Origin of the sequence: Amycolatopsis coloradensis, assembly GCF_037997115.1 — a bacterium.
Taxonomy (GTDB): Bacteria; Actinomycetota; Actinomycetes; order Mycobacteriales; family Pseudonocardiaceae; genus Amycolatopsis; species Amycolatopsis coloradensis_A.
Map to the genome: position 1 here is coordinate 7,311,033 of NZ_CP150484.1, position 46,094 is coordinate 7,357,126.

50 protein-coding genes (1 of these 50 only partly in view) are annotated in these 46,094 nt (G+C 69.2%); 23 read left to right on the forward strand and 27 right to left on the reverse strand.

What is annotated here, in order from left to right; genetic code table 11:
- Positions 1–1,420 carry the 5' portion of a malate synthase A gene (aceB, locus tag LCL61_RS33985; protein ID WP_340683535.1) on the reverse strand. The gene continues 185 nt to the left of window position 1, outside the view, so 1,420 of the gene's 1,605 nt are visible here — the first part of the coding sequence; its start codon is at positions 1,418–1,420; its stop codon lies off the left edge, out of view.
- Positions 1,421–1,522: 102 nt separating this feature from the next.
- On the reverse strand, positions 1,523–2,809 hold the full coding sequence (aceA, locus tag LCL61_RS33990) for an isocitrate lyase (RefSeq protein WP_072030536.1): 1,287 nt from the start codon (positions 2,807–2,809) through the stop codon (positions 1,523–1,525).
- Positions 2,810–3,037: 228 nt separating this feature from the next.
- On the opposite strand from aceA, the gene LCL61_RS33995 reads away from it, so the two are divergent.
- The gene (locus LCL61_RS33995) at positions 3,038–4,465 is read left to right on the forward strand and encodes a short-chain fatty acyl-CoA regulator family protein (RefSeq protein ID WP_340683536.1); all 1,428 of its coding nucleotides are present in this window, start codon (positions 3,038–3,040) and stop codon (positions 4,463–4,465) included.
- A 78-nt stretch (positions 4,466–4,543) separates the two neighbouring features.
- Complete coding sequence (locus LCL61_RS34000; RefSeq protein WP_340683537.1) at positions 4,544–5,368, forward strand: NAD(P)H-binding protein; 825 nt, start codon at positions 4,544–4,546, stop codon at positions 5,366–5,368.
- Between the two features lie 3 nt (positions 5,369–5,371).
- Here the strand turns inward: LCL61_RS34000 and LCL61_RS34005 are convergent, their stop codons facing one another.
- Positions 5,372–6,664: a serpin family protein gene (locus LCL61_RS34005; protein ID WP_340683538.1), complete on the reverse strand. Its 1,293-nt coding sequence runs from the start codon at positions 6,662–6,664 to the stop codon at positions 5,372–5,374.
- A 2-nt stretch (positions 6,665–6,666) separates the two neighbouring features.
- On the opposite strand from LCL61_RS34005, the gene ilvA reads away from it, so the two are divergent.
- Positions 6,667–7,923: a threonine ammonia-lyase IlvA gene (gene ilvA / locus LCL61_RS34010; RefSeq protein ID WP_340683539.1), complete on the forward strand. Its 1,257-nt coding sequence runs from the start codon at positions 6,667–6,669 to the stop codon at positions 7,921–7,923.
- 56 nt (positions 7,924–7,979) lie between these two features.
- Positions 7,980–8,546, forward strand: a complete 567-nt coding sequence (locus tag LCL61_RS34015; protein WP_340683540.1) for an NADAR family protein — start codon at positions 7,980–7,982, stop codon at positions 8,544–8,546.
- Between the two features lie 197 nt (positions 8,547–8,743).
- On the opposite strand, the gene LCL61_RS34020 is transcribed toward LCL61_RS34015, so the two are convergent.
- Positions 8,744–9,502 carry an acyltransferase gene (locus LCL61_RS34020; protein ID WP_007031648.1) on the reverse strand — a complete coding sequence of 253 codons (759 nt, stop codon included), beginning with the start codon at positions 9,500–9,502 and terminating at the stop codon, positions 8,744–8,746.
- 53 nt (positions 9,503–9,555) lie between these two features.
- Between LCL61_RS34020 and LCL61_RS34025 the strand changes: the two genes are divergently transcribed.
- From LCL61_RS34025 to LCL61_RS34035, 3 genes are read left to right on the forward strand one after another with little or no spacing between them, the layout of a single operon-like run.
- Positions 9,556–10,515 (forward strand): nucleoside hydrolase, encoded by a 960-nt coding sequence (locus tag LCL61_RS34025; RefSeq protein WP_340683541.1) that lies wholly within the window; start codon positions 9,556–9,558, stop codon positions 10,513–10,515.
- Positions 10,515–11,642: an NlpC/P60 family protein gene (locus LCL61_RS34030; protein WP_340683542.1), complete on the forward strand. Its 1,128-nt coding sequence runs from the start codon at positions 10,515–10,517 to the stop codon at positions 11,640–11,642. Before LCL61_RS34025 ends, LCL61_RS34030 begins: the two co-directional genes overlap by 1 nt.
- A gap of 18 nt (positions 11,643–11,660) precedes the next feature.
- Complete coding sequence (locus tag LCL61_RS34035; RefSeq protein ID WP_340683543.1) at positions 11,661–12,191, forward strand: hypothetical protein; 531 nt, start codon at positions 11,661–11,663, stop codon at positions 12,189–12,191.
- Here the strand turns inward: LCL61_RS34035 and LCL61_RS34040 are convergent.
- The 4 genes from LCL61_RS34040 to LCL61_RS34055 all read right to left on the reverse strand — a co-directional run bounded on the left by LCL61_RS34040 (position 12,167) and on the right by LCL61_RS34055 (position 16,622).
- On the reverse strand, positions 12,167–13,021 hold the full coding sequence (locus tag LCL61_RS34040) for an NAD(P)H-binding protein (RefSeq protein ID WP_340683544.1): 855 nt from the start codon (positions 13,019–13,021) through the stop codon (positions 12,167–12,169). The two genes, LCL61_RS34035 and LCL61_RS34040, sit on opposite strands and share 25 nt — an antisense overlap.
- Positions 13,022–13,051: 30 nt before the next feature.
- Positions 13,052–14,218: an NAD(P)/FAD-dependent oxidoreductase gene (locus tag LCL61_RS34045; protein ID WP_340683545.1), complete on the reverse strand. Its 1,167-nt coding sequence runs from the start codon at positions 14,216–14,218 to the stop codon at positions 13,052–13,054.
- An 82-nt stretch (positions 14,219–14,300) separates the two neighbouring features.
- The gene (locus LCL61_RS34050) at positions 14,301–15,245 is read right to left on the reverse strand and encodes an RNA polymerase sigma-70 factor (RefSeq protein WP_340683546.1); all 945 of its coding nucleotides are present in this window, start codon (positions 15,243–15,245) and stop codon (positions 14,301–14,303) included.
- Between the two features lie 27 nt (positions 15,246–15,272).
- Positions 15,273–16,622: a carotenoid oxygenase family protein gene (locus LCL61_RS34055; protein ID WP_340683547.1), complete on the reverse strand. Its 1,350-nt coding sequence runs from the start codon at positions 16,620–16,622 to the stop codon at positions 15,273–15,275.
- A gap of 88 nt (positions 16,623–16,710) precedes the next feature.
- Here LCL61_RS34055 and LCL61_RS34060 point away from each other — a divergent pair, with 88 nt between their 5' ends.
- Entirely contained in the window at positions 16,711–17,235 is a 525-nt protein-coding gene (locus tag LCL61_RS34060; RefSeq protein ID WP_340683548.1) for a TetR/AcrR family transcriptional regulator, read from the forward strand.
- Positions 17,236–17,589: 354 nt separating this feature from the next.
- On the opposite strand, the gene LCL61_RS34070 is transcribed toward LCL61_RS34060, so the two are convergent.
- Complete coding sequence (locus LCL61_RS34070; RefSeq protein WP_340683549.1) at positions 17,590–17,961, reverse strand: VOC family protein; 372 nt, start codon at positions 17,959–17,961, stop codon at positions 17,590–17,592.
- A gap of 53 nt (positions 17,962–18,014) precedes the next feature.
- On the opposite strand from LCL61_RS34070, the gene LCL61_RS34075 reads away from it, so the two are divergent.
- Positions 18,015–18,464 carry a MarR family winged helix-turn-helix transcriptional regulator gene (locus LCL61_RS34075; protein ID WP_340683550.1) on the forward strand — a complete coding sequence of 150 codons (450 nt, stop codon included), beginning with the start codon at positions 18,015–18,017 and terminating at the stop codon, positions 18,462–18,464.
- A 1-nt stretch (position 18,465) separates the two neighbouring features.
- On the opposite strand, the gene LCL61_RS34080 is transcribed toward LCL61_RS34075, so the two are convergent.
- Positions 18,466–18,900: a hypothetical protein gene (locus tag LCL61_RS34080; protein WP_340683551.1), complete on the reverse strand. Its 435-nt coding sequence runs from the start codon at positions 18,898–18,900 to the stop codon at positions 18,466–18,468.
- 128 nt (positions 18,901–19,028) lie between these two features.
- On the opposite strand from LCL61_RS34080, the gene LCL61_RS34085 reads away from it, so the two are divergent.
- Genes LCL61_RS34085 through LCL61_RS34095 form a run of 3 tightly spaced genes read left to right on the forward strand, consistent with a single transcriptional unit; the run spans position 19,029 to position 20,503 of the window.
- Positions 19,029–19,490 (forward strand): nuclear transport factor 2 family protein, encoded by a 462-nt coding sequence (locus LCL61_RS34085; RefSeq protein ID WP_340683552.1) that lies wholly within the window; start codon positions 19,029–19,031, stop codon positions 19,488–19,490.
- Positions 19,468–20,124, forward strand: coding sequence for a transcriptional repressor LexA (lexA, locus tag LCL61_RS34090; RefSeq protein WP_340683553.1), 657 nt, complete (start codon positions 19,468–19,470; stop codon positions 20,122–20,124). The genes LCL61_RS34085 and lexA overlap by 23 nt, the downstream gene beginning before the upstream one ends.
- Positions 20,125–20,161: 37 nt before the next feature.
- The gene (locus LCL61_RS34095; RefSeq protein ID WP_340683554.1) at positions 20,162–20,503 is read left to right on the forward strand and encodes a VOC family protein; all 342 of its coding nucleotides are present in this window, start codon (positions 20,162–20,164) and stop codon (positions 20,501–20,503) included.
- Positions 20,504–20,505: 2 nt separating this feature from the next.
- Here LCL61_RS34095 and LCL61_RS34100 read toward each other — a convergent pair whose 3' ends face one another.
- On the reverse strand, positions 20,506–20,853 hold the full coding sequence (locus LCL61_RS34100; protein WP_340683555.1) for a DoxX family protein: 348 nt from the start codon (positions 20,851–20,853) through the stop codon (positions 20,506–20,508).
- An 85-nt stretch (positions 20,854–20,938) separates the two neighbouring features.
- On the opposite strand from LCL61_RS34100, the gene LCL61_RS34105 reads away from it, so the two are divergent.
- The 5 genes from LCL61_RS34105 to LCL61_RS34125 all read left to right on the forward strand — a co-directional run bounded on the left by LCL61_RS34105 (position 20,939) and on the right by LCL61_RS34125 (position 24,343).
- Complete coding sequence (locus LCL61_RS34105; RefSeq protein WP_340683556.1) at positions 20,939–21,265, forward strand: hypothetical protein; 327 nt, start codon at positions 20,939–20,941, stop codon at positions 21,263–21,265.
- A gap of 61 nt (positions 21,266–21,326) precedes the next feature.
- On the forward strand, positions 21,327–21,935 hold the full coding sequence (locus tag LCL61_RS34110; RefSeq protein WP_340683557.1) for a helix-turn-helix domain-containing protein: 609 nt from the start codon (positions 21,327–21,329) through the stop codon (positions 21,933–21,935).
- A gap of 1 nt (position 21,936) precedes the next feature.
- Positions 21,937–22,593, forward strand: coding sequence for an enoyl-CoA hydratase-related protein (locus LCL61_RS34115; RefSeq protein WP_340683558.1), 657 nt, complete (start codon positions 21,937–21,939; stop codon positions 22,591–22,593).
- 5 nt (positions 22,594–22,598) lie between these two features.
- Positions 22,599–23,546 (forward strand): sigma-70 family RNA polymerase sigma factor, encoded by a 948-nt coding sequence (locus LCL61_RS34120; RefSeq protein WP_340683559.1) that lies wholly within the window; start codon positions 22,599–22,601, stop codon positions 23,544–23,546.
- A gap of 2 nt (positions 23,547–23,548) precedes the next feature.
- On the forward strand, positions 23,549–24,343 hold the full coding sequence (locus LCL61_RS34125) for an alpha/beta hydrolase (protein ID WP_340683560.1): 795 nt from the start codon (positions 23,549–23,551) through the stop codon (positions 24,341–24,343).
- A gap of 5 nt (positions 24,344–24,348) precedes the next feature.
- Here LCL61_RS34125 and LCL61_RS34130 read toward each other — a convergent pair whose 3' ends face one another.
- Positions 24,349–25,335: an acyl-CoA desaturase gene (locus tag LCL61_RS34130; RefSeq protein ID WP_340683561.1), complete on the reverse strand. Its 987-nt coding sequence runs from the start codon at positions 25,333–25,335 to the stop codon at positions 24,349–24,351.
- Positions 25,336–25,794: 459 nt separating this feature from the next.
- Entirely contained in the window at positions 25,795–26,646 is an 852-nt protein-coding gene (locus LCL61_RS34135; RefSeq protein ID WP_340683562.1) for a nitroreductase/quinone reductase family protein, read from the reverse strand.
- Positions 26,647–27,056: 410 nt separating this feature from the next.
- Between LCL61_RS34135 and LCL61_RS34140 the strand changes: the two genes are divergently transcribed.
- Entirely contained in the window at positions 27,057–28,196 is a 1,140-nt protein-coding gene (locus LCL61_RS34140; RefSeq protein WP_340683563.1) for an HNH endonuclease signature motif containing protein, read from the forward strand.
- Positions 28,197–28,702: 506 nt separating this feature from the next.
- On the opposite strand, the gene LCL61_RS34145 is transcribed toward LCL61_RS34140, so the two are convergent.
- A complete protein-coding gene (locus tag LCL61_RS34145; RefSeq protein WP_340683564.1) occupies positions 28,703–29,173 on the reverse strand; it encodes a GNAT family N-acetyltransferase in 471 nt (156 codons plus the stop codon).
- Between the two features lie 304 nt (positions 29,174–29,477).
- On the opposite strand from LCL61_RS34145, the gene LCL61_RS34150 reads away from it, so the two are divergent.
- On the forward strand, positions 29,478–29,945 hold the full coding sequence (locus tag LCL61_RS34150; protein ID WP_340683565.1) for a GNAT family N-acetyltransferase: 468 nt from the start codon (positions 29,478–29,480) through the stop codon (positions 29,943–29,945).
- Here LCL61_RS34150 and LCL61_RS34155 read toward each other — a convergent pair.
- Together LCL61_RS34155 and LCL61_RS34160 are read right to left on the reverse strand one after the other, a co-directional pair.
- Positions 29,916–30,341, reverse strand: a complete 426-nt coding sequence (locus LCL61_RS34155) for an acyl-CoA thioesterase (RefSeq protein WP_340683566.1) — start codon at positions 30,339–30,341, stop codon at positions 29,916–29,918. The genes LCL61_RS34150 and LCL61_RS34155 overlap by 30 nt on opposite strands.
- Positions 30,342–30,368: 27 nt before the next feature.
- Positions 30,369–31,145, reverse strand: a complete 777-nt coding sequence (locus LCL61_RS34160) for a helix-turn-helix domain-containing protein (RefSeq protein WP_340683567.1) — start codon at positions 31,143–31,145, stop codon at positions 30,369–30,371.
- A gap of 66 nt (positions 31,146–31,211) precedes the next feature.
- Here LCL61_RS34160 and LCL61_RS34165 point away from each other — a divergent pair, with 66 nt between their 5' ends.
- Positions 31,212–31,931, forward strand: a complete 720-nt coding sequence (locus LCL61_RS34165; protein WP_340683568.1) for a hypothetical protein — start codon at positions 31,212–31,214, stop codon at positions 31,929–31,931.
- Positions 31,932–31,934: 3 nt separating this feature from the next.
- On the opposite strand, the gene LCL61_RS34170 is transcribed toward LCL61_RS34165, so the two are convergent.
- The 6 genes from LCL61_RS34170 to LCL61_RS34195 are packed head-to-tail and all read right to left on the reverse strand — an operon-like array spanning position 31,935 to position 36,906.
- Complete coding sequence (locus tag LCL61_RS34170; protein WP_340683569.1) at positions 31,935–32,309, reverse strand: DUF427 domain-containing protein; 375 nt, start codon at positions 32,307–32,309, stop codon at positions 31,935–31,937.
- 37 nt (positions 32,310–32,346) lie between these two features.
- Positions 32,347–33,108 carry an HAD family acid phosphatase gene (locus tag LCL61_RS34175; RefSeq protein WP_340683570.1) on the reverse strand — a complete coding sequence of 254 codons (762 nt, stop codon included), beginning with the start codon at positions 33,106–33,108 and terminating at the stop codon, positions 32,347–32,349.
- A gap of 11 nt (positions 33,109–33,119) precedes the next feature.
- Positions 33,120–34,289 (reverse strand): class I SAM-dependent methyltransferase, encoded by a 1,170-nt coding sequence (locus LCL61_RS34180; protein ID WP_340683571.1) that lies wholly within the window; start codon positions 34,287–34,289, stop codon positions 33,120–33,122.
- 1 nt (position 34,290) lies between these two features.
- Entirely contained in the window at positions 34,291–35,253 is a 963-nt protein-coding gene (locus tag LCL61_RS34185) for a class I SAM-dependent methyltransferase (protein WP_125673544.1), read from the reverse strand.
- Between the two features lie 5 nt (positions 35,254–35,258).
- Positions 35,259–36,038, reverse strand: a complete 780-nt coding sequence (locus LCL61_RS34190; protein WP_005167845.1) for an enoyl-CoA hydratase/isomerase family protein — start codon at positions 36,036–36,038, stop codon at positions 35,259–35,261.
- Positions 36,039–36,093: 55 nt separating this feature from the next.
- Positions 36,094–36,906 carry an ABC transporter ATP-binding protein gene (locus LCL61_RS34195; RefSeq protein ID WP_126732852.1) on the reverse strand — a complete coding sequence of 271 codons (813 nt, stop codon included), beginning with the start codon at positions 36,904–36,906 and terminating at the stop codon, positions 36,094–36,096.
- Between the two features lie 323 nt (positions 36,907–37,229).
- On the opposite strand from LCL61_RS34195, the gene LCL61_RS34200 reads away from it, so the two are divergent.
- Both LCL61_RS34200 and LCL61_RS34205 read left to right on the forward strand, forming a co-directional pair.
- Positions 37,230–37,778 (forward strand): cysteine dioxygenase family protein, encoded by a 549-nt coding sequence (locus tag LCL61_RS34200; RefSeq protein ID WP_340683572.1) that lies wholly within the window; start codon positions 37,230–37,232, stop codon positions 37,776–37,778.
- A gap of 76 nt (positions 37,779–37,854) precedes the next feature.
- Positions 37,855–38,250: a rhodanese-like domain-containing protein gene (locus tag LCL61_RS34205; RefSeq protein WP_340683573.1), complete on the forward strand. Its 396-nt coding sequence runs from the start codon at positions 37,855–37,857 to the stop codon at positions 38,248–38,250.
- Between the two features lie 4 nt (positions 38,251–38,254).
- On the opposite strand, the gene LCL61_RS34210 is transcribed toward LCL61_RS34205, so the two are convergent.
- From LCL61_RS34210 to glgP, 5 genes are all read right to left on the reverse strand, one after another.
- A complete protein-coding gene (locus tag LCL61_RS34210) occupies positions 38,255–39,079 on the reverse strand; it encodes a hypothetical protein (RefSeq protein WP_340683574.1) in 825 nt (274 codons plus the stop codon).
- Between the two features lie 76 nt (positions 39,080–39,155).
- Complete coding sequence (locus LCL61_RS34215; RefSeq protein ID WP_340683575.1) at positions 39,156–39,797, reverse strand: hypothetical protein; 642 nt, start codon at positions 39,795–39,797, stop codon at positions 39,156–39,158.
- Between the two features lie 16 nt (positions 39,798–39,813).
- On the reverse strand, positions 39,814–40,179 hold the full coding sequence (locus LCL61_RS34220; protein WP_340683576.1) for a hypothetical protein: 366 nt from the start codon (positions 40,177–40,179) through the stop codon (positions 39,814–39,816).
- Positions 40,180–40,200: 21 nt separating this feature from the next.
- Positions 40,201–41,058 (reverse strand): hypothetical protein, encoded by an 858-nt coding sequence (locus LCL61_RS34225; RefSeq protein WP_340688743.1) that lies wholly within the window; start codon positions 41,056–41,058, stop codon positions 40,201–40,203.
- A 587-nt stretch (positions 41,059–41,645) separates the two neighbouring features.
- Positions 41,646–44,186, reverse strand: a complete 2,541-nt coding sequence (gene glgP, locus LCL61_RS34230; protein WP_340683577.1) for an alpha-glucan family phosphorylase — start codon at positions 44,184–44,186, stop codon at positions 41,646–41,648.
- Between the two features lie 144 nt (positions 44,187–44,330).
- Here glgP and LCL61_RS34235 point away from each other — a divergent pair, with 144 nt between their 5' ends.
- Positions 44,331–45,794 (forward strand): neutral zinc metallopeptidase, encoded by a 1,464-nt coding sequence (locus tag LCL61_RS34235; protein WP_425341948.1) that lies wholly within the window; start codon positions 44,331–44,333, stop codon positions 45,792–45,794.
- Positions 45,795–46,094 lie beyond the last annotated feature (300 nt).

The following is a 46,094-nucleotide window of genomic DNA, read 5'->3' on the forward strand; positions in this document are numbered from 1 at the left end:
TGCCGTCTTCGAGCTTCGTGCCGTTGCGGATCCACTGCCACACCTGGCAGCGGGCGATCTCGGCGGTGGCGGCGTCCTCCATCAGGTTGTGGATCGCCGCCGCGCCCGTACCGCGCAGCCACGCGTCGATGTAGCGCAGCGCGACGTTGATGTTGGCGCGGACACCGGCTTCGGTGACCTCGCCGCCCGCGCTGGCGACGTCGAGCAGGTCCTCGGCGGTGACGACGACGTCCTCACGGAGCTTGCCGAGCTGGTTGGGCCAGCCGCCGAGCACCTCGTCGAACACCTCGCGGCAGACCGGGACGAGACCGGGGTGCGCGACCCACGAGCCGTCGAAACCGTCGTTCGCCTCGCGTTCCTTGTCCTGACGGACCTTCTCGAGCGCGGTCGCGTTGATCTCCGGGTCCTTGCTCGGGATGAACGCGGCCATGCCGCCGATGGCGTGCGCCCCGCGCTTGTGGCAGGTGCGCACCAGCAGTTCGGTGTAGGCCCGCATGAACGGGACGGTCATCGTCACCTGCGCGCGGTCAGGCAGCACGAAGTCCGCGCCGTGCGAGGAGAAGTTCTTGATGACGCTGAAGATGTAGTCCCAGCGGCCGGCGTTCAGCCCGGAGACGTGCTCGCGCAGTTCGTAGAGGATCTCCTCCATCTCGAACGCGGCGGTGATCGTCTCGATCAGCACGGTGGCCCGGACGGAGCCGCGTGGGATGCCGAGTTCCCGTTGCGCCAGCAGGAAGACGTCGTTCCACAGCCGCGCTTCGAGGTGGTTCTCGAGCTTCGGCAGGTAGAAGTACGGGCCGCTGCCGCGGGCCAGCAGCTGGCGCGCGTTGTGGAAGAAGTAGAGGCCGAAGTCGACCAGGCTCGCCGAGACCGGGCGGCCGTCGATGCGGATGTGCTTCTCCACCAGGTGCCAGCCGCGGGGGCGGGCGACGATCGTCGCGGGCTCTTCGCCGATCGTGTAGCGCTTGCCCGCCTCGGTGGTGAAGTCGATGTTGCGGCGGATCGCGTCGAACAGGTTGAGCTGGCCGTCGATCACGTTGTGCCAGGTCGGCGAGGTCGCGTCCTCGAAGTCGGCGAGCCAGACCTTCGCGCCGGAGTTCAGCGCGTTGACCGTCATCTTGCGGTCGGTCGGGCCGGTGATCTCGACGCGGCGGTCTTCGAGACCGGGCGCGGCCGGGGCGACCGACCAGCTGCTGTCGTCGCGGATGGCACGCGTCCCGGGCAGGAAGCCCAGCGGCTCCTCACCGGACTGGAGCTTCTCGCGGCGCAGACGGCGGGCGTCGAGCAGCTCGCGGCGGCGGCCGGCGAACGCGTTGTCGAGCTTGGCCACGAAGTCCAGTGCGGCCGGGGTGAGGATCTCGTCGAACCGGTCACCGGCAGGTCCGCAGACGTCGATCCGGTAGTTCAGCTTCTCAACCATGGTGTGCCTCCGCTGGGCTTCGCGAGAGATAGAGGGGGAAGGGCGGTGGCGGTCTCCCACTGGGAGACGGGAGACCGCCACCTGGCACCTACTTGCGAGGGATCAGAACTGCTCGGCCTCGGTGGAACCGGCGAGCGCGGTGGTCGAGCTCTCCGGGTTCAGCGCGGTCGCGACGTTGTCGAACCAGCCGGTGCCGACCTCGCGCTGGTGCTTCGTGGCGGTGTAACCGCGGTCCTCCGAAGCGAACTCGCGCTCCTGCAGGTCGACGTAGGCGGTCATGCCCTCGCGGGCGTAACCGTGCGCCAGGTCGAACATCGAGTAGTTCAGGGCGTGGAAGCCCGCCAGGGTGATGAACTGGAACTTGTAGCCCATGTGGCCGAGCTCGCGCTGGAACTTCGCGATCGTCGCGTCGTCCAGGTGCTTCTTCCAGTTGAACGACGGCGAGCAGTTGTAGGCCAGCATCTGGTCCGGGTACTTGGCCTTGATCGCCTCGGCGAACTGGCGGGCGACCTCGAGGTCCGGCTTGGAGGTCTCCATCCACAGCAGGTCGGCGTACTCGGCGTAGGCGAGACCGCGGTCGATGCAGGGGTCGATGCCGTTGGTGACGTTGTAGAAGCCCTCGGCGGTGCGCTCGCCGGTGACGTACTTGCGGTCACGCTCGTCGACGTCGCTGGTGATCAGCGTGGCGGCCTGCGCGTCGGTGCGGGCGACGATCAGCGACGGCACGTTCAGCACGTCCGCGGCGAGGCGGGCGGCGTTCAGCGTGCGCTCGTGCTGCTTGGTCGGGATCAGCACCTTGCCGCCGAGGTGACCACACTTCTTTTCGGACGCGAGCTGGTCCTCCCAGTGCACACCCGCGGCACCGGCGGCGATCATGCCCTTCATCAGCTCGAAGGCGTTGAGCGGGCCGCCGAAGCCGGCCTCGGCGTCGGCGACGATCGGGGCGTACCAGTCGATGTCGGTGTTGCCCTCGGCCCAGTTGATCTGGTCGGCGCGGCCCAGCGCGTTGTTGATGCGGCGGACGACGGCGGGCACCGAGTTGGCCGGGTAGAGGCTCTGGTCCGGGTAGGTCTGGCCGGAGAGGTTGGCGTCGGCGGCGACCTGCCAGCCCGACAGGTAGATGGCCTTCAGGCCGGCGCGGACCTGCTGCACCGCCTGGTTACCGGTCAGGGCGCCCAGCGAGTGGACGTAGTCCTCGTTGTGCAGGAGGTCCCACAGCTTCTCGGCGCCGCGGCGAGCGAGCGTGTGCTCCTCGACCACGCTGCCGCGCAGCTTGACCACGTCAGCCGCGGAGTACGAACGCTTCACGCCCGCCCAGCGGGGGTCGGTCTCCCACTGCTTGGCCAGTTCGGCGGCCGCCTGCTCCAGCTGCTGCGCGTGCTGAGTCATCGGATTCTCCCGGTGTTGCGAAGTTTGCGAGTGATCGCCTTTCCTGATCCGACCCTGACATGACTGGGGAAAGCCGATCCAGGCCTCCAATTTGCCAATTTCTGCGAAGCTTCCGTAGCATCTTGCAAAGGTTGCGAATCGCAGATTCGCAAGTCGGGGCAAAATCCACGGGCTTGACCGTTCACTGAATCGTTCAGGCCCGGAAACCTTGCGGACAGAGAGGCCTCAGTGGACAAAACCTTCGCCGGAGCGAAGCTGCGGCATCTGCGCGAAAGCCGGTCGATGAGCCAGGCCGATCTCGCTCGTGTGCTGGAGATCTCACCCAGTTACCTCAATCAGATCGAGCACAACTCGCGTCCGCTGACCGTCCCGGTGCTCCTTCGCATCACGCAGGCGTTCGGTGTGGACACCGAGTTCTTCGCGAACAACGACACCGCCCGGCTCGTCGCGGACGTGAAGGAAGCGCTGCTCGACGAGGTCCTCGGCGTGGACGTCACGAACAGCGAGCTCAACGACCTCGCCACGAACCTGCCGACGATCGCCCAGGCCCTGGTCAAACTGCACCGCAGCTACCGCAACGCCGTGGAGAACACCGCCGCGCTGACCATGGAAAACGGCCTCGGCCTGCACGGCAGCGCCGCGACCGCCCTGCCGCACGAAGAGGTCCGCGACTTCTTCTACGAACGGGAGAACTACGTCGCCGAGCTGGACGAACGCGCCGAACGGATGGCGCACGACATCCCCCTGCAGCGTGGCCAGGTGCTCGCGGCGCTGAAGGAGACCCTGATCCAGCGCTACGGCGTCGACGTCACGAACGAGGGCATCGACGAGACCAACGGCGAACAGCACCGGTACGAACCGGGGCCGCGAGTGCTGCGGCTGGCGCCCAGCCTGCGCGTCGGGCAGCAGGCGTTCCGGATGGCCTCGCAGATCGCGTTGCTGGAATACGACGACCTGATCACCGAGCTCGCCGACTCGTGGGCGTTCTCCGGGCCCGCCGCGCGTTCGCTGGCCCGCGTCGGGCTCGCGAACTACTTCGCGGGCGCGCTGATCCTCCCCTATGGACCGTTCCTGGCGAGCGCGGAACGCTTCCGCTACGACATCGAGCGGCTGTGCGACCACTTCGGCGTCGGCTTCGAGACCGTCTGCCACCGGCTCTCGACGTTGCAGCGTCCGAAGAACCGCGGCGTGCCGTTCTCGTTCGTGCGGGTCGACCGGGCGGGGAACATGTCGAAACGCCAGTCCGCCGCGGGTTTCCACTTCTCCCGCGTCGGCGGCGCGTGTCCTCTGTGGAACATCTACGAGGCGTTCGCCCAGCCCGGCAAGATCCTCACCCAGATCGCGACCCTTCCCGACGGGAAGAGCTACTTCTGGGTCGCGCGGACGGTGTCCCGCAACATCGGCGGCTACGGCAGCCCCGGCAAGACGTTCACCGTCGGCCTCGGCTGCGAACTGCGGCACGCGAAACGGCTGATCTACTCGACCGGGCTCGACCTCGACGACCGGGCCGCGGCCACCCCGATCGGCATGGGGTGCAAAGTCTGCGAACGCCCGGCCTGCTCGCAGCGCGCGTTCCCGACGATCGGCAAACAGCTGACCGTCGACGAGAACACGAGCACCTTCGTCCCGTACCCGGCGGTGCCCAAGTCGCCTTGAGCCGCCCTGATCTCCCTGGCAGGGTGACCGACGACGGCCGCGGCCTGTGACGGCGGCCACCGCACTGGGGAGAACTACATGATCTTGGTGACCGGGGCAGGCGGCAACGTCGGCTCGGAACTGACCGGAATCCTGGCGCGTGGCGGGCATCCCGTCAGAGCGCTGGTCCGCACGCCGCGGCCGTTGCCGGACGGCGTCGAAGGAGTGACGGGCGATCTCAACGAGCCGGCGAGCCTGAAGCCCGCGTTGGCCGGTGTCCGGGCGGTCTTCCTGCTCGGCGGCTACGAGGACATGCCCGGCGCGCTCGCGGTGATGCGGGACGCGGGCGTCGAACAGGTCACGCTGCTGTCGTCCCGTTCGGTCGTCGGCGGGCACGCCGACAACGCCGTCGCGGGGATGCACATGGCGGCCGAGGCGGCGGTGCGCGCTTCGAAGCTGGCGTGGACCTTCCTGCGGCCGAGCGGGTTCATGTCGAATTCGCTGCGGTGGGTCCCCCAGCTTCGCGCCGGGGATGTCGTCCGCGAGCCGTTCGCGAACGTCCCGGTGGCGACGATCGACCCGTACGACATCGCCGCCGTCGCCGCGGAGTCGCTGACCACACCGGGACACGAGGGGCTCGCGTACGCCATCACCGGGCCGGGTTCGCTCCGGCCCGCCGACCGGCTCCGTGTCCTGAGTGAACTGCTCGGCCGGGAGCTACGGCTGGAACCGCTTTCGGACGCCGAGGCCCGCGTGACGATGAGCGCGGAGATGCCGGAGAAGTACGTCGACGCCTTCTTCCGTTTCTTCGCCGAGGGCGAGTTCGACGACTCGGCGGTCACGGGGGCCGTCCAGGACCTCACGGGGCGGGAGCCGCGACCGTTCGCGACCTGGGCACGGACGCATCTGGCCGCGTTCCACTAGCGGTCACGCCGCCGGGTCGCCGATCCGGCCGAGGAACAGCGGCGACCCGGTGGCCGTGTCGGTGATGACGAAGAGGAACGGGCGATCGACGGTCACGGTGCGCATCAGCTCCGCGGACACGGCGCGGGCGTCGACCCCCGTGGCCGCCGCGGCATCGGTGCCCTCCTCGTCGACCTGGACGAAGGTCTTGTGCTGCACGGAAGCGATCCGCAGCCGGGTTTCTTCGGTGATGCCGCTGAAGTCGGCGCCGGGTTCGAACGCCGAGGGCATGCCCGCCTCCTTGAGCGGCGCCGTCAGGTCCAGCGCGGACCTGACGGTGAACCTGGGCATGGCCAGTTCCACGGTGGCCGGCCGGATCTCGCCGAGCAGCGCGGCGATTCCCTTGCCGCGCAAGGCGTCGATCGCCGCGGGCACGATCACGGTGAAGGCCAGCCGCCCGCCGCGGTAAGGCAGTGTGACCGCCTGGTAGCCCGGCCCTTCGGCGTAGCCCAACCGAACCTCCGGCTCGGTGCGCATCATCGGGACGGTGACCGTCGACCCGTCGGCCCGGGTGAACGGCGCGTCCGCCGTCCGGTCGCGGGGGAACTCCCGCGCCCAGGGCACTTTCAGGTACAGGGCGTTGGCGAGGACGAGTCTGGTGTCGCCGGTGATCGTCGTCTCCGGGAAGAGGTCGGGGATCCTCCCCTCGGTCTGGTCCGCCACCGTCCGGTTGATCCGGTCGCGGGCGCCGCCGGGGTCGGCGGCGAAGTCCTCCTCGCTCGTCGCCGCACCGAACCGGTCGCGCAAAACGTCCCGGTATCCGGGCTTGATCCCGAGCCCTCGCTGGATCCAGGCGGTGTTCGACACCTTCAGGTCCTCGTGGCCGACGACCGGCGGGACGGGAGGTCCGTCTCCGGGAAGTCGCAGCACCTTCCGGATCTGCGTGGCGGTGTCGCCCTTCGCGCCCGCGCCGACCATTTGCAGCGCGGTGGACACGCTCGCCGGGGACAGCACCAGGTTCGCCCCGCCCGCCAGCGCCGGCGCGGTGAGCAGGTCGAGCCCGAAACCGCCGGCCGCCTTGACCGCCGCTGCCGTGCCGGGCGTCACCTGCTGGGTGACGGGCAGCGGTGCCGGAAGTTCCTCACGGGTGGGTTCCGCTCCGCAGGCCGTGAGCAGTACGACCAGGCCGAGCGCGAGGGACCGGGTGAACGCCGTCATGACCGGGAGACGGTCGCCGTGCCCGGTTCGGTTGCACCGGCCCAGGCGGAAAGCGGACGTCTCTCCGTCGTGGCCGGGGCCGGTCAGTACATTCAGCATTCGTGCGAGGGATCGAAACGGTGAGCGCCCGAACGGTCGAAGAGGCCGCCAAGCGATTGGCCGGGGTGGTGACCCGCACGCCGCTCGAACCGAACGAGCGGCTCTCGGCGCGGGTCGACGCCCGGGTCTGGCTCAAACGCGAAGACCTGCAGACCGTGCGCTCGTACAAGATCCGCGGCGCCTACAACTTCATCGTCCAGCTCGACGCGGAGCACCGGGAGCGCGGCGTCGTCTGCGCGAGCGCGGGCAATCACGCGCAGGGCGTCGCGTACGCGTGCCGCCGGCTCGGCGCGAACGGCCGCGTCTACGTTCCCGGCACGACTCCCCGGCAGAAGCGCGAGCGGATCGCGACACTGGGCGGCTCGCATATCGAAGTCATAGTCGTCGGAGAGACCTACGAAGACGCCTTCACCGCAGCGAAGCAGGACGCGGAGAGCACCGGCGCGACGCTGGTCCCCGCCTTCGACGCGCCGGAGACGGTGGCCGGTCAGGGCACGGTCGCGATGGAGGTCGTCGCGCAGCTCGGGTTCATCCCGGACGTGATGGTGGTGCCGGTCGGCGGGGGCGGGCTGCTCGCGGGGATCGCCGCGTGGGCCGCGGAACGGGCGCCGGAGATGCGGATCGTCGGCGTCGAACCGGCGGGCGCGACCTGCATGGCGGCCGCGCTGGCGGCCGGTGAGCCGGTGCGGCTCGAAAGCGTCGACACCTTCGTGGACGGCGCGGCGGTCGCGCAGGCCGGAGCGGTGACGTACCCGCTGGTCCGTGACGGCGGGGTCGAGCTCACCGACGTCACCGAAGGCGCGATCTGCACGGAAATGCTCGCGATGTACCAGTCCGACGGCGTGATCGCCGAGCCCGCGGGCGCGCTCGCGACGGCCGCGCTGGGCACGACGGTGAAGATCGATCCCGGGCAGATCGTGGTGTGCGTCGTCTCCGGCGGCAACAACGACGTCAGCCGCTACGGCGAAGTGCTCGAACGGTCGCTGATCCACGAAGGGCTGAAGCACTACTTCCTGGTGGGTTTCCCGCAGGAGCCCGGCGCGCTGCGGCGGTTCCTCGACGAGGTCCTCGGGCCGGACGACGACATCACGCGGTTCGAGTACGTGAAACGCAACAGCCGCGAGACCGGCCCGGCGCTGATCGGCGTCGAACTCGCGCGGCCCGGCGACCTGGAAGGCCTGCTGCACCGGCTGGAGGCGAGCCCGCTGCAGGTGGAGCGGGTGGAGCCGGGAAGCCCGCTGTTCCATTTCCTGGTCTGAACCTCCGCGGTGGGCCACTGCGGAAGTCGTCGGTGGCCTGTGGTCCACTGGTCGCCATGGTGAGCAAGGTCGACGGAGTCCGGAGTCTCGATGCGTTGCGCGAGCTGGTCCACAGCGGCGCGGAACCCGAGTACCAGCTCTTCTACGGCCACACCCCGCTCAAAAGCGGCCGGATCAACGCGGCCTGCCTGAGCCAGTGGTGGCTGGCGCCGTTCGTGGTGAACGGCGAGCGCTACCCGACGGCCGAGCACTTCATGATGGCGAGCAAGGCGGAACTGTTCGGCGATCACGCGGCCGCGGCGAACATCCGTCGGGCGCCGGACCCCAAAACCGCCAAGATCCTCGGCCGCGAGGTCACCGGTTTCGACGCCGAGGTCTGGGAGCGGCACCGCTTCGACATCGTCATCGACGGCAACCTCGAGAAGTTCCGCCAGCACGCCGAAGAGCGTGAGTTCCTGCTGGCCACGGGCGACAAGGTGATCGTCGAGGCCTCCAGGATGGACCTGGTCTGGGGCAGCGGCCTCGCCCGCGAGGACAAGAACGCCACGCGCCCCGACTACTGGCGCGGGCAGAACCTCCTGGGCTTCGCGCTCATGGAGGTCCGGGAGCAGCTGCGCGGCTAGTTCCGTTCGCTGGGCGAGTCGTCCATCTGATCACGCGTGTCGTCCGTTGGATCACGCGAGTCGTCCACCTGGATATCACCGCATCGAGCAGATCCGCCGGACAGCTTCCAAGCACTGTCCTGGTGGCCGTGATCAGACGGACGACACGCGTGATCGAGCGGACGACACGCGTGATCAGACGGACGACACACGGCTGGTCAGGAATCGACGCCCAGGGTTTTCTGCAGTGCCTTGTTCGCCTTGCGCGCCATGTCGGCGACGGCTTCGCGGCGGGCAGCGTCGGCGGCGTAGTCGTCCTGCCGGTTCCGCACCACCCGTGCCGGCGAACCGACGGCGATCGAGTAGTCCGGGATCTCGCCCCGCACCACGGCGTGCGCGCCGAGGACGCAGCCGCGGCCGACCCGGGTGCCCTTGAGCACGGAGACCTTGGTGCCGATCCAGGTGTCCGGCCCGATCCGCACCGGCGACTTCACGATGCCCTGATCCTTGATCGGGACGGTGATGTCGGTGGTGACGTGGTCGAAGTCGCAGATGTACACCCAGTCCGCGACGAGCGTGGCCGCGCCGAGTTCGATGTCGAGGTAGCCGTTGAGGACGTTCTGCCGCCCGAACACCGCCTTGTCGCCGATGCGCAGCGAACCCTCGTGGCAGCGGATCGCGTTGCCGTCGCCGATGTGCACCCAGCGGCCGATCTCCAGCCGCCCGTAGCCGGGGCGGCAGTGGATCTCGACGTCCTTGCCGAGGAACACCATCCCCCGCAGGATGATGTGCGGGTTCGCGATCCGGAACTTCAGCAGCCGCCAGTAGCGGACCAGGTACCAAGGCGTGTACGCGCGGTTTCGCAGCACCCAGCGCAGCGAATCCTTGGTCAGGAACTTCGCCTGACGCGGATCACGACGGGCCTGGCCCCAAGCGCGGAGCCGCGACAGCGCGGGCGCACCCCACATGGACGTCATACCGGTGACCGTAACCTGTGTTCAGGCCGCCGACCGCAAAGGGGAGCACGCGCATGGGCACCAAGCTGATCATCGACACCGACCCGGGGGTCGACGACGCCTTCGCGCTGGCGCTGGCCACGCAATCCGAGGACGTCGACCTCCTCGGCGTGACCACGGTGTTCGGCAACGTCCCGCTGAGCCACACCACCGCCAACGCCCGCCGCCTGCTGCAGCTCTTCGGCCGCGACGACATCCCGGTCGCCGCCGGCGCCGCGCGGCCGCTGGTGTACGACAACGCCAAGCCGGCCGGGTACGTCCACGGCCAGGACGGCCTTTCCGGCCACGCCGGGACGCTGCCGGAGGCGAAGCGCCCGCTCGACGAACGCGGCGCCGTCCGGCTGCTGGTGGATCTGCTGGAAGCCGCCGACGAGCCGGTGACCATCGCCCCGATCGGCCCGCTGACGAATATCGCGCTGCTGCTGGCGGCCCATCCGGGCATCCGCGAGAAGATCGGCCGGATCGTCGTCATGGGCGGCGGGGTGACCAAGGGGAACTCCACCACGGCGGCCGAGTTCAACATCTGGAGCGATCCCGAGGCCGCGCGCCGGGTGCTGGTCGAAGAGGACATCCCGACGGTGCTGGTCCCGCTGGACATCACGCACCAATGCTCGGTCGACACGGACTGGCTGGGCAAACTCGCCGCGTCCGGCCCGCTCGGCGCGGCACTCGAAGCGCTGACCCCGACGTACGTGAAGCACTACACCCCGATCCTCGGCATGCCGGGGATGGTCATGCACGACGCGGTCGCGGTGGCCGAAGCGATCCGGCCGGGCATCCTCGACCTCGAGTCGTACCCCGTGGACGTCGAGTGCGGCTTCGGCCCCGCGCGCGGCGCGACACTGGTAGACCGGCGAAGGCTGCGAAGCACCGATCCGCAGGCCGTGCCGGGCCGCACCATCGACGTCGCGCTGACCACCGACGTCGACGCCTTCCGCGAGTTCGTCCTCGGCCGGATCACCGGGGGCCGGTGATGGAACAGGAAACCTCGCGCCGCCGCAGACTCCCGGTGATCATCGCCGCCGTCGTCGTCGCGGGCGCCGCACTCGTCGCCGCCATCACCTTCGCACCGAAGGACGCGCCGAAGACGGAGGCCGCCGCCGTCCAGTCCTCGGCCCCGCCCGCGCCGCCGTCGCCGTCGTCCGCCCCGGCGGAAATGCCGAAGGAACAGCCGAAGGTCCCCCAGCGGATGGGGCAGGAGTTCGACGCCTGGGTGTCGAAGACCAGCGGCTGGCTCGACATCCCGCTGCGCGCGATGACCGGCTACGCGAAGACCACCGTCGCGCTGAGCAAGGAAACGCCGGGGTGCCGTCTTTCCTGGGTGACGCTGGCCGCGCTCGGGAAGATCGCCTCCGATCACGGCCGCGCCGCCGGTTCCGGCCTGAACGCGGACGGCGTGATGACCAAGCCGCTCGGCGCGGTCGAGGTCCGCGACTTCTACAACAAGGTCGTCTCGTCCGCGAACGCCGGCGGCCCGCTGCAGCTGACGCCATCGGTATGGAACCAGTTCCAGGCTTCGGCCACCGGCGGGAAGCCGGATCCGCAGAACATCGACGACGCCACGCTCACCGCCGGGCGGGCCCTGTGCGCGGGCGGCCGCGACCTCGGTCAGGGGCAGACGTGGTGGAACGCGGTGAGCACGCTGCAGCCCGCGCCGCTGCTGATGCACCGCACGCTCGCGACGGTGAACGTCTACGGCACGGTCGGCCAGAGCCCGCAGCCGCCGAACGCGGCGGCCTTGAGCGCGGTCAACTTCGCCATCGACAAGATCGGGCTGCCCTACGTCTGGGGAGGCAACGGCACCGGTGGCAGCGACCCCGGTTTCGACTGCTCCGGCCTGACGACGGCCGCGTACGCGAGTGCCGGCGTCAAGCTCATGCGCACCGCCCACACGCAGTATCACAGCGTGAACAAGGTGACCGATCCTCAGCTGGGCGATCTGATCTTCTATGGCGAGCCGAACACGAAGATCCACCATGTCGGGCTGTACATCGGGAACCAGCAGATGATCGACGCGCCGCAGACCGGGCAGGCGGTGCAGGTGCACACCTACCGGAAACAGGGCGACGATTACGCCGGAGCGGGCCGTCCGGCGGCCTGACCGGCATAGGGTGACCGCGTGTGTTCACCGATTCCGGTCCTGAACGAGCTGAAGGACCTTTACGACTCGACGCGCGACTACCTCGCCGACGGTTTCGAGCTGCACGACTACGACGACAAAAGCCGCTTCCCCCAGGAGCTGGACGACCCCGAGTTCCTCTCGCGGGTGGTCCCCTTCGCCCAGGCGAACGGGAGCGGCTCGACGTACGCGATCTGGCGAGCCGATGACGAGACGGACCTCGCCCGGTCGCCTGTCGTGGTCTTCGGCGACGAGGGTGGCGAGCACGTCGTCGCCCGCGACTTCACGGATTTCCTGCGGCTGCTGGGTTTCGACGCCGAGATCATGGTCGACCATGACTCGGCTTACTACTACCGCGAGGAAGACGACGACCACAGCGGCTCGCACGAGCTGTTCGTCGAGTGGCTCCGGGAGCGCGGCTTGACGCCGGCCGAGGATCCGGACGGCGTCGTGGCCGCTGCTCAGGAGGCCCACGGGGAACGGTTCAGGGCCTGGATCACGCCGTTCTACGAAAAGATCGGCTGGGCCTGAAAAGCCGCCGCGTTGTCGCGCGCCCAGCCGGCGAACGTGAGCGCCGGACGGCCGAGGAGTTCTTCCACCGTGGTGGTCGTCGGCCCGGGGCGCTCGCTGTAGTCGGCCAGTGAGCCGAGCAGGCGCGCGGGGACTTCCTCGGGGAGTCCCTGCGCGAGCATCCCCTGCCGTACCTGCTCGGGTGGAAGCTCCTGAAAGGACAGTGACCGGTCGATGGCCGCGCCGATGAGCCGCACCTTCTCGTGCTGGTCCACCGATCCCGGGCCGGTCAGCGTGTACACCGACTCCGCCGGGAGACCGCCGAGAAGGGCGCGCACGGCGACCTCGGCGATGTCGGTTTCGTGGATCGGGGACGTGGCGGCCCGGCCGTACGCGCCGCGCACCACGTCGCCCGCCTTGACCTGCGGTGCCCAAGCCAGCGCGTTGGCGGCGAAATCCGCCAGGCGCAGCACCGTCCACTCCAGACCTGAACGCGTGACGAGGTCTTCGGCGTACTGGAACTGTGCGGCGAAACGGGCTTCCCCTGCCGGGTACTCCACGGTGGTGGCCGACAGCAGCACCACACGCCGTACACCTCGCTCGGCCGCGAGCTTCAGCAGCTCTTCGAGGCCGGGACCGGTGGCACGCGGGCTGATCTGGACCGCTTCGACGCCTTCCAGCGACGTCTCGATCCAGCCGGGGCGGAAGAGGTCCCCGGCAACGACCTCCGCGCCACCGGGGAGCCCTGTCCCGGCGCCACGAGTGACCGCGCCGACGGAGGCGCCCTGGTCCAGCAGCAGTTTCATCACCCGACGTCCCACGACGCCGTTCGCTCCGGTGATCAGGATCATGATCGATTCCTTTGTTCGGCGGGTGGGTCGTCAGACAGTGACGGGCTGCTCGGCCGGGACGACGCGACGGCGACGGGCCGGGAGCATCGACGTCGGATGCGAGATGCTCCAGGCCGCGGCCTTGCAGATGATCTCCTTGAGGCGTGCGGCCGTCTTGCCGGTGAGCGCGGAGTCCTTGGGCCGGTCGTCCGGGGTCACCCACTGCACGACGGCGTCGCGGCGGCCGAGGCTGACGCACTGGCCGGTGTAACCGATCTTGTTCTCGGGGAGCGAGCCTCCGGTCAGGACGGCGACGATGGCGTCGGCCGCGCGGTAGGCCGTGGGCACTCCCGAGGCGCAGGACATGCGCAGTGGCATGCCGTTCAGGCCCCGCGCGAGCGCGGCGTCGCCGACGGCGTAGACGCCCGCGTGCGAGACCGACCGCATCGTGTCGTCCACGACGATCTGTCCCGTTTCGGAGACTTCCAGCGTCGTGGCGGCGGCGATGGGGTGGACGGCGAAGCCCGCCGTCCAGACGGTCACCTCGGCCGGGATGGCGCGGCCGTCCGCGGTCATCGCGCCGGCCCGCCCGACACTCGTGATGTCGGTGTCCTCGTGCACGGTGATGCCGAGCCGGTCGAAGGTCCCGCGCAGATGACGCTGGGCCTTCTCGCTCATCCAGGCGCCGAGGCCGCCGCGGACCGCGAAGGAGACTTCGAGATCCGGCCGCGCTTCCGCGATCTCCGTGACGGCTTCGATGCCGGTAAGGCCTCCGCCGACGACGAGCACGGTCCCGCCCGCCGCCAGGGCGGCGAGACGGTCGCGCAGCCGCAGCGCGGAACCCTTGCCGTCGATGTGGTGAGCGTGTTCCGCGACGCCGGGAACGCCGCAGTCCGCGGCCGCGCTGCCGAGCGCGTAGACGAGTGTGTCGTAGGCGATCTCGCCGTCGGAGAGAGCGACGGTCTTGTGTTCCGTGTCGACGGCGGTGACCCGCGCCGTCCGCACCCGCACGCCAGTGCCCGCGAAGACGTCGGTCAGCAGGCGGGGCTTCAGGTCCTGGCCGGTCGCGAGCTGGTGCATGCGGACCCGCTCGACGAACTCGGGATCGGCGTTGACGAGGGTGATCTCGGTGTCGGCGGGGTGCAGCCGCTTGGCGAGGCGCCCGGCGGCGTTGGCTCCGGCGTACCCGGCTCCGAGGACGACGATTCGATGCTTCATGGTCTCGCTCCTGTCCGGTCGGTGTTCGCTTCCTGAACCGGACAGCGGCACGAAGCCTGACAGCGGCGGACTGTGATCCGGGTCACCAGTCGACGGCGAGCGGTTCCCCGTGCTCGGAGGTGCCCCACTGGCTCGCCGCGCGGTCGAGTTTCGCGGGGTTCACCTGGGCGTGGACCGCTGTGATGCCGTCGGTGGTGACCTCCAAGGAGACGACGCCGACGAGCCTGCCCTCCACCATCAGCACCAGCGCGGGCACGCCGTTGGCGACGGTGGAGAACAGCTCGGGTTTGCCGCCGATCAAGGACCACTTGGCCGCGCTCGGCTTGAAGAGGCCGCGCAGGAACCTCGCCACCCGCACCGCGCCGGTGACCGGCCGCGGCAGCGAGAAGAGCACGCCGCCGCCGTCGCCCACGCTGATCGCGTCGTCGGCCAGCATCCGCACCAGCGCGTCTGTCCGGCCGCTGAGCGCCGCGGCGAGGAACTCCTCGACGATCTTGCGAGCCGCGGCCGTGTCGACCTCCACCCGGCGCCGGTCGGCGGCCAGATGCTGTTTGGCGCGCCGGTAGATCTGCTGGCAGTTCGACTCGGTGACGTCGAGGACCTCGGCGATCTCGGCGTGGGAATACCCGAACGCCTCGCGCAGCACGTACACGACGCGCTCCTTGGCCGAGAGCCGCTCCATCAGCGTGAGCATCGCGATGGAGACCGATTCACGCTGCTCGACGGTGTCGGACGGGCCGAGCATCCGGTCCCCCGCGAAGACCGGCTCGGGGAGCCATTGGCCCACATAGGTTTCCCGCCGGGCCCGCGCCGAGGTGAGCCGGTTGAGGCAGAGGTTGGTGAGCACCTTCGTCAGCCACGCCTCGGGCGTCTCGACGTACTCGCGATCGGCGGACTGCCAGCGCAGGAACGTGTCCTGCACCGCGTCCTCCGCGTCGCTCGCCGACCCCAGCAAGCGATACGCGATCGCCTCCAACCGGCCACGGGCCGCCTCGAACACCTCGACCTCGCGCGCACCGGTCAGCATCACTCCAGATTAGCCATCACACCGGAGTCAGGCGGCGGGAATCCAGCTGCCGTGCAGTCCCAGCGGGACACGGGCGGGCAGGTGGACCCTCGCCAGGGGCTCGCCGGTGAAGTCCTGCGACGCCAGGATCACCAGGTCCGCCGCACCCCGGTCGCGGTCGTGGACGTAGACCAGGTTGTAGCCGTCGTCCTCCGCGGCCGCGCGGGCCGACGGGACGAACACGGTCTCCCCCGCGTTCGCGTCGCGACCGAACTCGTGGGCTTCGGTGACGCCGGTCAGGAGGTCGTGTTTGAGGAGAGCGCTGCTGAAGCCTTCGTCGGGGCGGTCCGGTTCGGTGGCGCTCGGGGTGGCGTACAGCTCGGCCGCCGCCGAATAACCGTAGCGGTAAGGCTTTCCGCCGAACCGGCCGTTGAGGCGCGGGAAGTCCTGCGGGCGGCCGTGCAGCAGCGTGCGCGTGGTCCGGTCGGCCGTGAGGTCCGCCGTCCACCGTTCGAGCACGGGCTTCGAGGCGCCGACGTCGGCGAAGTCGATCGGCCGGGGATGCACGACCACGTCCACCACCACGGTTCCGTTGTCCTCGAAGGCGTTCAGGGTGTGCCCGACCATGACGGGCGCGGTCTCGAACCACCGCACCGTCCCGCCCGCTCTCGGCAGCAGCCCCAGCCGTGACGGCAGTTCCCGGTTCCAGTGGAACGGCACGCCCGTCGCCAGGCGTTCGGGCTCGAAGACCATCGGGGACTCGTAGAACACCACGTAGTGCTCGGTGAGCGCGAAGTCGTGCATGTACGGCAGCGTCGGCGCCTTGATGTCGGTGACGCTCCGGTTGCGTCCGTCGGGGCCGATCACGATGTGCTGCACGAAATCCGCGCCGTACCGGAAGGCCAGCGAATGCAGTTCGCCGGTCGCGTGGTCGTACTTGCTGTGCGCGTTGGCGGAGAAACCTTGTTCCGTCGCACCGAGGGCGGCGGGCCCGACGGTGTCGAGTTCGTCGGTCAGCTCGTACGGGGCCAGGCCTCCTTCGATGAGCGCGTAGAGGCGGCCGCCGTGGCCCGCGACCTGGACGTTCGGCGCGAAGTCGAGGCGCTCGTCGGCGACCTGCCCGCGCCGCGGTTCCCCGAGCCGGTCGGCCACGGAGGCCGACCGGACCCAGCGGTTGCGGTACCACTCGGCGCGGCCGTCGCGCAGGCGCACGCCGTGGACCATGCCCTCCCCGAGGGTCCAGATGTGCGCCGAGGCGTCTTCGAGGCCGAGCGGGTTCGGGCCGATACGCAGGTAGCGGCCGTCGAGGTCGTCCGGGATCTTCCCGGTGACGGGCAGATCGAAGGCGGTGATCTCTTCGGTGACCGGGGCGAAGTTGCCGAGGACATAGCGATTCATCGTCGTTCCCTTGCTGCGAGACGTCTTGAACATTTGTATAATACATATGTATAAGACGCTTGTCACAGCCTGCCGCTAGGATCGCCGCATGGGACAACGAGAGGACCTCCTCGACGGGGCCAAGCGCTGCCTGATCGAACGCGGCTACGCGCACACCACCGCCCGGGACATCACCGCGGCCTCGGGAGCGAACCTCGGCTCCATCGGATACCACTTCGGTTCCAAAGAGGCCCTCATGAACGAGGCCATGATCGAGCTGTCCACCGAGGTGGTCGAGCGCCTGCGGAAGCCGGAGGACGCTTCGCTCACCACCACCTGGCAGGACCTTGTCGACTCCTTCACCGAGCAGCGCGACCTGTGGACCGCTGTCCTGGAGAGCGCCACCCAGGCCATCCGCTTCCCGGAACTGCGCGAACGGCTCGCCGACGCCCAGGACGAAGCCCGGAAGGTCCTCGGCGAACGGCTGTCCGCCACCGACGCCGACGCGGCGGGTGCCGTCCAGTTCGCCCTCATCGCGGGCGTGATGATGCAGCACCTCGTCGCGCCGGACCGGGCCCCCAGCGCGGAAACGATCGTCCGCGGCCTGAAGGCCCTCGCCGTCGGCACGGCCTGACTCAGGCCTTCCGCTCCTCGAACAGGGTCAGCAGCCGCTCGGGAATGTCGTCGCCGAAGATGCTTTCGAGCAGGAAGTCCTCCTCCATGGGCGTTTCACAGCGGACGAACATGGCCTGCTCGTATTCGGCGAGCGCGGCCTCGACGTCGCCGGGACGCGCGGCGAGGGCCCGGGCTGGCAGGCACTGTCAGCCGAAGAATCCGACAGTGTCCGCGGACCAGCCGGGGTCGGCGCGGTCACGGTGACCCAGCAGACCCTGTCGATCGCCCGTTCACCGGATCAGTCGCCGATCGTGTGCACGACCCCGCCGGCTCGTCCGACGCGCAAGCCCTCGCGCTGCTCCAGCAGGCGGGCTCAGGCCTTGTCGTGCACGGTGATCGCGTAGCCGTCCGGGTCCGCGAAGGCGAACGTGCGGCCGAACGGCCCGTCGAACGGCTCCGTGAGGATGGTGACGCCGGCGTCGGCCAGCCGGTCGTGCAGGCCTTGCGCGTCGTCGGCGTGCAGCCACATCGCCACCCCTGATCCCGGCCGCGGGGAGATGGCGTCGAGATCCGTGCCCGGCACGGGTTCCCGCACCGCGAACGGGATCGTCTTCGTGCCGAACACCACCGCGTGCGGCGGTGCGACGGGCAGCCTGCTCAGCCCGAGGTGGGTCTCGTAGAACGCGGCGGCACGGTCGAGGTCGCGCACCTGCAGTGAGAAGAAATCGGGTCCGGTCACGGTCATGTCATCCTCCATGTCAGCGTGTTGACATACTGAACGTATGTCATGATGCTGACATGAGTCAAGGCGAGCAGGTCGGGCCCCTGGACCAAGCGGTGGGGTACATGCTGAAACGAGCGGCGACGGCGCTCCGGACGGCGATGGACACCGCGTTGCGCCCCCTCGACCTGACCGTGCCGCAGTACTCCTGTCTCGAAGTGCTCTCGCAGCGGCCGGGGCTGTCCAACGCGGAACTGGCCAGGGCCGTGTTCGTCAGCCGGCAGTCGATGAACCTGGTCCTGCGCGGATTGCAGGACCGCGGGCTCATCACCCGCCCGACGACGGCGCCTCAGGGCCGCGCCCTGCCCAGCACGCTCACCCCCGCCGGACGCGAACGGCTCCGCGCCGCCAGCGGCGTCGTGCGCGCGATCCAGGACCGGATGCTCACGCCGTTTTCGGCGGACGAGCGGGACCGGCTGCTCCACGACCTCGCCGCCTGCGCCGACGCGCTCGCGTCCGAGGAATGACTCAAGACCTCTTGCTCACCAGCGTTTCCGGTTTGAACGCGTACACGTCGGCGCCTTGGACCAGCACGTGCCATTCACCGCAGACCTTGTCGGTCCGGCTTTCCTGTCCCTGCGGCCACCACTGGGCGGCGAGGGTGGCAGGCTGTGTCGCGGCCGCCCCCGGCACGCAGACGGCGGGCAGAGTCCCACCGGTGAACCTCAGGAGCCGCTCCGAACCCGTGGTCCGGATGACTTCGGTGACCGACGTCGCCCCGTCCGGCACCCACTCCGGCAGGCGGGCGTCCTCGTTCCGCTTGCCCTCCGCGCCGGTCGCGTAGCCGACCGTCTTGACGTGCCCGTTCGCCTTTTCGGTCAGCCCTTCCTTGAGACCGCATCCGGACAGGGCGACCGTGGCCGTCGCGGCGGTGAGGACCGCCGCGGTGATCTTCGTGTTCATACGATCGAGTCAACCTCGCGAAACCGTCCGCGGGATCGGACTTTCGGCCCGCCCGCGCCGCCATCCGGCCGATCTCCACGACGGATAACCGCCAGCGATCGGCGACGCCGCGCACCATAGTGGCCGTCGTGACAACGACACCAAACGCCCTGTCCGTGCTCAAGGGCATGTACGCGGCCGAAGCCGAGTACCTCGCCGCGGGCGGTCCCGGCGAGGCCGCCTTCGCGCCGCTCGCCCCGTTCTTCTCCCCCGCCGTGGTGCTGCACCAGGCGGATTCCTTGCCCTACGGCGGAATCTGGCGCGGCCACGAGGGAATGGAGCGGTTCTTCGCCGCGATGAGCGACACCTGGGGCGTCTTCGACATGGTGGAGCAGAGCTTCCTGAGCGAGACCAGCCCGCTGGTCGTCCTGACCCACGTGCACGCCCGTGCCAGGGCCACCGGCCGCGAGCTGGACTTCCCGATCCTGCAGACGATCACCGTCGAGGACGGGCGCATCACCGAGGTGCGGCCGTTCTACTGGGACACCGCGGCGATCGCGGCGGCCTGCACGAACTACCATTCCGCTGATGACCGCCTACCAAGATCTTGAGCTGTTCGAGGAAGCCGCTTCCCTGCCGGAACGGCAACAGAAGATCCTGCTGACCATCCGCGAATGGGTGATGGAGTACGGATACTCGCCGAGCACACGCGAGATCGGTGAAGCGGTCGGGCTCCGCTCGACGTCCTCGGTGTCGAAGCACCTCGCGGCCTTGGAGGAGAAGGGCTTCCTCCGCCGCAGCAGCTCGATCTCCCGCCCCATCGACGTCCGCGCCTTCCTGCACGGCACCACGTCGAAAGCGTCCACAGAGGACTCCGTTCCGGTGCCCGTCGTCGGTGACATCGCCGCGGGAACGCCGATCTCGGCCGTCGAGCACGTCGACGACGTGATGACCCTGCCGCGTGAACTCACCGGGCGCGGCAACGTCTTCGGGCTGCGGGTGCGCGGTGACTCGATGATCGACGCGGCGATCTGCGACGGTGACATCGTCGTGGTGAAGCAGCAGCAGGAGGCGCACTCCGGCCAGATCGTCGCCGCGATGATCGACGAAGAGGCCACGGTCAAGGTCTACCGCCGCCGCGACGGCCACGTGTACCTCGAACCGCGCAACCCCGCCTACGACGTCATCGACGGGGACCGCGCGAGCGTGCTCGGCGTCGTGGTGTCGGTCCTGCGCAGCGTCTGACACTTTTCTGTCGGTGGTCCGGAGTAGCTTCCGGACCATGTACGAAATCGACTTCGTCGAGTTCCCGTCGAGTTCGGCGGCGGGCTCGGGCGAATTCTTCGAAACGGCCTTTGGATGGACGGCGGCGGCGTACGGCCCGACGTACACCGACGTCCAGGGCGGCGGTGTGGTCTCGTTCGGTTTCCAGCAGGACACCGCGCGGCGGACGGCCGCGCCGCTGGTGACGATCCGCACCGACGACCTCGAACGGGCGAAGGATTCCGTCGAGGCCGCGGGCGGAGTCGTCACGGCCGAGCCGTTCTCGTTCCCCGGCGGGCGCCGGTTCCACTTCCGCGAGCCCGGCGGCGCCGAACTCGCGGTGTGGTCCCCGGATTCCTGACCTCAAGCGGCGAAGCCGAGCACCAACGAGGCGGCGACGGGCGCCATGTACATCAGCGGGAACGCGACGTGCGACGGCCAGCGCGCGCGGAGCACGGTGATCACGGCGCCGGCGAAGTAGAGCACCAGGCCGATCCCGGCCGCGACGCCGAGCACGGGCACCCACAGGCCGGCGATCAGGCCGAGCGCACCCGCCGCCTTGGCGACGCCGAGCGGCGTCCACCAGCCGCGGGGAACGCCGTAGTCGGCCAGCGGCTGTACGACCCACTTGGCGCGGAAGAAGATCGAGGCGGCCGAGAAGGCGGCCATGATGGCTCCGACGACGGTGACGATGACATAGGCGGTGGTCATTTCGGTTTCTCCTCGGGTTCTCGATGGTTCGCCGGGTTGACCCCCGCCGCTCGCCGGATGTGACGACCTGGCGGCGGAGGCGCCCATGACCCATGTCACATCCCGGGACGGCACACCGATCGCCTGCGAACGGGCGGGCTCCGGGCCCGCCGCCATCCTGGCGGGCGACGGTCTCGACGACGGCTCCGAGAACCCTCCGCTCGTCCCGGAACTGGCCGGGCGGTTCACCGTGCTCAACTACGCGAGGCGAGGGCGAGGCGAAAGCGGCGACGCCCCGCCGTACTCGGCGCACCGGGAGATCGAAGACCTCGACGCGCTCATCACGGCCGCGCTCCCGGACGCGACAAGGCGGATCGTGGCGGGGCAGAGCTACGTCGCCGATCCGAAGGTGTTCGCGGGCTTCTTCGCCTGACTAGTTTTGGAGCAATCGTTCTCTTATTGTTTTAGAGCAAGTGCTCTGTTACTGTCGCCCCATGCCCCGGCCCCGCGTGCACGACCTGGACAGGCTGCTCGACGCGGCCGAACGCCTCGTCGTCGAGACGGGCGCCCACGGAGTCACCGTCCGGTCCCTCGCGGCCGCCGCGGGAGTGTCCAACGGCACGATCTACCACGCCTTCGGCTCACTCGGCGCCTTGCTGGCCCGCGTCTGGCTCCGTGCGGCGGGCGAGTTCCTCGACCTCCAGACCGAGCTGTCGGATCAAGCGGAAGACCCGGTCGAGGCGGTCACGGCCGCGGCGGGCACACCGGCCGCGTTCGCCGACCGGAGGCCGGAGGCGGCCCGCCTGCTCATCACCGTCAAGAAGGAAGACGTACTCGGCCCGCAGGTCCCCGACGACCTCGCGGGCGAACTCCTGGCACTCGACAAACGCCTGATCGCGCTCCTGGTCCGGCTCGCCGAGCGGCTCTGGGACCGGCGGGACGCGCAAGCCGTCGAGGTGCTGACCACCTGCGTGGTCGATCTGCCGAAAGCCCTGTTCCGCCGCGCGTTCGCCGCGGGCGAGCCGATCTCCGAAGACTCCCGCACCCGGCTCACCGCCGCGGTCCGCGCCATACTCCTGCTCCCACCCCCACGAAAGGATTGACATGCCCACGCTGCGCCAAGACGCCCCGGTGTTCCTGCTGGACCTCGGAGACGACGAGAACCGCTTCTCGCCCTCCTGGCTGGAAACCGTCCATTCCCAGCTGGACACCGTCGTCGCCTATCCGGATCCGGCCGTGCTGGTCACCGTCGGCTCCGGGAAGTTCTACTCGAACGGCCTCGACCTCGAATGGCTCACCAGCAACCCCGCACAGGCCGCGCAGTACGTCGCCGACGTCCACGAACTGCTGGCCCGCGTGCTCACCCTCGGCGTGCACACGGTCGCCGCGATCAACGGGCACGCGTTCGGCGCCGGGGCCATGCTGGCGATGGCGCACGACTTCCGGGTGATGCGCGCCGACCGCGGGTACTACTGCTTCCCCGAAGCGGATATCAACATCCCGTTCACGCCGGGGATGGCGGCGCTGATCCAGGGCAAGCTCACCCCCACCGCCGCGATCGCGTCGATGACCACGGGGCGGCGGTTCGGCGGGACGGACGCGCGTGACCTGGGGCTCGTCGACGCCGTCGCCGAGAAGCCCGCGCTGCTGGAGTACGCGACCGACCTCGTCCGCCCGCTGGCAGGCAAGGATCGCGGCACGCTGTCCGCGATCAAGACGACGATGTTCAGCCCGGCCGTCACCGCGCTTCGCGCCAAGTAGCCGTCGTGCGCACCGACGACGCGGCGTTCGATCGCCTGGTCGAGCCGTTGCGCCGCGAGCTGCACGCCCACTGCTACCGACTGCTCGGCTCGGCCCACGACGCCGACGACGCCCTGCAGGACGCGCTCCTGCGAGCCTGGCGGGGGATGGACCGGTTCGAGGGCCGCAGCTCGATGCGCACCTGGCTCTACACCATCGTCACCCGCACCTGCCTGGACATCGCGGCCGCCCGCGGCAACCGGGCCTTGCCGATGGACCTGGGCCCGTCGAGCGAGCGAGTCGTGTTCGAAGACGCCCCGGCGACCGAGGTGGCGTGGCTCGGCCCGTACCCCGACGCACCGGACGCCAGGTACGAGCGGCGCGAGGCCGTCGAGCTGGCCTTCGTCGCCGCGCTGCAGCACCTGCCTGGCAACCAGCGGGCCGCGCTGGTGCTCTTCGACGTCCTCGGTTTCTCCGCCGCCGAAATCGCGTCCACAATGGACACTTCGGTCGCGGCGGTGAACAGCGCGCTGCAACGCGCGCGGGCGATCGTGGCCGAGAAGGTCCCGGCGCCCGAGGGGCAGCGGAAGCTCGAAGACACCCGGACACGCGAGATCGCGGCGGACTTCGCGTCCGCGCTGGAGCGTGGCGACGCCGACGCTCTCGTGGCGTTGCTGACCAAGGACGTCACCTGGTCCATGCCCCCGCTCATGCGCTGGTACAGCGGCATCGAGGCCGTGACCGGCTTCGCCGTCGCGGTCCCGCTGGGCCGGTGCCCGAGCTGGCGCACCGAGGTCCTCACCGCCAACGGGCAGCCTGCCGTCGCCTGCTACCTGGGCGAATCGGCCGACGCCGTCCATCGAGCCTGGTCCATCAACGTGCTTTCCCTGCGCGAAGACCGGATCCGCGGGATCACCTCGTTCCTCGACGCGGACCTGTTCGCGCGGTTCGGCCTTCCCCCGGCGAAGGCCTGAGCATGCGCAAGAGGGTGTTGATCACGCTGACGGTGGCCGTCACCATCGTCGGTGTGGTCTTCGGTGGCGCGTTCGCCTTCCAGCGCAAGCTGATCTACCTCCCCGAGGCAGGTCCGCTCGCCGGTGCCGCCGACGTCCTGCCCGGCGGCAGGGACGTCACGCTCACCACCGCGGACGGGCTGGGCCTGGCGAGCTGGTACTTCCCGGTCACCGGCGCGAAGGCGACCGTGCTGGTCGCGCCGGGCAACGCCGGGAACCGGTCGTACCGCGTGCCGATGGCCCGCGCGCTGACCGCGCGCGGGCTCTCGGTGCTGCTCTTGGACTATCGCGGATACGGAGGCAATCCCGGAGAGCCGTCCGAGGACGGCCTCGCGCTGGACGTCCGTGCCGCGCAGGACTTCCTGGTACGCGAGGCCGGGACGCCGCTGATCTACTTCGGCGAGAGCCTCGGCTCCGCGGTCGTCACCGAACTGGCCGTCGAGCGGCCGCCGTCCGCACTCGTGTTGCGTTCGCCGTTCGCCGACCTCGCGTCGGTCGGACAGCGGCACTATCCGTTCCTGCCGGTCCGCTGGCTCCTGCGGGACGAGTTCCCGACGAGGGACAACGTCGCGCGGGTGAAGGCACCGGTGATCGTCGTGTACGGCGCCGCGGACTCGATCGTCCCGGCCGAGCAGAGCCGCGCCGTGGCGCGGGCGGCCGGTGCCGAGGTGATCGAGGTCCCCGGCGCCGATCACAACGATCCGGCGTTGTCCGACGGACCGGAACTGATCGGCGCCATCGCGGGCGCGGTTCGCTGACGGGCTCAGCCCCGGCTTGCGCTCCGGCCCAGTGACAGGGAGTGGCCGGGGTTGAGCTTGCGGCCGAGACGGTCGGCCTTGGGCCAGCGGACGTCCGTCGCCCAGCCCGCCTTCTCGAACAGCCAGATCAGCCGCGCCGAGATGTCGAGCTGGCCACGGCGGACGCCGTGCCGGGCGCCGGTGGGGTCGGCGTGGTGGGAGTTGTGCCAGGACTCGCCCATCGAGGCGATCGCGAGCGGCCAGAAGTTCGCGGATTTGTCGCGGGCGGCGAACGGGCGGTCGCCGATCATGTGACAGAGCGAGTTCACCGACCAGGTGACGTGATGCAGCAGCGCCACGCGGACCAGGCTCGCCCAGAAGAAGGCGGTGACCGCGCCCCACCACGACATCGTGATCACGCCGCCGAGGACGGCGGGCGCGAGCAGCGTGACGACGGTGAGCAGCGGGAACAGGCGATCGATCCGGGCGATGTCACGGTCGGCGAGCAGATCGGGGGCGAACCGCTGCGCGTTGGTCTTCTCGCGATCGAAAAGCCACCCCATGTGGGCGTGCCAGAAGCCGCGGGCCAGCGCGGCCGGGGTGGTGCCGAACCGCCACGGTGAGTGGGGGTCGCCCTCGCGGTCGGCGAAGGCGTGATGGCGCCGATGGTCGGCGACCCAGCCGATGACCGGGCCCTGCATGGCCATGCTGCCGGCGACCGCGAGGGCGATCCGCAGGCCGCGGTTGGCCTTGAAGGCGCCGTGGGTGAAGTAGCGGTGGAAACCGATGGTCACGCCGAGACCGGTGAGGAAGTAGAACCCGGCGGCCAGGCCGAGGTCCACCCAGCCGAGGCCCCAGCCCCACGCGAAGGGGACGGAGGCGGCGAGCGCCAGCAGGGGCACTACCGCGAACAGCTTGACGAGAAAGTTTTCGGTGGGGGTCTGCTCCCCGGACAGCAGGGGCTGTGGCGCCTGCCGCTCTTCGCTGTCCGGGTGTCTTAGAACTGAAGTCATATCGTCGCTTCTTGTCGATGGCCAGGACTGGTATCGGCGGTGTCAGCCGATGTCACGGCGCGACGCACGGAACGCGACGCCCGCGACGAATTCTGCGCGAGCGTGCTTGGACAACACGACACCCAAAACGTTGGTCTTCTCCGGTCAACGAGCGGCGTCGGCCGAAGGTTCCGGTGTGGGATACGAGGGTTCGCGAAAAAGATCCCGGTATCGCTCACCTTGAGGGGTCGCGGGATCGTGACGCTCGACCTGGGTGTCGAGCGGGTGGCTGAACAACGCACTGTCGGTGCTGTGAGTTTTGACGGTGAAACCTTTCGAAGGGACCGCGGGTCCGCGGTCTTCGGCGAGGCCGGGGGCGAATTCCACCCGCCTCGTGCCGGATCGGCGTCGCGCTGTGAAAGCCCGGCCATCCCCCACGATACACGCCCCGGGGCCGGAACCCCAGGGCGTCCGCATCGATCAGCCGGGTGCCGTCACGTTGAGCGCCGCCACGAGCGTCCGCTCTTCGTGGGCGAAATGCGCTTCGAGCGTCCCCGCGAGCGCGTCGAACTCGTCGCGCAAGCGAACGGGGTCACTCTCACCGTGGACGTACCCCTCGACGAGCTTCCGGATCCGCTTCTGCAGGTCCGCGACGACGACATGGTCCTCCCCGAGTTCGGTCAACACCGGCGCGAGCGCCGGGAACCGTTGCGCCAGCATGGGAAACGCTCCCATGTCCTCGCCGGTATGATGTTCGGTCAACGCCTCGCAGAACGAAACACAGTGCGCCCGCAGGGACTTCTCCATGAAGAGCGTGTCCGCACGCCCGGCCACGAGGTCGTCCACCCCGGCGCGCAGCGTCTTGAGCTCCTCCCGCAACCAGTCGTGGACCTCCACCAGGAAGTCCCCCAACCCCCGCACCCGGTCGTCGATCCGGTGCAGGATCACGACCGGCAGCACGCGCGTCGTTTTCGCCTGATACTCAGCGAAACCCGGCTCCGCGGCGACGATCTTCGCGAACAGCGCGTCACGCTCCGCCGCGGGCGGAACGGCCGCGACGGCCTCGTAGGTCTCGATCCCCGTCTCGATCGTGACCCGGTGGTCACGACGGATGTTGTGATACCAGCCCGGATGCGCCGGCGCCCCCATGTTCGAAGCGACGACGACGATCTTGCCGTCGATTTCGAGATATCCCAGCGGATTCGTTCGCCGCTCACCACTCTTGGCGCCGATGGTGGTGAGCAGGATCAGCTGCCACCCCTCGAACATGCCGCCGAGCTTTCCCTTGCTCCGCCTGAATTCTTCGATCACCTGGTCGTTGAAGCCGGTCAATGCGATCCTTTCCCGTCGATGTGTCGACAGGAGGGCGCGGAACCGCCACCGGAAGAGCGCACACGAGCCTGGACGCACCCGATTTTCGGGCGCATCGCATGGAGTCGTCATCCCACGACGCGGGGATGACCGAATACGAGAAACGGTGTGTGCCGATCTCTGGTGGCCGAGTAGCCGCTACCTCCATGCGTAGGCCCATACGGGGCTCGAGGACGACATTAGCACGGGACCGGGCCGATGCGCACCTGCCTTGCCTCGTGCGGTTGCCTTCACTTAAGAGAAAGACACTCTCCGCGCACTAAAGGCGCTTCGCCGCTTTAAGACCCCCTTCGCGGATGCCATTTTGGCAATTTCCCATGTTGGACTGTTTGAACTAGCGCAGGTGTTCGATTCGGAGTAGCTTCGGTGTTGTGGCCAGCAACGATGTATCTCCGGGGACGTCCACCGTGTGGTGGCGCGTCGATACTGCAACGCTGCATGCCCGCAAGCAGGAATTGGAAGTCATCAAGCGTCGGGCGGATGCGGAGCAGAACGCGATCCTGGCAGAAATCAATTCCCGCGGCGTTCGCGGATGCGGCGGGCATTCGACGTTGTCGGCGCTGATATTCGAGGACTTCTTGGTGACGGACAAGGAAGCCGGCGACCGCGCCGATCGGGTCCTCGCTTTGCATCCCGGCTCGGCTATCGGCGGAGACCCCGAACCACCGCTGGCCCCGTTGACCGCCCAAGCAGCCGCCGAGGGCGCGATCGGCGGGTCGCAGATCGACGCGATCATCCGCACCCTCGCCCGTATTCCGTCCACCGTGCCGGAGGAAGACGTACGAGCCGGAGAGAAGATCCTGGTCGAGTTGGCTCGGCGTGCGGGGCCGCGGCAGATCGCCCGTGCCGGACGCCGCCTGCTGGACGAACTCGACCCCGACGGCAAAGAACCCCGCAACGAAGACCCCAAAGACACCCGTCCAGAGTTGCGGTTCGTCAAACACCGCGACGGCACCCTCGGCCTGAAAGCCAGACTCGATCTCGAAACCTATGCGCGGTTGAAGACCACCAGCTGGAACCTCCCCGGCCAAGCCGGGGAAGCCACGCACATCCTGGTCACCATGTCCTACGACGACCTCATCCGGGACCTCGGCGAAGCACACCTCGACCTCGTCGGGCCGATCAGTGCCACCGACGCGAGGATCCTCGCCTGTGATGCGCGGGTGCGCCCGGGTGTTCTCGGTACCGCGGGCGAACCGCTCGACATAGGGCGGTCGAAACGGACCGTGTCGCTGGCGCAGAAGTACGCGCTGACGATCCGCGACTGCGCCTTCCCCGGCTGCGATATGCCGGTACCCCGCTGTACGGCCCATCACATTGTTTTCTGGCGCCACCACGGCGAAACGAAGATCGACAACCTCGTGCTGCTGTGCACGAAGCACCACCGGTTGATCCACCACAGCGAATGGAAGGTCCAGATCGCCCAGGACGGCCTGCCGGAGTTCACCCCGCCCGCCTACCTCGACCCCACCGGAACACCCAGGCGCAACACCATGCACCTCAGGACATAGGCCGACCCGATCGGCCCCTTCGGTCGCGCCCCCTTGAGGGAAGTCGAACTTGTCGCCACATGTCCAACTGTCCACAAGAGACCCCTGGTCGAGCCCAAATAAAGGGGGACCGTGAGTGATGAGGAGCGTTAGAACGCTACTCATCACTCACGACCCCAGGCAGAAGGGTACCTAGGGATATCAACACACACCCAGAGTGTCCATTGTGGATACAGAAGGTAGGGCTGGCCGCCTCGCCCAGTCCGGGACCATGCCGCGAAGGCCTCTCCGCACTTGATGCCAGCGTAGAAGGCCCGGTGTGCGGGCGGGCTTGGTCACACCTGGCCTAACTCGATAGCCCAACGCCCCCATCTCCGCCACGTTGCGAAAGAGGCTTTCGCAACACGACCGACCCGCTCGCCCGACCGCCCATCAGAACCCGGCGTGAAGGGCCCTTTCCCCGCATCAGATGCGAGGAAAGTCCCCTTCACCCCTGCCCCAACGAGCCACGAAACCCGGAGGAACCCCTAACCCAAAGCCAACTCCCCCACCACCTGGTCCCCGCTCATCTCCCCGGTCAACCGGAACCCGAGCCTCAGGTAGAAGCGCTCGGGTCCGTCGCCGCCTGGGTGCCAGCAGGCGGTGAGACGGTCGCCGCCCCGGCGGCGGATCTCGGCGGCCACGGCCTCGACCGCGAACCTGCCGTAGCCCCGGCCCTGCTCGCCTGCCGCGATGTTGAGCCGCCAGAGGCCCGAGCGGATGTCCGCGCCCGTTCCGTCGCCGGCGAAGTCGATGTCCAGGAAGGCCATGAGGAACCCGACCAGCCGATCACCGTCGAAGATGAGTCGAGGCCACGCGACGCCGGGGTGCACGTAGGCCTCGGCGAGGGACTTCACCACCGGCGCGACCAAAGGGCTTTGCTCCGGTTGGACCTTCAGTTCGATCGCGGCGTCGATGTTGGCGGCGGTGACCTCGGCCAACCGGAGCGTGCTCGTCATGTTCGAACCGTAAACCGGTCATCAAGCGAATTCGTCCAGCACTGCCTGGATCACGTGCTTCGCGTTGCCCGCCATCAACTCGTTGGTCATGTCGTCGCCCAACCGGAAGCCGGATGGCCGACCGTTAATCCGGCCCACCGAGGGAACTGCGCCGCGATCAGCTTCCGTACGAGATTCTCGTCGACCACGACGGACATCCAACCACCGCACGGGCATCATCGGACCATGCCGATCCTCACCGGCCCCGAGCCGCTCACCCCGGAGGCCACCGTCCGTCCGGCCCGGCCTCGGCGAGGAGGACGCCGTGCTCGACCTCCTCGCCGAGGCCGCCGCCTGGCTCGCCGGACGCGGAATCCACCAGTGGCCGCAACGCTTTCCCCGGAAGTCGGTACACCACCAGATCCAGGCGGGCGAGGCATTGCTGGTCATCGGGCACGGCAAGCCCATCGCGACCTGCGTGGTGACCGAGGCGGATCCCGAACTCTGGGGCGAGAACACTGAACCGGCCTTCTATCTGGGCCGCCTCGCGGTGGCGCGGGAAGCGGCCGGAGCCGGGCTCGGGAACAGGCTCATCGACTGGGTCGGCGAGAAGGCCGCGGTTCACCACAAGGCCTTCGTCCGGGTGGCGACCACGAGGGACAATCCGGCCTTGCGCGGGCTCTACGAGCGCAGGGGTTTCGAGCACGTGGCCGACCCGCCCGAGGCGAAATGGCCCACCAGCCTCTACGAAAAGGCGGCCGGGTCACGGCAAGCCGAGGATTTCCGGCCGTGAAGCGTATTTCCGCCAGTGCCGTCCCGGATCCGGGACCAGCCGTCGCCTTTCGAGATCCAGCAGTCCGGAAAGGCTCTCCACCTCGGCCACGACGGCGCCGTCCGGTGTCACGAATTCCTGGACGACCCGGGACACCTTGCCCGGCTCCCAGGTGAACCTGGTCAGGACGTCGATCCGCGCGCGGGCACGCAGTTCCCGGCGGAACCGGATCGTCGTTTCGAGGTTGACCGGGCCGAGGTTCCCGGCCTTGAGCTCCAACGGGTCCACGCCCGCCGCCCAGACACACTCCCAGCGCGCGTGGTCGGCGTACGCCAAGTAGGCCGGGCCGCGTACGTGACCGTTGATGTCGAGATCGTCGGTGCGGATGTCGATGGTGACGCGAAGAGGTTCGGGCACCTCCCGATCTTCGCCCCGGCGGGCCGCTCAGTCTGGAACGTTTCGGCCAGTCCAGGACCGCACGAGCGCGCCGGGCGAAACGCCCGACAGCCGGCGGCACTCGCGCCCGAGATGCGACTGATCCGCGTAGCCCACATCGGCGGCGACGTCGGCGAGCGACGAGCCACCCCGTACGACGGTCTCGAGCCGCGTGAGAAACCGATGGAAGCGCAGCACCCGCTGCAGCTCCTTGGGACCGACACCGACGTCGTGCCGCACATGCCGCCGAAGGCCGCGCTCACTCACACCCAGCTCGGCGGCCACCCGGTCGGTACGAGCACCGGGCGCACGCAGCGCGCGAGCGGCCGCGAGAGACAGCCCGTCCACCTCGACGTCCCGAAGCCTTTCGGCGACCAGCGATTCCAGCACCGATCGCGCCTCACCCGGCGCTCCGCATTCGGCCAGCCTGGCCTCCGCGCGGCGAGCACCAGCGGGCAACAGGTCGCGCAACGGGGTGGCACCCGCTCCCAACTCCGTCATCGGCAGGCCCAGCACCGCGCCGCCGACGCCGCACCGCAGGCGCAGCCCGGCGGTCCACTCCGCCGTCGGCAGCTCGTGCCGCAGCACCCCGCGCACCGTGGTGACCGCGGCGAGCATCGTCCCGTCCCAGACGAGGTCCACACAGCCGTCCGGGAACACCCGCAGCGGACGACGACAGCCCACCAGGCCCGTCCAGGCGCACTCGACCACGCCGACCACGGCCGCGACCGGCGTGCTCTCGCGGTACACCGAACGGCCCGAACGGCGACGCAGCGGGACACCCACGTCCGGCAGTATGCCCCGCCCACCGACAAGATGCGCTCCACCTGATCTTGCTGAAGACTTGCCGCCGTGCTGCGACCGGTGCTCGACCCGTCCCCCGCCGAGTGGATCTCCCCCAGGCTCGGCGGGACGTTCGGCGCGGCGGGCCGCACGGTTCCGCGTGGCTACGCCGCGTACGCGCGCCTCTGCCACCCCGCCGAGCGCGACCGTGGCGGCTGGGCGAGCTGGAGCGAAGCCGCCGCCGAAACGGGACGGCGTGCCCACGGCGCCATGCAATGGCACGCGCTGGTCGGCTCCCCGGATCCGGTGAATCTCACCGGCTCGCTCTGGCGCGGCTCACCACCGGGGCGCGGCACACTGCCGTCGCACAGTCTCACCGCGCTGCTGGCCGTTCTCGGCGACCACACGTCCGCGTCGGAAGCCTGGTTCGGCCTCTGGGACGGCTACGGCTGGGCCGACGAGGCGACGTTGTCCCGCGAGCACCTCGACGCGCCGCGACTGCGCCACCCCGGCCGGGACTACCTGCTCTTCCACGGACCGTTGACGTCCGCGACGGAACTCGGCTGGCGGCCCCGGCCGAACTGGTTCGAGGCGCAGTCGCCCAACCTGTTCTGGCCGGACGACCGCGCGTGGTGCGTGGCCACCGAAGTCGACTTCGATTCGACCCTCGTCGCGGGCGAGGAGGCCCTCGTCGACGCCCTGGTCAAGGCACCGGGGCTGGAGGTCTGGCGGATCGAATCCGACACCTCGCTCGCGGCCGACGGGGACCGGATCAACCAGCTCCCGTGAGGGTCAGCGCTCTTCGATCGAGTCGACCTTCGTCGGGTAGAACGCCACGTGGTCCTTGATCTCGGCGACCGCGTCGTGCGGTGCCTCGTAGGTCCAGACGGCGTTCTCGGCGAGGCCGTCACCGGTGCGGATGCTGTAGTACGACGCGTCGCCCTTGAACGGGCAGTACGTCGCGTGGTCCGTCCGCTCCAGCAGGCCGAAGTCGACGTCGGCACGCGGGATGTAGTGCGCGGGTGGATAGTTCGCCTCCCGCAGCGTGAGCGCGTTCGCGCTGTCCGCCACGACCTTCCCGCCGACCGTGACGACCACGCGCGCCTTGTTCGGCTCCACCGTGATCGGGTGGGCCGCGCTGGGCTTCAACACCTTCTTGTCAGACATACCGGGCACAGCGACGCCGCCCGCGCGGATATTCCCCTCAAGGCAGGTAGTACATCGGATTCGGCAGTTTGACCGGGAACTCGGCGTAACCGCCTTCGAGGTCGCTGAACTGGTCACCGAAGTTGGCGAGGATGGTCGCGCCGGTCGAGGCGATATGCTTCCGCGTGCCCGATTTGTACTGAACGGTGGTGCAGGTCAGCCCGCACGGCAGATAGTCCGGCGCGGTGGTCTTCGGTTTGAAGAACGCCCCCGCCGGCGCCGGGTAGCCCTCGTTCGCGAGGTTCTTGAGCGACTGCGGGCCTTGGAATTCGTTGCGCCCGGTCAGGAAGTAGATCTTCACGCCGCGCTGCGCCGCCCAGTTCGCCAACTCCAGTACGGGCTTGTTCGCGACGAACGTGCCCTTGTCGATCGCTTCCTGCTGTTTCACCGGGTCGAAGCCGAAGTCGTTGTCCGCTTCCCAGCCGTAGGTGACCTCGGCGGTGTCGTCGACGTCGAACACGACGGCGGGGTTCTTCACGCCGCGGTCCAGCCGCCGCGTGAGGTAGCGCTTTGCGTCTTCGACCTGGCGCCGGGTGTCGGAGACGAACCGGCTGCCGTCGGAGTACCGGTGCTTGCCGTCGCTGCCGACGACATCGCCGTAGTAGGCCTTCACGTCGAGCTTGACCTGGCCGATGTTGGCGGGCTCGTGACCGCGCCGGCCGGCGTCACCGGTGTTCGCGACGGCGGTGGCACCGCCCGCGAGAACGGCTCCGGCGGCCGCGGCGGCGGCCAGTTTCAGCAGACCGGTGAACCGGCTCATGGAAATGCTCCTCACGTCAGCTGTGCGCGGCAAAGGAACGCTACTCCAGAACGACCGATTCTGGTCAGTACCAAAGTAGCTTCTTCACCACCACGCGGTTTCAGCTTGCGCCGCAAGGCATCCGGGTCTATATCGAGACCTCGGACAAGAATCTCCAAACGACCGATATCGTGCTTTTTCAGCAATACACGAAGGTTCTTCTCGCTGTACGGTCCGTGCTCGAATACCCGGAACGCCCGGATTCCCGGCGGCGGAGTGTCGCCGGTCAGGTACGCGATACGCTCATCGAGCTGCCACAAACCGTGCCGCGCCGCGTAATGCCGCACGAGTCCGGCCCGGACGACCGCGCCGTCGGGATCGACGATCCATTCACCCGGCTCACACGCGGGGATCTCGTCGGGGTCGGCGTCGGTGACCGTCCACTGTGCACCGTCCGAACGCAACACCGTCGCCCGGCGTGACACCGTCGAGCCCACTCCCCGCCACAGGCACGCCTCACGGACCTGACCGTCCAAAGAGACCAGTTCGACCTCGTCCGCCCAGGGCACGATGGAGAAATCGAGGCCCGGCGCGCATTTGACCGAAAGCTCGCGTCCCGGATAGGCGTCGACCAGTCCGTCCAGCGGCGGCAGGAAATCGGCGGGCTTCCACGCCCGGCGCCCGGCGGAGTCACGGCGGGCGGGGTCGGCGACGACGACCGATGCCCGGCTGACCGGCCGCAAGGCGTCGGCCCTGAGCAATGCCGGCGAAACCCCGGCTTCGGAAGCGTTGTGGCGCGCCATCTCCAGGCGGATCTCGTCCAGATCCGAGCCGAGCGCCTTCGAGGCGACGCGGGCGATCTCGATCAGGTCCGCGCCGACGGAACACGTCACGTCGTGGACGTCACGGCCGGCGAGCCGCGCAGCCCGGTGCCGGGCGACCAGCGTGGCGCTGGCCTGCTGGAGGGCGTCGCCGGTGAACAGCCACGAGCCCGCGGAGTCCAGTTTGGCCGACGACTTCCGCCGCAGCACCACCGTTGCCAGTACCGCGGCCGCGTGGTCCGGGGCGATCCGGCGCACGGCGGCGACGTCGGCGATGCGGGTCTTGTCGGTCAGTGGCAGGGACGAGCATTCGGCGAGCGCCGCGCTTCCCGCGCCGGAGCGCAGGAAGGCGACGTCGTCGAGGGTGAACTGGTACGGCAACCTACGATCGCTTGGTACCGGTGATCATCACGTTGTAGAACAGTTCGCGCGGCAGCACCTTGGCGAGCAGCTTCTTGTCCAGAGCGGACAGCCGCAGCCACAGCCGGTACGCGAACAGACGCCAGCGCAGGGTCAGCTTCTCCTGCGGCACGGCGGCTTCGAAGGTCCGGATCGGCCAGCCCGCGAGCGCCGCGGCGAACTCCTCGGTGACCGCGCGGACGTCCTGCGCGCCCGCGCCGCGGGCCATCGACTCCAGTTCGGACGGGTCGAAGGTGTGGATGTCGACCACGGCCTCCAGCGCGGCCGCGCGGGAGGACTCGTCGAGTTCCTCTTGCGGACGCCGCCAGCCGTTCAGCACCGGGAGCTTGGTCAGGTTGGTGGTGAGGTACCACGTGATCTGGCCGAGCTTGCGCGCGTAGAAGTCGCCGACCTTGGTCGGCTCGCCCGCGAAGACGAACCGTCCGCCCGGCTTCAGCACCCGCAGCACCTCGGCGAACGCCGCGCGGACGTCCGGGATGTGGTGCAGCACGGCGTGCCCGACGACGAGGTCGAAACTGTTGTCCTCGTACGGGATCCGCTCCGCGTCGGCGACCCGGCCGTCGACGTCGAGGCCGAGGTTCTCGGCGTTGCGCAGCGCGACCTGCACCATGCCCGGCGAGAGGTCGGTGACCGAACCCTTCTTGATCACCCCGCCCTGCATCAGGTTGAGCAGGAAGAAACCGGTACCGCTGCCCAGTTCCATCGCGGTCGGGTACGGCTGGCCGTCTTCACCGGCGACGGCGTTGAACACGTCCGTCGCGTAGGAGATGCAGCGCTCGTCGTAGGAGATGGACCACTTCTCGTCGTAGGTCCCGGCTTCCCAGTCGTGGTAGAGCACGTTGGCGAGCTTGGGGTCGTCGAAGGCGGCCTTGACCTCTTCGGCGGTGGCGTGCGGATTCGGCGCCGGATCGTTCACCTGCGTCATCGCGCTTACTTCCCCTCGAAGGTGGCCTTGCCAGGACCGTTTTCGATGAACGACTTCATGCCGTTGCGCTGGTCTTCGGTCGCCCAGAGCGCGGCGAAGAGGTGGGATTCGAGTTTGAGACCGCTCGCGAGGTCGGTGTCGAGACCACCGTCGATGGCGGCCTTCGCGGCGCGCAGCGCCACGGCCGGGCCGTTCGCGAACTGCGAGGCCCACTTGTGCGCGGCGGCGTAGACGTCGTCCGGCGCCACGACCTCGTCGAGGATGCCCAGCGCGAGGGCCTCTTCGGCCTTCACGAACCGGCCGGTGAACACGAGGTCCTTGGTCTTGCTCGGGCCGATGAGCCGCGCCAGGCGCTGGGTGCCGCCGGCGCCCGGGATGACACCGAGCTGGATCTCCGGCTGGCCGACCTTGACGTTGTCGCCGGCGATCCGGCGGTCGGCGGTCAGCGCGAGTTCGAGCCCGCCACCCAGCGCGTAGCCGGTGATGGCCGCGACGACCGGCTTCGGGATGTTCGCGATGGTGGCCAGCGACGCCGTCAACGCCGCGCCGAACTTCGCGATCTCCGGGTAGGTGCGCTCGGCCATCTCCTTGATGTCCGCACCGCCCGCGAAGGTCTTCTCGCCGCCGTAGAGGATCACGGCGCGCACGTCGTCGCGCTCGGAGGCCTCACGGGCCGCTTCGGCCAGCTCGGCCTGCACCTGGTTGTTCAGCGCGTTGACCGGCGGGCGGTCCAGCCGGATCGTGCCGACCCCGCCTTCGACCTCGAGACTTACGAACTCTCCCACGCCGTCCTCCTTAACCGTCCAAGACAGATTGCAGGCTACCGGTCAGTACGACCCGTCAGCGGCGACGGGCGAAGAAGCGATCACCGGACCGTTCGAGCAGGAGGTCCTGATCGAACGTCTTGGACAGGTTGTCGCTGGTCACGACGTCGTCCACGAGTCCGGAGGCGACCGCGCGGCCGTCGCGCAGCAACAGCGCGTGGGTGAATCCCGGCGGGATTTCTTCCACGTGATGGGTGACGAGCACCATGGCCGGGGCCTCGGGGTCGAGTGCCAGCTCCGAAAGGCGGGCGACGAGGTCCTCGCGGCCGCCGAGGTCGAGGCCGGCGGCGGGCTCGTCGAGCAGCAGCATCTCCGGGTCGGTCATCAGCGAACGCGCGATCAGCGTCCGCTTGCGCTCGCCTTCCGACAGTGTGCCGAAGGTGCGGTCGGCCAGGTGCGCGATGCCGAGCGCGCCCAGGAGCTCCATGGCGCGGTCGGTGTCGAGGCTGTCGTATTCCTCACGCCAGCGGCCGACGACGGCGTAACCGGCGCTCACCACGACGTCGACGACGCGCTCCTCACCCGGCACACGCTGAGCGATCGCGGCCGAGGTGAACCCGATCCGCGGGCGCAGCTCGAAGATGTTGACCTTGCCGATCCGGTCGCCGAGCAGGTCGACCGTTCCGGTGGTCGGGTGGAGCTCGGCCGCGGCCAGCCGGAGCAGGGTGGTCTTGCCCGCGCCGTTCGGGCCGAGCACCACCCAGCGCTCGTCCAGTTCCACGGTCCAATCGAGGTCGGCGAGGAGGTCGTTGCCTGTTCGGCGGACCCCGACACCGGTCATCCTCACCACGAGGTCGTCAAGTTCGCTGGGCTGGATCGGCTCGCTCACGCGCCCATTGTGTCCGCACTCGCGCGCGTGTGTGCACCGGGCCGCCGGTCGGGGGAAAGCGGCTGGTCCAGGAAGTGGGACGAAGCGACTCTTGGCAGGACACTGTGGCACCATCGACGGCGTGATCAGGTCCGTGTCCGCCGCCTTCCCCGTCATCGGGGGCTCTTTCTGGCGCCGCCGGACCATCGACCTGCTCCTCGTCGCCTCGTGCGGGTGTACCACCGCGCGACACGGCTGAGTTCCCCTCTTCCGACGGCACCTCCGTGTCGCGCCGCGTTCGGCCCTGCCTTCCGAGCCCGCGAACCTTCACGAGGAGCCTCTCCGTGACCACGTCCATCACGCCCCGCCAGGATTTCGAGATCCACCCGCAGCTGGCCGATCCGCTGCTCCCCGAACTGCTGCACCCCGATCGCCTGCTCTGGACGCCCCGCGAACTGGCCGAGCTGACCTCCACGGTCACCACCGAGCTGACCTCGGGCCTGCGCGGCCTGCTGCGTTTCGACCCCGATCACCGCTGGTGGGCGCGGCTCGCGCTGACCGACGGCGTCGAACTGTGGCTGCTGTCGTGGCTGCCCGGCCAGCAGACCACACCGCACGACCACGGCGGCGCTTCCGGTTCGTTCACCGTGCTGCAGGGCGAGATCGGCGAGGAGTACCGCTACCCCGGCGGCCCGGTGCGGCGCCGCACCCACGTCGCGGGCGACGGCATCGGCTTCGGCGCGGGGCGGGCGCACCAGGTGACCGGCATCGGCACCGAGCCCGCCGCCAGCGTCCACGCCTACTCGCCGCCGCTGGTCGCGACGCGCGAATACGCCACGCTCGCCGACGTTCCCGCCGAGATCCCCTCGCTCACCCCGATACTGGGCCGATGAGCGAGCTCGCGAGCGAATCGATCAACACAGTGCGCCTGCTCATGCGACGCAAAGCGACCGACTACGAGGAGCAGGCATGAGCGCGATCGACGCACTGCTGGCCACCGCCCGGTCCGGTCTGGACCGGGCGGAGCCCGAGCGGGCGCTGCGGCTGCAACGCGACGGTGCCCTGATCGTGGACATCCGCCCGTATGTCAACCGGGCCGAAGAGGGCGAGATCCCCGGCTCGGTGGTCGTCGAGCGGATCCACCTCGAGTGGCGGCTCGCGCCGGACAGCGCATGGCGGCTGCCGGAGGTGAAACCGGACTCGACGGTGATCGTCGTGTGCAACGAGGGGTACTCGTCGAGCCTCGCCGCCGCCGACCTGCAACGGCTCGGCCTGCCGGGTGCCACCGACCTCGAAGGCGGGTTCCGGGCCTGGCGTTCGGCGGGTCTCCCGATCCGGGAGGGCGGCACCCCCGCCGTTCCCTGAACCGCTACCGGCGGACCGCCAGCCTGGCGACCGACTCCGGGGAGAGCGGGAGCGCGGCGTGGATCCCGGCGCCTCGCGTCGGCCTGGGGTTGACCAGCACGCCCGTCGCCGCAGCACGGCCGGCGGCCGCGAGCACGACCTCGCGGCCGGTCCGGTGCCGGATCCGGCCCCAGCCCGCGCCGGTGACGGCGCGGTACTCGGCCAGCAACCGCTCGTCGGTGAAGACGCAGAGCCAGTCGCCGTGCGCGCCGAGCCGGGCCGGGACCGGGGCACCCGCCTCGTCCGCCGGGCCGCAGACCGTGCCGTCGAGGAACATCCGCATGACCGAGGGCACGGGTTCGCGCGGACTCTGCTCCCGCTCGGGACGGACGTTTTCGGCGAGCCACCGCGAAGCGAGCCTGAAGTCTTCGCCGGTGAGGTCCTCCTGGAAACCGTCGAGGCTGTTCTTGACGCTCCCCAGGAAGTCGTAGAACCGGCGGGTGCAGGTCCGCTCGGAGACCGGCACCCGGCCACGGCCGACCATGGTCCTGATCCGCCCGACCATGCCCGCCCCGCCGTGCACCGGATCCACGCCGAGGTTGTAGGCGGTCCAGACGATCTCGGGCATGAGCGGGTCGGCGAACCGTTCGAGAACACGGTTCAGCCGCAGAAGAACGATTTCGCGCACCCGGCCGGGCTCGGCGTCCTCGGCGATCCCCCAGATGCCCCGCAGTTCCGGCCCCAGCGCTTGACTCAGCCCCTCTTGCCGGATCCCGGCGCGGGCGTGGACATGGTGCAGCCGGTCCTTGGCTCTGCGCGATGTTTTCGTTTCCTTAGCCGAAGCCACCATTCCTCCGCCGTTCGGGAAGGGCCCGGCAAAGTGTATTTCACCTGGCCGTTCCGCATTGTCCGGCGGAAATCGAAGATCAGGGGTTTCCTTTGTTCGCCACCGACTTGACAAGCGGGGGCATCGCCCAGAAACGCCACACGTCGTCATTGAGTCCCTGCAACCGCCGGTCGAATTCGACCGGATCGGCGAGGAGAAGAGCCGGCGCCAGCTCAGACTGCCCGTGGGCGGTGTCAGGAGGCGGTGAAATCGGCTTCTCGGCACGCGCGGGCCGGGATTCCCGGACCACTCGGCGGTCGACTTCACCGAGCATCGTCTTCAACGCGGCCAGGTCCCTGCCCACTTCGGTGAGCGTGGCGGCGGCCCGTGCCGCCGCCTCGGTCCGCTGGGCGGCCAGCCTTCGGATGAGCGACGGATCCGAAGTGTCCCGCGCGGTCCTGGTCAGCTGTTCGAGGACGGCGACGAAATCGTCCAGCGCCCGCGCGGCGCGGCCGTGCTCCTCCGCGACCTTCCGACACCGCGCGACCAGCTCCGTCCGGCGGCCCAGATACGCGTCGTGTCCAGGGCCGGACCAGCCATGAGGATCGATCTGGCGCACCTCGACGGCTTGGTCCTCCAACGACCGGGAAACCGCTCGCAAGCGTTCCGCCTCGCTTCGGAGCACGCTGACCGTCCCCGCCGTCCAGGGCGCACTCGGCCCGTCCGGGTCTTCCGGCTTCATCGTCCGTCCTCTTCGCTCAGCCGAGAACGGCCTGGATGGTGCCGGCGTTCCCGGCGTCGAAGGCGACGGCCCGCCGAGCGAGACTTTCGGCGGCGTCGATCAGCTTGACCTTCTCGACCGCCTCTTCTTCGCCGTTCCGGTAATCGCGTGCCGCCCTGCCCAGCCGATCACCGAGGTGCCGCACGTCCTCGGCGAGCACGGTGACACTGTGCGCGGAAGCCTCCTGGAAGCTCTCCAGCGCCGCCACGAGCACGGGATCCCCCGCTTCGCTCGCCGTGGCCTTGAACTTCAGCGCCGGTTGCCTGGTGATCATCTCGGTGATGTCGTGGAGCCGGTCGCCCGACCGGCTGAGCTCGTCGGGAACGGCCTCGAAATCGATCATGTCCGGTGTCCTCGTCTCGGATCAGCATTCACGGGCGAGCCGGGCGATCTCCTCCGGCGGGAGGGGCAGCGTGGCGTCGGCCCCCGCTCCCAGCACCGGACTCGGATCGATCAGGATCCCGGTCGGGAAGATCCGGCCCGCCGCCGTCCGCACGACGTCACGGCCCGTCCACCGGCCGATCCGGGTCCAGCCCGCACCGGTGGACTCGCGATAGGCGGCCAGCAGCCTCTCTCCGGTGAAGACGCACAGCCACTCGCCCCGGGTACCGAGTTTCGCCGCGAGCGGTACACCGTCACCGTCCGCGGGTCCGTGGACAGGGCCGTCGAGGAACATCTTCAGCACCGGTTCCATCGGCGCCCGCAGCCTTCGGATGGCGGTGGACAGTCCGCTCGCGACCGCGGCCGGTCGCGGCGCATCGGGCCGGACGTTCGTGGCCAGCCAGCGCGACGCCCGGCCGAGGTCCTCGTCGGTGATCGGGCTCTGCCCGGCGCTCAAGCTCCTCACGACGGCCGGCAGGAAAATGTCGTTGAACCGGCGGGTGCAGGTGCGGACACTGCATTCGACGCCGCCCTGGCCGACCAATCTTTCGAGCCGCCGGACGACGCCGCTTTCCTCGCCGGGCGAAGCGGCGCCGAGGTTGTACGCGGTCCAGACGATCACGGGCATTTCGGGTTTCGGGAACTGGTCCAGTACCCGGTTCAACCGCAGGAGCACGATCTCCCGCACGCGTGACGCCTCGGCGTCTTCCGCGATACCCCAGCGTTCGAGCAGCTCCGGGCCCATCACCGCGGCGAGCCCGTCCTGCCAGATGCCGTTGCGCTTGTGGATGCCGAGCACACTGTCCTCGGGCTTTTTTCTTTTCCTCGTCGAAGTCACTATTCCTCCCCTGCGCGACCTCAAGGACGAAGAGCCTAGGCGATCACAATGTGCCGCTCGAATCACCCCCGGCCGCCCGACAAAGCGGCTTTCACCTGCATTTTTGCCAATTTTTGGACACCATCGGGCGCGCTTTCGCCTTTTGTTCGCCACCGAATTGACAACGAAGGAGATGACCAATCCGTGGCGAACGAAAACCGTACGTACGTCTCCTGACCACTTCCTGGCCAAGGTCCGGCAGAGGATGCGCGACGACGATCACTCCGCTTAGCGTCGAAACGACAGCCGCTGGTCGAGCGGCCAGGAATCAGGAGTACGGAATGGAACTCGTCGTGATCGTCGGGCTGGCGGTGCTGCTCGGCACCGGAGTGGGCTGGCTGGTTTCGGCCCGCTGGCATCAGCGTCGCCAGGCGGAACTCGTCCACTTCGCGCAGGCATGGGAATACGCGCGGTACGCCGGATACGTCTCGGCGCACCGGGCGGGAGATCGAGATCCGCGCACGTCAGGTGAAGCTCTAGTCANGCCGGTTCACCACGTACAGCAACAGCAGTCCGGCGACGACCAACCGGTGCGCCGTTCCTGAGGTGATTCAGGCGTGGACGACCCGCGCCAGTTCCGCCGGCGTGGCCAGCAGACGGTGTTTCGGCAGCACACGGACGGTGTAACCGATGGAGCCGGGATGCGGCAGTTTCAGCCGCGCCGCGAACGCGCCGATCCCGTCGCCTGACATCGGGACGGTGACGGGGTCGCTCAGTTCGTCCCCGTCACCCACCTTCCCGACGACGGCCTGAACGTCCACTTCGGACGGTTCGAGTCCGGCGAGGTCGATCCGCGCCCGGATGGTCACCTCGGTCCCAGTGACCATCGGCGCGGAGTCCTCGACGAGCAGTTCGGTGTCGAAGATCCGCACCCTCGGCCAGGAGACGTCCAATTTGGTCCGGTAGTCGGCCAGCGACAGCGCGCCGCGGTATCCGTCGCCGGTGGCTTCGGCGACCATGCGCGAGGCGGGCAGATACCCCGATTCGACGTACTCCCGCACCATCCGCGAAGCCTGCACGCGCGGCCCGAGGGTCTCCAGCGTGTGCCACACCATCGACATCCAGCCGCCGGGAACGCCATCGGCGCCGCGGTCGTAGAACAGCGGCGCGATCTGGTGGCCCAGCAGGTCGTAGAGCGCCGCGGCCTCCAGTTCGTCGCGGCGCAGCGGGTCGGTGACGCCGTCCGCGGTCGGGATCGCCCAGCCGTTGCTGCCGTCGTAGCACTCGTCCCACCAGCCGTCGCGGATGGACAGGTTGAGGCCGCCGTTGAGCGCGGACTTCATCCCCGAGGTGCCGCACGCCTCCAGCTGCCGCACCGGCGTGTTCAGCCAGACGTCGCAGCCGCGGTAGAGGTAGCGCGCCATGGACATGTCGTAGTCCGGCAGGAAGACGATGCGGCGCCGGACCTCGGGATCGTCGACGAACCGGACGATCTGCTGGATCAGCTGCTTGCCGCCCTCGTCGGCCGGATGCGACTTGCCCGCGACGACGAGCTGGATCGGGCGCCGCTCGTCCAGCAGCAGCGCGCGCAGGCGCTCCGGGTCTCGCAGCATCAGCGTGAGCCGCTTGTAGGTCGGCACGCGGCGAGCGAAGCCGACGGTCAGCACGTCAGGGTCGAAGACCGTGTCGGTCCACCCGAGTTCGAGCGCGGACGCGCCGCGCTGCATCCACGCGGCCCGCACCCGGCGCCGCACCTCGGCGACCAGCTTCTCCCGCAGTTCCCGTCGCAGCGCCCACAGCTGCTCGTCGCTGACGCCGTCCCGCAGCGGCTTGCCCTGACCGCCGTCGAGACCCAGCTCCTCGTGGTTGCGCCCGAGCAGCGCGCTCAGCTCGCGCGCCACCCAGGTCGGCCCGTGGACGCCGTTGGTGACCGACGAGACCGGCACCTCGTCGAAGTCGAACCCGGGCCACAGCCGCGAGAACATCCGCCGCGACACGCGGCCGTGCAGCGCGGAGACGCCGTTCGCGCGCTGAGCGAGCCGAAGTCCCATGTGCGCCATGTTGAACAGGCCGGGGTTGTCCTCCGCGCCGAGCGCGAGCACGCGGCGCGGGTCGACGTCCGGGACCAGCCTGCCGTCGGTGAAGTACCGCTGGACGAGGTCGACGGGGAACCGGTCGATCCCGGCGCTCACCGGGGTGTGCGTGGTGAACACGGTGCCGGCGCGGACGGCGGGCAGCGCCTCGTCGAACGCCAGCCCGTCGGCCTGGATGATCTCGCGGGCGCGTTCCAGCCCGAGGAATCCGGCGTGGCCTTCGTTGGTGTGGAACACCTTCGGCTGCGGATGCCCGGTCAGCTCGCAGTAACGCCGCACCGCGCGGAAGCCGCCGATCCCGGCCAGGATCTCCTGGCGGATGCGATGATCGGCGTCGCCGCCGTACAGCCGGTCGGTGACCGCGCGCAGGTCCTCGTCGTTGGCCTCGGTATCGGTGTCCAGGAGCAGCAGCGGGATCCGGCCGACGCGGGCCTTCCAGATCTGGGCGTGCAGTGTGCGCCCGGCGGGCATCGCGACGTCGACCAGCACCGGCTTGCCGCCGTCGGTCACGAGCTCCAGCGGGAAGGCGTTCGGATCGATCACCGGGTAGTGCTCGACCTGCCAGCCGTCGAGCGACAGCGCCTGCCGGAAGTATCCGGCGCGGTAGAGCAGCCCGACACCGACCATCGGCACGCCGAGGTCCGACGCCGCCTTGAGGTGGTCCCCGGCGAGCACGCCGAGACCGCCGGAGTAGTTCGGCAGCGCCTCGGTGACCCCGAACTCCATGGAGAAGTACGCGACGGCGGGCGGGAGGTCGGCGTCGTCCTGCTTCTGGTACCAGCGCGGCTCGGCGAGATAGCGGTCCAGATCGGCGACCGCCTCGCGCGCGTGGGCGAGGAAGGCGTCGTCGACGGCGAGTTCGTCGAGCCGGGCCGGTGGCAGGGCGGTGAGCATCCGCAGTGGGTCGCGGACGCGGTTGAACAGCTCCGCGTCCATCGACGCGAACAGGTCGCGCGTGGGCGGGTGCCAGGTCCAGCGCAGATTCGTGGCGAGGTCACCGAGGCCGGCGAGCGACTCCGGCAGGCTCGCGCGGACGGTGAACCGGCGGACTGCTCTCATGAGGAGCGACCATATCGGCAGCGCCCCTCCCCCGCTCAAGACCCACTTCGGGGATTACCTGCACGCGGGCCATAAGCGCTGGGTAGGGTCCCTGCTTGCCGGAGTACGCGGCCCGGTCGGGGCCCTGACGACAAGCGAGTGAACATGATCCAAGGGGGAGCGCGGGGCCATCGACGCCCGGCTCTGATCGCGGTCGTGACGGTGCTGGCCCTCGGGCTGAGCGCTTGCAGCGACAAGGGAGGCTCGACCGGCCAGCAGGGCAGCCAGCCGGGCGCCGGTGACATCGCCGGTCTGCCGGTCACACATTTCGAGAGCGGGCTGAAGCCGAACGCGCCCAAGCCGGACCTGCAGGTCCGCAACGAGGACGGCTCCGAAGACGACCAGCTCGCCATCGCCGCGATCGCCGACGCGCAGGCCTACTGGACCGAGGTCATGCCCCGCGACTTCGGGCAGCCGTACGAGCCGCTGAAGTCATTGCTGTCCTACAGCGCGAAGACCGACGACGAAGAGACCGAATGCGGGAGCGTCAAGAAGCTCGTCAACGCGTTCTACTGCCCGCCGGGTGACCTGGTGGCGTGGGACCGCGGCGTGCTGCTGCCCATGCTGCGCGAACGGTTCGGGAAAATGGCGGGAGCCGTCGTGCTCGCGCACGAACTCGGGCACGCCGTGCAGTACCGGCTCGGCGAGAAGGCCAGCATCAAGAAGAACACCCCGTCGATCGTCAAGGAGCAGCAGGCCGACTGCTTCGCCGGCGGCTACTTCCGCTGGGTCGCCGAGGACAAGAGCAAGTTCTACCGCGTCTCCACGTCCGAGGGCCTCAACCAGGTCATGGCGTCGCTGTTCCTGATCCGCGACCAGGCGGGCACCAGCGCGACCAAACAGGGCGCGCACGGCACGGCGTTCGACCGCACGTACGCGTTCCAGGTCGGCTTCGAGAAGGGCCCGAAGGAATGCGCGGCGATGAACGAGGAGAACATCAAGGCGCGGATCACCGAGCGCCCGTTCGACAAGGGTGACAAGGGCAAGGGTGACGAGAAGCTCGACGCCGAGATCATCGGGATCCTGAAGAAGAGCCTCGACGAGGCCTTCAAGGGCGCCGGCGTCCCGGGCCCGGAGATCACCGAGGACGGCAACGGCAGCTGCCCCGGCGGCCCGAGCACCCCGCCCGCGTCGTACTGCCCGTCGAACAACACCGTCAGCATCGACATGGCCAAGCTGCGCGAACTCGCGCAGCCGGTCGACCAGCAGGCGGAATGGGAAAGCGGGCACAGCGAGGGCAAGGGCGACTTCGCCGCGTTCTCGGAAATCGCGTCCCGGTACGCGATGGGCATCCAGAAGGGTGTCGGCGCGTCGATCGACAACGCGAACGCGGGCCTGCGCACCGCCTGCCTGGTCGGCGCTTGGGCGAAGGCCAGCACCGTGCCCGGCGCGACGCTGCGGCTCTCGGCCGGTGACCTCGACGAGGCCATCTCGGACCTGCTGAGCCCGGAGAGCCTCGTCTCGGCCGATGTCAACGGCAAACGCGTGGACAACGGTTTCGAGCGGGTCGAGGCGCTGCGGAAGGGCTACCTGGAGACCTCGTCGGTCTGCTCGACCCAGTACGGCTGATCGGTCCGGTCACAGCTCCGTGAAGTGACATGAAAGGCCCCTTTATTGCAAATTTTGCGATGAAGGGGCCTTTCATTGCCTTCGGGGGTTGCGAGACCTGGCTCGGGAGCGCACGGGCTCCCGAATCCCGCGGCGCAAGGTGGCCGTTTCGCGTGACGGATGGGACGACACGTGTGATCAGACGGACGACACGCGTGACTGGATGGACGACACGCGCGCGGCCGGGCTCCACCGCCAGTCGTCCGTCTGATCACACGAGTCGTCCGTCCAGACGCTCAGCTGGACGCCCCAGATCGGAAG

What these genes read in the sequence shown, in the direction of transcription:
- LCL61_RS34115 (WP_340683558.1), top strand. Translation starts at nt 21,937, where the DNA reads ATGCCCACGCTGCGCCAAGACGCCCCGGTGTTCCTGCTGGACCTCGGA.
- glgP (WP_340683577.1), bottom strand. Translation starts at nt 44,186, where the DNA reads ATGAGAGCAGTCCGCCGGTTCACCGTCCGCGCGAGCCTGCCGGAGTCG.
- LCL61_RS34125 (WP_340683560.1), top strand. Translation starts at nt 23,549, where the DNA reads ATGCGCAAGAGGGTGTTGATCACGCTGACGGTGGCCGTCACCATCGTC.
- LCL61_RS34060 (WP_340683548.1), top strand. Translation starts at nt 16,711, where the DNA reads ATGGGACAACGAGAGGACCTCCTCGACGGGGCCAAGCGCTGCCTGATC.
- LCL61_RS34030 (WP_340683542.1), top strand. Translation starts at nt 10,515, where the DNA reads ATGGAACAGGAAACCTCGCGCCGCCGCAGACTCCCGGTGATCATCGCC.
- LCL61_RS34080 (WP_340683551.1), bottom strand. Translation starts at nt 18,900, where the DNA reads ATGAACACGAAGATCACCGCGGCGGTCCTCACCGCCGCGACGGCCACG.
- LCL61_RS34100 (WP_340683555.1), bottom strand. Translation starts at nt 20,853, where the DNA reads ATGACCACCGCCTATGTCATCGTCACCGTCGTCGGAGCCATCATGGCC.
- LCL61_RS34170 (WP_340683569.1), bottom strand. Translation starts at nt 32,309, where the DNA reads ATGTCTGACAAGAAGGTGTTGAAGCCCAGCGCGGCCCACCCGATCACG.
- LCL61_RS34040 (WP_340683544.1), bottom strand. Translation starts at nt 13,021, where the DNA reads ATGATCCTGATCACCGGAGCGAACGGCGTCGTGGGACGTCGGGTGATG.
- LCL61_RS34020 (WP_007031648.1), bottom strand. Translation starts at nt 9,502, where the DNA reads ATGACGTCCATGTGGGGTGCGCCCGCGCTGTCGCGGCTCCGCGCTTGG.
- LCL61_RS34005 (WP_340683538.1), bottom strand. Translation starts at nt 6,664, where the DNA reads ATGCTGAATGTACTGACCGGCCCCGGCCACGACGGAGAGACGTCCGCT.
- LCL61_RS34015 (WP_340683540.1), top strand. Translation starts at nt 7,980, where the DNA reads ATGGTGAGCAAGGTCGACGGAGTCCGGAGTCTCGATGCGTTGCGCGAG.
- LCL61_RS34105 (WP_340683556.1), top strand. Translation starts at nt 20,939, where the DNA reads ATGACCCATGTCACATCCCGGGACGGCACACCGATCGCCTGCGAACGG.
- LCL61_RS34210 (WP_340683574.1), bottom strand. Translation starts at nt 39,079, where the DNA reads ATGGTGGCTTCGGCTAAGGAAACGAAAACATCGCGCAGAGCCAAGGAC.
- LCL61_RS34145 (WP_340683564.1), bottom strand. Translation starts at nt 29,173, where the DNA reads ATGACGAGCACGCTCCGGTTGGCCGAGGTCACCGCCGCCAACATCGAC.
- LCL61_RS34215 (WP_340683575.1), bottom strand. Translation starts at nt 39,797, where the DNA reads ATGAAGCCGGAAGACCCGGACGGGCCGAGTGCGCCCTGGACGGCGGGG.
- LCL61_RS34220 (WP_340683576.1), bottom strand. Translation starts at nt 40,179, where the DNA reads ATGATCGATTTCGAGGCCGTTCCCGACGAGCTCAGCCGGTCGGGCGAC.
- LCL61_RS34050 (WP_340683546.1), bottom strand. Translation starts at nt 15,245, where the DNA reads ATGCTGACCGGTGCGCGCGAGGTCGAGGTGTTCGAGGCGGCCCGTGGC.
- LCL61_RS34045 (WP_340683545.1), bottom strand. Translation starts at nt 14,218, where the DNA reads ATGAAGCATCGAATCGTCGTCCTCGGAGCCGGGTACGCCGGAGCCAAC.
- LCL61_RS34235 (WP_425341948.1), top strand. Translation starts at nt 44,331, where the DNA reads ATGATCCAAGGGGGAGCGCGGGGCCATCGACGCCCGGCTCTGATCGCG.
- LCL61_RS34185 (WP_125673544.1), bottom strand. Translation starts at nt 35,253, where the DNA reads ATGACGCAGGTGAACGATCCGGCGCCGAATCCGCACGCCACCGCCGAA.
- LCL61_RS34025 (WP_340683541.1), top strand. Translation starts at nt 9,556, where the DNA reads ATGGGCACCAAGCTGATCATCGACACCGACCCGGGGGTCGACGACGCC.
- LCL61_RS34075 (WP_340683550.1), top strand. Translation starts at nt 18,015, where the DNA reads ATGAGTCAAGGCGAGCAGGTCGGGCCCCTGGACCAAGCGGTGGGGTAC.
- LCL61_RS34205 (WP_340683573.1), top strand. Translation starts at nt 37,855, where the DNA reads ATGAGCGCGATCGACGCACTGCTGGCCACCGCCCGGTCCGGTCTGGAC.
- LCL61_RS34055 (WP_340683547.1), bottom strand. Translation starts at nt 16,622, where the DNA reads ATGAATCGCTATGTCCTCGGCAACTTCGCCCCGGTCACCGAAGAGATC.
- lexA (WP_340683553.1), top strand. Translation starts at nt 19,468, where the DNA reads ATGACCGCCTACCAAGATCTTGAGCTGTTCGAGGAAGCCGCTTCCCTG.
- LCL61_RS34000 (WP_340683537.1), top strand. Translation starts at nt 4,544, where the DNA reads ATGATCTTGGTGACCGGGGCAGGCGGCAACGTCGGCTCGGAACTGACC.
- LCL61_RS34095 (WP_340683554.1), top strand. Translation starts at nt 20,162, where the DNA reads ATGTACGAAATCGACTTCGTCGAGTTCCCGTCGAGTTCGGCGGCGGGC.
- LCL61_RS34070 (WP_340683549.1), bottom strand. Translation starts at nt 17,961, where the DNA reads ATGACCGTGACCGGACCCGATTTCTTCTCACTGCAGGTGCGCGACCTC.
- LCL61_RS34175 (WP_340683570.1), bottom strand. Translation starts at nt 33,108, where the DNA reads ATGAGCCGGTTCACCGGTCTGCTGAAACTGGCCGCCGCCGCGGCCGCC.
- LCL61_RS34130 (WP_340683561.1), bottom strand. Translation starts at nt 25,335, where the DNA reads ATGACTTCAGTTCTAAGACACCCGGACAGCGAAGAGCGGCAGGCGCCA.
- LCL61_RS34110 (WP_340683557.1), top strand. Translation starts at nt 21,327, where the DNA reads ATGCCCCGGCCCCGCGTGCACGACCTGGACAGGCTGCTCGACGCGGCC.
- aceA (WP_072030536.1), bottom strand. Translation starts at nt 2,809, where the DNA reads ATGACTCAGCACGCGCAGCAGCTGGAGCAGGCGGCCGCCGAACTGGCC.